Annotated in this window: 46 protein-coding genes and 1 pseudogene (1 of these 47 cut by a window edge); 11 read left to right on the forward strand and 36 right to left on the reverse strand. The window is 55.7% G+C overall.

Features of this window, described 5'->3' with window-relative positions:
* From nagZ to yceD, 19 genes and pseudogenes are all read right to left on the reverse strand, one after another.
* Window positions 1-31 carry the beginning of a beta-N-acetylhexosaminidase gene (gene nagZ, locus HX778_RS01190; protein WP_176981113.1) on the reverse strand. The gene continues 995 nt to the left of window position 1, outside the view, so only the first 31 of its 1026 coding nucleotides appear in the window; the start codon lies at window positions 29-31; its stop codon lies off the left edge, out of view.
* Window positions 19-876 (reverse strand): thiamine kinase, encoded by an 858-nt coding sequence (gene thiK, locus HX778_RS01195; RefSeq protein ID WP_038473604.1) that lies wholly within the window; start codon window positions 874-876, stop codon window positions 19-21. Before thiK ends, nagZ begins: the two co-directional genes overlap by 13 nt.
* On the reverse strand, window positions 854-1495 hold the full coding sequence (lpoB, locus tag HX778_RS01200) for a penicillin-binding protein activator LpoB (RefSeq protein WP_038473606.1): 642 nt from the start codon (window positions 1493-1495) through the stop codon (window positions 854-856). Before lpoB ends, thiK begins: the two co-directional genes overlap by 23 nt.
* On the reverse strand, window positions 1492-1875 hold the full coding sequence (locus tag HX778_RS01205) for a YcfL family protein (protein WP_038473609.1): 384 nt from the start codon (window positions 1873-1875) through the stop codon (window positions 1492-1494). Before HX778_RS01205 ends, lpoB begins: the two co-directional genes overlap by 4 nt.
* A 4-nt stretch (window positions 1876-1879) precedes the next feature.
* The gene (hinT, locus tag HX778_RS01210) at window positions 1880-2236 is read right to left on the reverse strand and encodes a purine nucleoside phosphoramidase (protein WP_008453457.1); all 357 of its coding nucleotides are present in this window, start codon (window positions 2234-2236) and stop codon (window positions 1880-1882) included.
* 171 nt (window positions 2237-2407) lie between these two features.
* Complete coding sequence (gene ptsG, locus HX778_RS01215) at window positions 2408-3841, reverse strand: PTS glucose transporter subunit IIBC (RefSeq protein WP_038473612.1); 1434 nt, start codon at window positions 3839-3841, stop codon at window positions 2408-2410.
* Between the two features lie 301 nt (window positions 3842-4142).
* Window positions 4143-4937 (reverse strand): annotated as a pseudogene (locus HX778_RS01220) (metal-dependent hydrolase).
* Window positions 4938-4947: 10 nt separating this feature from the next.
* A complete protein-coding gene (gene holB / locus HX778_RS01225) occupies window positions 4948-5955 on the reverse strand; it encodes a DNA polymerase III subunit delta' (RefSeq protein ID WP_176981114.1) in 1008 nt (335 codons plus the stop codon).
* Window positions 5955-6593 carry a dTMP kinase gene (gene tmk / locus HX778_RS01230; protein ID WP_176981115.1) on the reverse strand — a complete coding sequence of 213 codons (639 nt, stop codon included), beginning with the start codon at window positions 6591-6593 and terminating at the stop codon, window positions 5955-5957. The genes holB and tmk overlap by 1 nt, the downstream gene beginning before the upstream one ends.
* On the reverse strand, window positions 6583-7605 hold the full coding sequence (gene yceG / locus HX778_RS01235; RefSeq protein ID WP_176981116.1) for a cell division protein YceG: 1023 nt from the start codon (window positions 7603-7605) through the stop codon (window positions 6583-6585). The genes tmk and yceG overlap by 11 nt, the downstream gene beginning before the upstream one ends.
* Before the next feature lie 10 nt (window positions 7606-7615).
* Window positions 7616-8416, reverse strand: a complete 801-nt coding sequence (gene pabC, locus HX778_RS01240) for an aminodeoxychorismate lyase (protein ID WP_176981117.1) — start codon at window positions 8414-8416, stop codon at window positions 7616-7618.
* Window positions 8417-8672: 256 nt separating this feature from the next.
* Window positions 8673-9914: a beta-ketoacyl-ACP synthase II gene (gene fabF, locus HX778_RS01245; protein WP_038473629.1), complete on the reverse strand. Its 1242-nt coding sequence runs from the start codon at window positions 9912-9914 to the stop codon at window positions 8673-8675.
* An 85-nt stretch (window positions 9915-9999) separates the two neighbouring features.
* Window positions 10000-10236, reverse strand: coding sequence for an acyl carrier protein (gene acpP, locus HX778_RS01250; RefSeq protein WP_004157115.1), 237 nt, complete (start codon window positions 10234-10236; stop codon window positions 10000-10002).
* A gap of 154 nt (window positions 10237-10390) precedes the next feature.
* A complete protein-coding gene (gene fabG / locus HX778_RS01255) occupies window positions 10391-11125 on the reverse strand; it encodes a 3-oxoacyl-ACP reductase FabG (protein ID WP_038473634.1) in 735 nt (244 codons plus the stop codon).
* 13 nt (window positions 11126-11138) lie between these two features.
* Window positions 11139-12068, reverse strand: a complete 930-nt coding sequence (gene fabD / locus HX778_RS01260) for an ACP S-malonyltransferase (RefSeq protein ID WP_038473638.1) — start codon at window positions 12066-12068, stop codon at window positions 11139-11141.
* A gap of 17 nt (window positions 12069-12085) precedes the next feature.
* Window positions 12086-13039, reverse strand: a complete 954-nt coding sequence (locus HX778_RS01265) for a beta-ketoacyl-ACP synthase III (protein WP_038473641.1) — start codon at window positions 13037-13039, stop codon at window positions 12086-12088.
* Between the two features lie 6 nt (window positions 13040-13045).
* On the reverse strand, window positions 13046-14080 hold the full coding sequence (gene plsX / locus HX778_RS01270) for a phosphate acyltransferase PlsX (protein WP_071842929.1): 1035 nt from the start codon (window positions 14078-14080) through the stop codon (window positions 13046-13048).
* A 12-nt stretch (window positions 14081-14092) separates the two neighbouring features.
* A complete protein-coding gene (gene rpmF, locus HX778_RS01275) occupies window positions 14093-14263 on the reverse strand; it encodes a 50S ribosomal protein L32 (protein WP_038473647.1) in 171 nt (56 codons plus the stop codon).
* A gap of 16 nt (window positions 14264-14279) precedes the next feature.
* Window positions 14280-14801: a 23S rRNA accumulation protein YceD gene (gene yceD / locus HX778_RS01280; protein WP_038473650.1), complete on the reverse strand. Its 522-nt coding sequence runs from the start codon at window positions 14799-14801 to the stop codon at window positions 14280-14282.
* 232 nt (window positions 14802-15033) lie between these two features.
* Between yceD and HX778_RS01285 the strand changes: the two genes are divergently transcribed.
* Complete coding sequence (locus tag HX778_RS01285; RefSeq protein WP_038473652.1) at window positions 15034-15618, forward strand: nucleoside triphosphate pyrophosphatase; 585 nt, start codon at window positions 15034-15036, stop codon at window positions 15616-15618.
* Window positions 15619-15651: 33 nt separating this feature from the next.
* On the opposite strand, the gene rluC is transcribed toward HX778_RS01285, so the two are convergent.
* The gene (gene rluC / locus HX778_RS01290; protein ID WP_167549838.1) at window positions 15652-16605 is read right to left on the reverse strand and encodes a 23S rRNA pseudouridine(955/2504/2580) synthase RluC; all 954 of its coding nucleotides are present in this window, start codon (window positions 16603-16605) and stop codon (window positions 15652-15654) included.
* 570 nt (window positions 16606-17175) lie between these two features.
* Between rluC and rne the strand changes: the two genes are divergently transcribed.
* The 4 genes from rne to HX778_RS01310 all read left to right on the forward strand — a co-directional run bounded on the left by rne (window position 17176) and on the right by HX778_RS01310 (window position 21509).
* The gene (gene rne / locus HX778_RS01295; RefSeq protein ID WP_176981118.1) at window positions 17176-20448 is read left to right on the forward strand and encodes a ribonuclease E; all 3273 of its coding nucleotides are present in this window, start codon (window positions 17176-17178) and stop codon (window positions 20446-20448) included.
* A gap of 176 nt (window positions 20449-20624) precedes the next feature.
* Window positions 20625-20951 carry a DUF1971 domain-containing protein gene (locus HX778_RS01300; protein ID WP_038473658.1) on the forward strand — a complete coding sequence of 109 codons (327 nt, stop codon included), beginning with the start codon at window positions 20625-20627 and terminating at the stop codon, window positions 20949-20951.
* A 19-nt stretch (window positions 20952-20970) separates the two neighbouring features.
* On the forward strand, window positions 20971-21327 hold the full coding sequence (locus HX778_RS01305; RefSeq protein WP_038473660.1) for a DUF1971 domain-containing protein: 357 nt from the start codon (window positions 20971-20973) through the stop codon (window positions 21325-21327).
* Window positions 21327-21509 (forward strand): DUF1869 domain-containing protein, encoded by a 183-nt coding sequence (locus HX778_RS01310; RefSeq protein WP_038473663.1) that lies wholly within the window; start codon window positions 21327-21329, stop codon window positions 21507-21509. Before HX778_RS01305 ends, HX778_RS01310 begins: the two co-directional genes overlap by 1 nt.
* Before the next feature lie 88 nt (window positions 21510-21597).
* Here HX778_RS01310 and flgL read toward each other — a convergent pair whose 3' ends face one another.
* The 11 genes from flgL to flgB all read right to left on the reverse strand — a co-directional run bounded on the left by flgL (window position 21598) and on the right by flgB (window position 31511).
* On the reverse strand, window positions 21598-22566 hold the full coding sequence (gene flgL / locus HX778_RS01315) for a flagellar hook-associated protein FlgL (RefSeq protein ID WP_176981119.1): 969 nt from the start codon (window positions 22564-22566) through the stop codon (window positions 21598-21600).
* Window positions 22567-22580: 14 nt separating this feature from the next.
* Window positions 22581-24236 (reverse strand): flagellar hook-associated protein FlgK, encoded by a 1656-nt coding sequence (gene flgK / locus HX778_RS01320; RefSeq protein WP_038473668.1) that lies wholly within the window; start codon window positions 24234-24236, stop codon window positions 22581-22583.
* A gap of 75 nt (window positions 24237-24311) precedes the next feature.
* Window positions 24312-25256 (reverse strand): flagellar assembly peptidoglycan hydrolase FlgJ, encoded by a 945-nt coding sequence (gene flgJ, locus HX778_RS01325; protein ID WP_038473670.1) that lies wholly within the window; start codon window positions 25254-25256, stop codon window positions 24312-24314.
* Window positions 25256-26353, reverse strand: a complete 1098-nt coding sequence (locus HX778_RS01330; RefSeq protein ID WP_038473673.1) for a flagellar basal body P-ring protein FlgI — start codon at window positions 26351-26353, stop codon at window positions 25256-25258. The genes flgJ and HX778_RS01330 overlap by 1 nt, the downstream gene beginning before the upstream one ends.
* Before the next feature lie 12 nt (window positions 26354-26365).
* On the reverse strand, window positions 26366-27061 hold the full coding sequence (locus HX778_RS01335) for a flagellar basal body L-ring protein FlgH (RefSeq protein ID WP_144244084.1): 696 nt from the start codon (window positions 27059-27061) through the stop codon (window positions 26366-26368).
* Between the two features lie 55 nt (window positions 27062-27116).
* Window positions 27117-27899 (reverse strand): flagellar basal-body rod protein FlgG, encoded by a 783-nt coding sequence (gene flgG, locus HX778_RS01340; RefSeq protein ID WP_038473679.1) that lies wholly within the window; start codon window positions 27897-27899, stop codon window positions 27117-27119.
* 30 nt (window positions 27900-27929) lie between these two features.
* Window positions 27930-28685, reverse strand: coding sequence for a flagellar basal body rod protein FlgF (locus HX778_RS01345; RefSeq protein ID WP_038473683.1), 756 nt, complete (start codon window positions 28683-28685; stop codon window positions 27930-27932).
* A gap of 20 nt (window positions 28686-28705) precedes the next feature.
* Window positions 28706-29956 carry a flagellar hook protein FlgE gene (gene flgE / locus HX778_RS01350; protein WP_038473686.1) on the reverse strand — a complete coding sequence of 417 codons (1251 nt, stop codon included), beginning with the start codon at window positions 29954-29956 and terminating at the stop codon, window positions 28706-28708.
* 26 nt (window positions 29957-29982) lie between these two features.
* Window positions 29983-30681, reverse strand: a complete 699-nt coding sequence (flgD, locus tag HX778_RS01355) for a flagellar hook assembly protein FlgD (RefSeq protein WP_038473689.1) — start codon at window positions 30679-30681, stop codon at window positions 29983-29985.
* 11 nt (window positions 30682-30692) lie between these two features.
* The gene (flgC, locus tag HX778_RS01360) at window positions 30693-31097 is read right to left on the reverse strand and encodes a flagellar basal body rod protein FlgC (RefSeq protein WP_038473694.1); all 405 of its coding nucleotides are present in this window, start codon (window positions 31095-31097) and stop codon (window positions 30693-30695) included.
* A 3-nt stretch (window positions 31098-31100) separates the two neighbouring features.
* Window positions 31101-31511 (reverse strand): flagellar basal body rod protein FlgB, encoded by a 411-nt coding sequence (gene flgB, locus HX778_RS01365; RefSeq protein WP_038473701.1) that lies wholly within the window; start codon window positions 31509-31511, stop codon window positions 31101-31103.
* Window positions 31512-31670: 159 nt separating this feature from the next.
* Here flgB and flgA point away from each other — a divergent pair, with 159 nt between their 5' ends.
* The 3 genes from flgA (at window position 31671) to flgN (ending at window position 33147) form a co-directional block, all read left to right on the forward strand.
* On the forward strand, window positions 31671-32330 hold the full coding sequence (gene flgA, locus HX778_RS01370; RefSeq protein WP_176981120.1) for a flagellar basal body P-ring formation chaperone FlgA: 660 nt from the start codon (window positions 31671-31673) through the stop codon (window positions 32328-32330).
* A gap of 95 nt (window positions 32331-32425) precedes the next feature.
* On the forward strand, window positions 32426-32719 hold the full coding sequence (flgM, locus tag HX778_RS01375) for a flagellar biosynthesis anti-sigma factor FlgM (RefSeq protein ID WP_038473707.1): 294 nt from the start codon (window positions 32426-32428) through the stop codon (window positions 32717-32719).
* 2 nt (window positions 32720-32721) lie between these two features.
* Entirely contained in the window at window positions 32722-33147 is a 426-nt protein-coding gene (gene flgN / locus HX778_RS01380; RefSeq protein WP_038473709.1) for a flagella biosynthesis chaperone FlgN, read from the forward strand.
* A gap of 54 nt (window positions 33148-33201) precedes the next feature.
* On the opposite strand, the gene HX778_RS01385 is transcribed toward flgN, so the two are convergent.
* The 5 genes from HX778_RS01385 to rimJ form a co-directional block, all read right to left on the reverse strand.
* On the reverse strand, window positions 33202-33684 hold the full coding sequence (locus HX778_RS01385) for a cold-shock protein (RefSeq protein WP_038473712.1): 483 nt from the start codon (window positions 33682-33684) through the stop codon (window positions 33202-33204).
* 77 nt (window positions 33685-33761) lie between these two features.
* Complete coding sequence (gene murJ, locus HX778_RS01390; protein ID WP_038473714.1) at window positions 33762-35297, reverse strand: murein biosynthesis integral membrane protein MurJ; 1536 nt, start codon at window positions 35295-35297, stop codon at window positions 33762-33764.
* A 113-nt stretch (window positions 35298-35410) separates the two neighbouring features.
* On the reverse strand, window positions 35411-36337 hold the full coding sequence (locus HX778_RS01395) for a Gfo/Idh/MocA family protein (protein WP_038473716.1): 927 nt from the start codon (window positions 36335-36337) through the stop codon (window positions 35411-35413).
* 2 nt (window positions 36338-36339) lie between these two features.
* On the reverse strand, window positions 36340-36987 hold the full coding sequence (locus HX778_RS01400) for a YceH family protein (protein WP_038473719.1): 648 nt from the start codon (window positions 36985-36987) through the stop codon (window positions 36340-36342).
* A gap of 2 nt (window positions 36988-36989) precedes the next feature.
* The gene (gene rimJ, locus HX778_RS01405; protein WP_038473722.1) at window positions 36990-37580 is read right to left on the reverse strand and encodes a ribosomal protein S5-alanine N-acetyltransferase; all 591 of its coding nucleotides are present in this window, start codon (window positions 37578-37580) and stop codon (window positions 36990-36992) included.
* Between the two features lie 229 nt (window positions 37581-37809).
* Between rimJ and mdtH the strand changes: the two genes are divergently transcribed.
* From mdtH to pyrC, 3 genes are all read left to right on the forward strand, one after another.
* The gene (gene mdtH / locus HX778_RS01410) at window positions 37810-39024 is read left to right on the forward strand and encodes a multidrug efflux MFS transporter MdtH (protein ID WP_038473725.1); all 1215 of its coding nucleotides are present in this window, start codon (window positions 37810-37812) and stop codon (window positions 39022-39024) included.
* A gap of 99 nt (window positions 39025-39123) precedes the next feature.
* The gene (locus HX778_RS01415) at window positions 39124-39684 is read left to right on the forward strand and encodes a lipoprotein (protein WP_176981121.1); all 561 of its coding nucleotides are present in this window, start codon (window positions 39124-39126) and stop codon (window positions 39682-39684) included.
* A gap of 145 nt (window positions 39685-39829) precedes the next feature.
* Window positions 39830-40851 (forward strand): dihydroorotase (gene pyrC / locus HX778_RS01420; protein WP_176981122.1); only part of this gene is annotated, 1022 nt, incomplete at its 3' end.

Below are 40851 nucleotides of genomic sequence, written 5' to 3' on the forward strand. Positions count from 1 at the left end.
AGCCGGCCACATCCAACATTACTGGGCCCACAATACTCTCTCCTGATGTTTCATCGCCCGCAGCGCGCGCCATGCGTCGTCTGCCAGCGTAATAAAGTTTTGCTCCCCGGTTTGCTGCCAGCGGCATTCGTACCAGGACGCCATAAGTAACGCAATCCACGGCTGCCAGCGCGCAACCTGGCGACGAAGACGCTCGACGCAGAGCGATGCCTGACCGGCATATAGCCCCAACAACGCTTCGCCATCGACAACGTTCGCGGCCTGCACCGCCGCCAGCTCGAGCGCAATATCGCCGTCCCCGGCATATTCCCAGTCGATAAGCCCCAGCTTTTCACCCTGCCGCACGAGATTCCCCGCATGAACATCCATATGCAGCGGCGCCAGCCGAAGAGGCCGGGGCTCTTTGCGACGCTTCAGGCGCTTTAATTCACGTAGCCAGCTCAGGGTGCGTCTTTTCGGGCTGCTTACCTGCCAGTAGTACTCCAGCAGCGGGACAAGGCTAATCCGCCAGCCAAAGCACGGCTGGCGATGAAGATAATATAACAGGCTTGTTAATTCAGTGAGCGGGGCCAGGTTCGGCGAAACCTCCCCATCGAGCCAGCGGGTGAACAGCCAGCCTTCTGCCAGACAATAAGGTTTTGGGGCAATCCCCGCCGGTAAACGCTTTAGCGCACGATAATGACGCTGAAGAGAGACGCCGGGCAGGCGTGCATCGGGAAGTCTTCTCGCGGCAAAACATTCGCCCTCGCTGACGACCCGATAGCTTGTGCCGCTGAGGCCTTCAAGAGCAGAAAAACAACCGGCAGCCTGAGCCGCCGGAAGATATCGAGTTACTGCCGCATCGAGCGATGCCTTAGTTGGTTTGCTGAACAGCACCGCTACCCGACCAGATGATTTCGCCGGTCTGCACCAGCATCAGCTGCATTTTCAGCGTTGGCGTGTTCACGTTGCCGCTGGCGTTGGTATAGAGCACGTACTGCGCACCGGTGTTACGCGCAATGCCGATGGCTTTGCTTCGCGTGCCCAGGCTGTCCTGCGGCGAGAGCCCAAGCTGCTGCTTCGCCATAGAGAGCTGCTGGGCAGAGACCAGCGTAAACTTGTTATTGTTCGCCAGCGCACCGCGCAGGGCTTCCGTCGCGCTGCTGGTTTGCAGACTGCCGTTGGTGCGGTTGTTGACGCTGTCCACCAGCAGAACGCTACCTGGCGTCACGCCTTCCGCCTGCAGCATTTTACTGACCATCGGCTGCATGGAGCTGTTCCAGTCGTAGGTCCGCACTTTTGGCTGCGCCGGGATCGTCGGCTCTGGTTGTTCAACAGGGCCAGGCTGCGTTGGCACGGTCGGGACCGTTGGTACCGTCGGCTCCGGCTGAGCTGGCTGCTCAACGCCTGGTTTAGCCTCTTCTACCGGGGCCGGCTGCTCGCCGCGATTAATACACCCGGTCAGTATCAGCGCCACCGCGGTGACGGCCAGATAACGATGAAGTCCCCTAATCAAAATTCGCTCCTTACAGAGAGAGAAAGACGTACTTTTTTAGCTCCAGGCCAGGCTGCAGTCGAGTCAATACGCTGCGAAGACTGCGCCGGGAGAACGAGGGTACGCACTTTTTCAAGCGGGTGGATTTCCAGCCCTTTTGCATCGTACCAGTAGAAACGATAGTACAGCGTGACCGGTTTATGCTGCTCATTATACAGCGACGATTCGGCCACCGTGGCACCGTTGCGCTGAGAGATATCCGGTTTTTCAGCGCTAATCCCGGCGGCAAGCACCGCCGCTTCCATGACCAACGTCTGGTCACCGTTCACCGGAATGGCCGGGCGAGAACTACAGCCGGCCACCAGCAGCATGGCTAATAAACACAGGGAAAAGCGCGGCATCGGATCAGTCCTTATGCGCCAGCATTGGGCCAAGCGGACGGCCACCCAGCAGGTGCATGTGAATATGGTATACCTCCTGCCCACCGTGACGGTTGCAGTTCATGATCAGGCGGTAGCCGTCAGCGGCAATCCCTTCCTGCTCTGCAATTTTAGCCGCAACGGTCATCATGCGCCCCAGCGCAAGTTCGTGCTCTGCCTTAACGTCATTGGCGGTGGGGATAAGCACGTTAGGAATGATGAGAATGTGGGTAGGTGCCTGCGGGGAAATATCACGAAATGCGGTAACCAGTTCATCCTGATAAACCACATCCGCCGGAATTTCACGACGAATAATTTTACTGAAAATAGTTTCTTCGGCCATGACCTGTTCCTTGAAGGAGAAAACGGTGATGGGAGTATGAGCGAGGCGCTCATTTGACTCAACCTTCTGAACGCTTTTCTTTGGTTAAGTGCTGACCTTTAAAACAAATTCATGCTTTGTCAGCAACAAAAAAGGGAGGCTTTCGCCTCCCTTATCGCTCCCCGAACAAACTTAGTTGTTACGGATCCACTCATCCATTTCGGTTTTCAGGTTATCGGACTTGGTGCCGAAAATAGCCTGAACGCCGGAACCTGCGACAACTACACCTGCTGCACCCAGCTTCTTCAGGCCAGCCTGGTCGACTTTGGCAACGTCGGCCACGCTAACACGCAGACGGGTGATACAAGCGTCGAGGTTAGTGATGTTTTCTTTACCGCCGAAAGCGCTAACCAGGGCAGGAGCCATTTCGCTGGTAACGCCAGCGGTGGTTTCTGCGGTGGCGTCTTCACGACCCGGGGTTTTCAGATCCAGTGCCTTAATCAGTACGCGGAAGATGGTGTAGTACACGATCGCGTAGCAGATACCGACAATTGGGAACAGCCACAGTTTGCTGCTGTTACCGCTCAGCACGATGAAGTCAATCAGACCGTGAGAGAACGACGTCCCGTCACGCATACCCAGCAGAATACAGATTGGGAATGCCAGACCCGCCAGAATCGCGTGAATCACGTACAGGATCGGCGCCACGAACATGAAGGAGAATTCGATTGGCTCGGTGATACCGGTCAGGAACGAAGTCAGCGCGGCGGAGATCATGATCCCGCCCACTTTTGCACGGTTCTCTGGTTTAGCAGAGTGCCAGATAGCAATCGCCGCAGCCGGCAGGCCGTACATTTTGAACAGGAAGCCACCGGACAGTTTGCCCGCAGTTGGGTCGCCTGCCATATAACGTGGGATATCACCGTGGAACACCTGGCCCGCAGCATTGGTGTATTCACCAATCTGCATCTGGAATGGAACGTTCCAGATATGGTGCAGACCAAACGGTACCAGGCAGCGCTCGATGAAGCCATAGATACCGAAGGCAACGACCGGGTTCTGGTATGCAGCCCACTGAGAGAAGGTCTGAATAGCCGTACCGATTGGTGGCCAGATGAAGGACAGCACAATACCGGTGAAGATAGCGGCCAGGCCGGAGATGATCGGCACAAAGCGTTTACCGGCGAAGAAGCCCAGATACTCAGGCAGCTTGATGCGGTAGAAACGGTTAAACATGTATGCGGCAATTGCACCGGAGATGATACCGCCGAGAACGCCGGTGTCCGCCAGGTGTTTAGCGGCAATTTCTTCCGCAGGCAGGTGCAGAACCAAAGGCGCAACCACGGCCATGGTTTTCACCATGATGCCATAGGCCACGACTGAAGCCAGAGCAGACACGCCGTCGTTATTAGTGAAGCCCAGCGCAACACCGATAGCAAAGATAAGCGGCATGTTGGCGAAGACAGAACCGCCCGCTTCCGCCATAACATGGGATACAACAACCGGCAGCCAGCTGAAGTTTGCAGAACCGACGCCTAGCAGAATACCTGCGATAGGCAGTACGGATACTGGCAGCATCAGCGATTTACCCACCTTTTGCAGGTTAGCAAATGCATTCTTAAACATAATAGAGAGTGCTCCTGAGTATTTGTGCTTTTTTTGTACGCATTTACGCATCGAACCGGGGGGAGAACCGGTTCATAAACAGGACATCTAAGTGTCCTTTTATTTATTACGCAGAGTAAAATAAATAACGAAAACTTTGTTTGACGGCTATCACGTTTCTCAGCCAGCCGCGCGAAAAACTTTCATTAATTTACATAACACGCGTACAAATGATTCAAAACGAGCATGCACCGCCCATTTTATGGCGGTGCACTTTACTCGCTTAGGCTATTAATTACGAGCTTTAAAATAACTATGGATTTCAGAGAGATTGCAGGCGGGACAAGGGGATGTGGAACAAATCAGCAAAGTTCTGCGTCGTCGCGGTCGCCAGTTCTTCCAGCTAAACGCCCTTCAATACGGCCATATACTCGGCCACATCGCGCGTCATGGCCGGCTGGTTTTCTTTGCCGCGATGCGGCACCGGCGCAAGATACGGCGAGTCCGTTTCCACCAGCATTCTGTCCAGCGGCACATAACGCGCCGCATCACGCAGCTGCTCGGCATTGCGGAAGGTCACAATGCCGGAGAACGAAATATAAAACCCCATATCCAGCAGCTTGCCCGCCGTTTCTCTGTCTTCCGTGAAACAGTGTAGTACCCCACCGCACTCTGTCACTTTTTCTTCCTGCAGAATGCTCAGGGTATCGGCGCGGGCATCACGGGTATGCACAATCACCGGCTTGTTCAGCTCGCGACCGATACGAATGTGGTGACGAAACGATTCCTGCTGGCGCGGTTTTGTTTCCGGCGTATAGAAGTAATCCAGCCCCGTTTCCCCCATCGCGATAACGCCCGGCTCGGCGGCCAGACGGCGCAGATCTTCAACGTCGTACTCTTCATCCTGATTCAGTGGATGCACGCCACACGAGAAGGCCACGTTATCGCGCTCGCCCACCAGCTCGCGCATGCCGCGGTAACCTTCCAGGGTCGTGGCAACGGCCAGGCAAAACTTCACGTCCCTGGCGGCGGCTTTGTCCAGAACGTCATCAACGTTTTTATGCAGGGATTGATAATCCAGGCCATCGAGATGGCAGTGTGAGTCGACCAGAAACATAGTAATACTCTTAGAGATGATGTGAGTGAAGCAGTGCGCCAGGCCGGGCCAGACGCTCCCACGTAAGAAGGCTTTCCGTGAGCAACAGCTCGCGGTTAACACCCACCACGTTGAGCAGCTCTTCGCGACAGGTGAACAAATGGTGTAAAAGGCTCTGCAATACGGCAGAAGAATATCGGGCGCTAAGCCTGGCGACTAACGGCTGCATATCAGCATTTGTTAACCAGGCCCCGGCGCCCTGCTGCCACTTGAGGGCATCCAGAAGCAGCGCGCACAGCCAGTGAAGGCGGCGAGCGGCGTCCTCATGATTCAACGCCGGTAACAGAGCCAGCATATTGCTGGCATCCTCCGCCTGAGTCAGCTTCTCACAAAGCTGCTGGCGGGCCTTCCACTGGTCCGGCTGCAGGAGGGCAAGCGCGGCGGCGGGCGCCCCAGAGCTGAGGCGTAAAGCAGCCTGCAGCTCCTCTGCGGACATATTTATTTCACGCCCCAGCCACGCAAGAGAAAAACCTTCGTCCGGCGGCGCAAGGTGCCAGTAAAGGCAGCGGCTGCGCAACGTCGCGGGCAAATGCGCAGGCTCGCGGCTGCTCAGAAAGAACCAGGTATTTTTCGGCGGTTCTTCCAGCGTTTTCAGCAGCGCGTTAGCCGCCGCTTCGGTCAGCATATCGGCATCTTTAAGCCAGACAACTTTGGCCCCGCCCTGCTGGGCATGACCGTAAAGCTTTTCGGTAATGACGCGAACCGCATCAATCCCGAGGCTTGATTTGCCCTTTTCTACCTCAAGGGAGTAGCTGTCGGGATGCGTTCCCGCCTGCATCAGCTGGCAGCTATGGCAGCGGCCGCAGCTTTTGTTGCCTTCCGGGCTTTGGCACATCAGCCAGCGGCAGAGGGCGTAGATTAAGGCATCATCTCCCAGCCCCGGCAGGGCATGAACCAACAGAGCATGATGTCCGCGGCCGGCCTGATACTGGCCGATAAGCTGCTCAAACGCGCCGCGTAGCCACGGATACCATTTCACTATTTTTGCTCCCGGAACCAGCTCAGAACGGCCTCGCGCACGGCCAGGGAAACGTCATCCAACGGCTGAGTCGCATCGATAGTTTTAATGCGTCCGTCGCTGTTGGCCAGTTCCAGATAGCGAGCACGAGTACGGTTAAAGAAGTCGATTGATTCCTGCTCAATGCGGTCAAGCTCGCCACGAGCGCGCGCGCGCGTCAGGCCTACTTCCGGCGTCACGTCGAGATAAATTGTCAGGTCAGGATAAAAATCACCCAGCACGGTATTGCGCAGCGCCATCAGCAGGTTCTGGTCAATCTGACGCCCTCCCCCCTGATACGCCTGGGTGGAGAGATCGTGGCGGTCGCCAATAACCCAGCTACCGCGCGCCAATGCCGGTTTGATAACCGTCTCTACCAGTTGGATGCGTGCCGCGTAAAACATCAGCACCTCTACTTTATCGGTCACCTTCTCATCGCCGATGCCGGCGTTGTTGAGCGTTAGCTCGCGCAGGCGTTCAGCGAGCGGCGTGCCGCCGGGCTCACGCGTAAAAGTCATCTCGCTGATACCCAGCTCTTTTAACGTCGCCACAACCACGTTATGGGCGTTGGTTTTCCCCGCGCCTTCCAGTCCTTCGATGACGATAAATTTACTGTCCATTCTTATCCTTGAGAGCTTTGATATAAACCTGTACCGCCTTGTTATGGCTGGCGAGGTTAGTGCTAAAGGTATGGCCGCCCTTACCATCAGCAACAAAATAGAGATACGGCGTTTTAGCCGGATGCGCGGCCGCCTGCAAAGACGCCTCGCCCGGCACGGCAATCGGCCCCGGCGGCATGCCGCTAATCACGTAGGTGTTATAAGGCGTCGGCGTCTCGAGATCTTTGCGCGTTAGCTTACCATTATAGCTGTCGCCCATCCCGTAGATAACGGTTGGATCGGTTTGCAAACGCATGCCAATGCGCAGTCGGTTGATAAAGACAGAAGCGACCTGGTCACGCTCACCCGCCACCGCGGTCTCTTTCTCAATGATTGAGGCCATGGTCACCAGGTCGTTTTCGGTTTTGTACGGTAAACCGTCGACCTTACTTTCCCATGCTTGTGCCACAGCTTTGACCATTTTTTGATGAACGCGCTTGAGCAAGGCAACGTCCGTGGTATTGGCGGTGTACATCCAGGTGTCCGGGTAGAACCAGCCTTCAACCCACTCCGGGTGCTCAAACTTGAGCGTTTCCGCCACGGTCGCATAGCTGTCGTCTTTTAGCGTGTGCTGAATATAAGGCGCGTCACGCAGCTGTTCGAGTAAATCGCTCAGGCGCATACCTTCAACAAATCGCAGCGGGAACTGGGCTTCTTTTCCGCTGGCAAGCAGGCGCAGCATGTCGGTGACCGTCATCCCCGGCGTGAGGCGATAGGTACCCGCCTTAAAATTCGCCAGCTCAGGCTCTACGCGCAGCAGCCACTGAAAGACACGCGGTCGCACGATCAGTTTCTCTTCATAAAGCTGGGTGCCCAGCGCCAGGCGCCCGGTGCCCTGCTTCAGCGTGAAAATGGTTTCCTGATTGATCGGCAGCGGCGCTTTTGCCAGCTGGCGTACCTTCCACATGCCAGCCCCGGCGGCGATGCCCAGGACAATCAACAGAACCAGAAAGAAACGTAAAATCTTTTTCATCGGTAATCGGTTACTCACAAAGTGGGGCTAAAAAACGGTAAAGCTCGCGCGACGTATACTGCCAGTCCTGGGCCTGGTTTACCGGCACCACCGGCATCAGCGCGTTGCAAATAATGACCTCATCCGCACCCGCCAGAGTTTCTGGCCCTTCGCTGACCTCATGGATCCTCCATGGGGAACCGCTGAGATGCGAAATGATGCGCTGCCGCATGGTGCCATTAACGCCTGCACCGTCGATACGCGGGGTGTAAACGTCACGTCCTTTGCGCCAGAATAAATTAGCCGCACAGCATTCCACCAGGCTCCCCTGGCTGTCAAGAACCAGCGCCTCCTGGGCAGTCGTCTGTTCAAGATGCGTACGGATAAGCACCTGTTCAAGCCGGTTAAGATGTTTAATGCCTGCCAGGGCAGGATTGATCCCTAATTTTACCGGGCTGAGCGCCAACGTAATCCCCTGCCCGCGCCAGGCGGAGTAAAAAGCAGGATAAGGCGAGAGGGAAAGCATTCGCGTAGGCTGCGTACAATTTGAGGCGCTATAGCCGCGCCCGCCGGCCCCACGAGAAATAATCACCTTCAGAACGGCACGGGATTCGGATGCTGCCAGCATAGTCATCTCTTCGTTGAGCCTGCCCCAGTCAACCGGCGCGATCGTCAGCGCCTCGCAGGCCTGCTGCAGACGGCGAAGATGATCGGCCTGAAAGCGAACGGCGCCGTCGATGACGCTTGCCGTGGTAAAACAGCCATCGCCAAACTGAATCGCCCGGTCGTTTGCCGGGAGTGCGTCCTGCCACTGACCATTGATAAGAAACATAGAGATTCCTCAGGTGACGGAAACGTAAGGTTGCCAGAGGGATTCGCGGGCGACAAGAGGGGAATTCTGAACAGCAAAAGGGCCCGTAAGGGCCCCTGAGACGGCTAGCGAAGTTCATTGCTTCAAAATGCCCCGACCCGGGACTTATAAAAACAATGAATTGTGTTCACTGGCTTGCCCCAAACAGTCGAAAACCACTTTTTTCGGCTGTTTGTCATCAATCTGAGGGCCCGTAAGCGGGCCCTTTCAGAAACGGTTAGACCTTCTTGAAGATCAGAGAACCGTTAGTACCACCGAAACCGAAGGAGTTACACAGGGTGTACTCCATACCGCTAACCTGGCGAGCTTCGTGCGGCACAAAGTCGAGGTCGCAGCCAACATCCGGGTTATCGAGGTTGATGGTCGGCGGAACAGCCTGATCGCGCAGCGCAAGGATTGAGTAGATGGACTCTACTGCCCCCGCCGCGCCTAACAGGTGGCCGGTCATCGATTTGGTTGAGCTCACCATTACGCGGCTCGCATCAGCACCAAAGATAGACTTAACCGCCTGCGTTTCGGCTTTATCGCCTGCTGGCGTTGAGGTTCCGTGGGCGTTGACGTAGCCAATCTGCCCCGCAGAGATCCCTGCATCGCGCAGTGCGTTTTCCATCGCCAGCGCAGCACCTGCACCGTTTTCTGGTGGAGAAGTCATGTGGTAAGCATCGCTGCTCATCCCAAAACCAACAACTTCCGCATAAATTTTCGCGCCGCGTTTTTTCGCGTGTTCGTACTCTTCCAGCACGATAACGCCTGCGCCGTCGCCCAGCACGAAGCCATCACGATCTTTATCCCACGGGCGGCTTGCCGCTTGCGGGTTATCGTTACGGGTAGACAGTGCACGAGCCGCGCCAAAACCACCCACGCCCAGCGGGCTACTGGCTTTCTCTGCGCCACCGGCCAGCATCACATCGGCATCATTGTAGGCAATAATACGCGCCGCATGACCGATATTGTGCACGCCAGAGGTACAAGCCGTGGCAATGGAAATGCTCGGACCACGCAGACCCAGCATAATGGTCAGATGACCTGCCACCATGTTGACGATGGTCGAAGGCACGAAGAACGGGCTGATCTTACGAGGGCCACCGTTAACTAACGAGGTGTGGTTCTCTTCGATAAGCGTCAGGCCACCGATACCAGAGCCAATTGCAGCACCGATACGAGTCGCATTTTCTTCCGTTACTTCCAGGCCAGAATCCTGCATGGCCTGAATGCCAGCAACAATTCCATATTGAATGAATTCATCCATCTTGCGCTGATCTTTGCGCGAGATAATGTCTTCACAGTTAAAATCCTTTACTAAGCCAGCAAATTTCGTTGCATAGGCGCTAGTATCGAAATGGTCGATCAGGCTGATGCCACTCTGACCGGCAAGGAGAGCTTTCCAGGTAGACTCTACGGTATTGCCGACAGGAGACAACATGCCCAGTCCGGTCACAACTACACGACGCTTAGACACGTTTGTCCTCCAGGGAGGGATAAAATACTAGTGGGATAATTCAGATAAAACTCAGGCGGTCGAATGACCGCCTGGAGATGTTCACTTACGCCTGGTGACCGTTGATGTAATCAATGGCAGCCTGAACGGTAGTGATTTTCTCAGCTTCTTCGTCCGGAATCTCAGTATCAAACTCTTCTTCCAGAGCCATTACCAGCTCAACGGTGTCAAGAGAATCAGCGCCCAGGTCCTCAACGAAGGAAGCGGTGTTCACTACTTCTTCTTGCTTAACGCCCAGTTGTTCGCCAATGATTTTCTTAACGCGTTCTTCGATAGTGCTCATACTCTTAAATTTCCTATCAAAACTCGCTTTCGCGATGGTTTTCGTAGTGTATAAAATGTTTGAAAAGATGCAACCAAATCCCGGCTGGTCAAACCACGATTTTACGCTATTTTGCGGGCATTCACCCAAATAACGCAAATATTTTTCACCGTGATTAAACCATATACATTCCGCCATTGACGTGAAGGGTCTCACCAGAGATGTACCCAGCTTCGTCAGAGGCTAAAAATGCTACAGCACTGGCGATTTCATTTGCGCCGCCTAAGCGACCCGCAGGAACCTGCGCCAGAATACCCGCACGCTGTTCATCAGAGAGCGCACGCGTCATGTCCGTTTCAATAAAGCCCGGAGCAACAACGTTCACAGTAATACCGCGGGACGCAACTTCACGCGCCAGCGATTTACTGAAGCCAATCAAACCAGCCTTCGCCGCAGCGTAGTTAGCCTGACCAGCATTTCCCATGGTACCAACCACAGAACCGATAGAGATAATACGCCCATGACGCTTTTTCATCATAGCTCGCATTACCGCTTTTGACAGACGGAAAACAGATGACAGGTTGGTTTCGACAATGTCGTTCCACTCATCATCTTTCATGCGCATCAGCAGATTATCGCGAGTGATCCCGGCGTTGTTCACCAGAATATCGACTTCGCCAAACTCTTTGCGAATGCTGTCCAGCACGGCGTCGATAGAAGCCGGATCGGTCACGTTCAGCATGAAGCCTTTGCCGTTCTCGCCCAGATAATCACTGATGGCCTGCGCGCCGCTTTCGCTGGTCGCGGTACCGATAACTTTTGCACCGCGAGCCACTAAAGTCTCAGCGATAGCACGGCCGATACCACGGCTAGCGCCGGTTACCAGCGCAATTTTTCCTTCAAAACTCATGGTTTTCCTCGTCTTATTGTTCAAGCGCCGCTGACAGCGTAGCCGGCTCGTTAATGGCCGCTGCCGTCATGGTGTCAACAATACGTTTGGTCAGCCCGGTCAGCACTTTACCTGGGCCAGCCTCCAGCAAATGGGAGACGCCCTGTGCCGCAATAAATTCTACGGATTTGGTCCACTGCACCGGGCTGTAGAGCTGGCGAACCAGCGCGCTACGAATGGCTTCCGGTGAGGTTTCGCACTTCACGTCAACGTTGTTCACGACCGGAATAGCCGGTGCGTTAAAGGTAATATTTTCCAGCGCTACCGCCAGTTTGTCGGCCGCAGGCTTCATCAGCGCGCAGTGAGACGGTACGCTAACCGGCAGCGGCAGAGCGCGTTTTGCGCCAGCGGCTTTACAGGCGGCTCCGGCACGCTCAACGGCTTCTTTGTTACCGGCGATAACGACCTGGCCCGGAGAGTTAAAGTTCACCGGAGAGACAACCTGTCCCTGCGCTGACTCTTCACAGGCTTTTGCAATGGAAGCATCGTCGAGGCCGATGATAGCGGACATCGCGCCGGTTCCTTCCGGAACGGCATCCTGCATCAGCTTGCCGCGCAGCTCGACCAGACGTACGGCATCGGCGAAATCAATGACGCCAGCGCAAACCAGCGCGGAATATTCACCCAGGCTGTGACCCGCCAGCAGTGCAGGTGCTTTACCGCCCTGCTGCTGCCAAACGCGCCATAATGCGACGGAGGCCGTCAACAGCGCAGGCTGAGTCTGCCAGGTTTTATTCAGCTCTTCCGCTGGCCCCTGCTGGGTCAGCGCCCACAGGTCATAACCCAGCGCATCAGAAGCTTCGCGGAACGTGGCTTCAATCACCGGATAGCCTGCGGCGAGATCGGCCAGCATGCCAACGGACTGGGAACCCTGTCCCGGAAACACCATAGCGAATTGCGTCATGTCGAAAATTCCTTTAATCAAAAACGAACCAGTGCAGAGCCCCAGGTGAAGCCACCGCCGAACGCTTCCAGCAGTACCAGCTGACCGCGTTTGATGCGACCATCGCGTACCGCTTCGTCCAGCGCTGCCGGTACGGAAGCGGCAGACGTATTGCCATGGCGATCCAGCGTTACGACGACGTTATCCATCGGCATGCCGAGTTTTTTCGCGGTCGCGCTGATGATGCGCAGGTTAGCCTGATGCGGCACCAGCCAGTCAAGCGCGGAGCGATCGAGGTTATTTGCTGCCAGAGTCTCGTCGACGATGTGAGCCAGCTCGGTCACCGCGACTTTAAAGACTTCGTTCCCGGCCATCGTCAGGTGAATTGAATTCTCAGGATTCACGCGATCGACGTTCGGCAGCGTCAGCAGGTCACCATAGCTGCCGTCTGCGTGCAGATGCGTAGAAATGATGCCCTGCTCTTCAGATGCACCCAGCACGACGGCACCTGCGCCGTCGCCAAAAATAATGATCGTGCCGCGATCGGTAGGATCGCAGGTCCGCGCCAGCACATCAGCCCCGATAACCAGCGCGTTTTTCACGGCGCCAGACTTAACGTACTGATCGGCAATGCTCAGCGCATAGGTAAAGCCCGCACAGGCGGCAGCCACGTCAAACGCCGGGCAGCCTTTAATCCCGAGCATGGACTGAATCTGGCACGCCGCGCTTGGGAAAGCATGCGTTGAAGACGTTGTCGCAACAACGATCAGGCCGATGTCATTTTTATCAATGCCGGCCATGTCCAGCGCGCGGATTGCGGCTTCGTAACCCATGGTCGAAACCGTTTCAGTCGGGCCAGCAATACGGCGTTCACGGATACCTGTGCGGGTGACAATCCACTCGTCAGACGTATCGACCATTTTTTCCAGGTCAGCGTTAGTACGCACTTGTTCAGGCAGGAAGCTGCCGGTACCAATAATCTTCGTATACATGTACGCTCAGTCACTCTTAGGTAATACAGATTCCAGGCGAGCGCCAATCCGCTGGGGGACTTGCCGCTGCACCGCCTGCACTGCCTGTTCAATCGCGACAGCAAACGCTCGCTGATTGGCCGCACCGTGACTCTTAATCACCGTGCCGCGCAATCCTAACAGACAGGCGCCATTATACTGGTCGGGGTTGAGGTGACCGAATCGCCGTATCAGGCGCTTTTGTAGCCACTTCTTCAATATAATCAGCCACCACGACCTTTTTTTCCCTTCCCCCTGCGATTTGAGCAGCGAAAGGAACATCCTGACAACACCTTCCATCGTCTTGAGTGTGACGTTACCGACAAAACCATCACAGACCAGCACATCGGTCTTGCCGGTGAGCAATTCATTGGCCTCAAGGTATCCAATATAGTTCATTGAAGGCATTGTTTTTAATAAAGCAGAGGCCTCACGGATACTGTCCAGCCCCTTAGTCTCTTCTTCGCCGATGTTCAGTAACGCCACTTTAGGGCGACTGATACCGAGCACCTCTTCGGCCATTACAGAGCCCATAATGGCAAACTGCACCAGCATCGTGCTGTCGCAGTCTACGTTAGCGCCGAGATCAAGCACCACCGTTTTGCCCTTTTGCTGGTGCGGTAATACCGTCATCAGCGCCGGGCGCTCAATCCCCTCAATAGGTTTGAGCAGTAATTTTGCAAGCCCCATCAGCGCGCCGGTGTTTCCGGCACTGACGCAGGCCTCCGCCCGCCCCTCTTTCACCAGCTCAAGCGCAATGCGCATTGACGAACCGCGGCTGGCACGAATCGCCTGAGAAGGTCTGGCATCACTGGCAATAACCGATTCCGCAGGGATAATCTGCAGACGCGAGCGTTGCTCGAAATCAGCTTTGGCAAGTAATGGCGAGATAGCGTCGGGATTGCCGACTAAAAGAAGATTAAGCGAAGTGTTAGAGTCCAGTGCCTGCAAAGCTGCAGGCACTGTCACGGAAGGACCGAAGTCCCCACCCATGGCATCTAACGCTAGGGTTAGACGTCTCAAGGTTGCGCCAGATTACTTGACGATAACCTTGCGGCCGCGGTAGAAACCGTCGGCAGTGATGTGGTGACGCAGATGAGTTTCACCAGAAACTTTGTCCACGGACAGGGTGGCGGTGGTCAGCGCGTCATGGGAACGACGCATGCCACGTTTGGAACGGGTTGGTTTATTCTGTTGTACGGCCATGGACCTTACTCCTCAATTACTTACGCTTTAAACTGGCTAATACGGCAAATGGGTTTGGTTTTTCCGCCTCTGGAGGCAGTTCGCCAAAGACCATGTCCGCCTCGGACACTTCACAGTGTTCAGAATCATGCACCGGAACCACAGGCAGGCAGAGGATAACTTCATCTTCCACCAGCGCCCGCAGATCGATTTCACCGAATTCGTTAACCTCAATCGGCTCATACGCTTCCGGGAGTGCTTCAGCCTGTTCGTCAGAGCGGACCGGACTGAAACAATACGTTGTGTGAACATGATGCACAAACGGTTTCCCGCAACGCTGGCATTCGAGCGTTACCGTGACCTTTGCATCGCCGGTCAAGACCGCGAGGCGCTGGTTATCGATAGCGAATCTCATGGAGCATTCTACATCAGTGTCCACACTGACTACAGACTCGGCGATACGCTCAACCTGATCGGAAGCATATACTCCTTCGTAATCAAGGCGTTTTTGAGCCGTACGAACCGGATCAAGAGTCAGGGGTAATTTTACCTTTTGCATAGGGCGCGCATATTAACTTTGTAACGTCATAGAGTCAAAGAAAAAGGCCTGGAAACAGCGCCTTTTGCCATTTCTACCCTAAATAGTTTAAGTTGCAGACAGGCACCCGGCTCGGGTAAGCGAGCGCTGGTAACGCCTCTGCGGCTTAAAATATGACGGGTATATTCGCACACATTGCGGTGGCACAGTTTAAAATGCCTTTAACCAATTCGCTATCTTTAATGAAAAAAATATGAAACCTATTGTTCTGGCCTCAACCTCCCCCTTTCGCCGCAGCCTGCTTGAAAAACTCGGCATCCCTTTTATCACTGCAGCACCGGAGGTCGATGAGACGCCTCATCAGGGCGAAGATGCGCGCCATTTAGTAACCCGCCTCGCCCAGGCCAAAGCTCAGGCGTTAAAAGAACGCTACCCTCATCACCTTATTATTGGCTCCGATCAGGTCTGCGTATTGAATAACCAAATAGCCGGAAAGCCGCACAGCGAAGAAAATGCCGTACGGCAATTAATGCTGGCACGGGGAACCATCGTGACTTTTTATACCGGACTGGCGCTGTATAACTCAGCCAACGGGCAGCTACAAACGCTGTGTGAGCCCTTTGACGTTCATTTCCGTCATTTAACCGAGGAAGAAATTCGCCGCTATGTGCAAAAGGAGCAGCCGCTGAACTGTGCCGGGAGCTTTAAAAGTGAAGGATTGGGCATCACGCTGTTTGAGCGGCTGGAAGGGAAAGATCCGAATACCCTGGTTGGGCTACCGCTAATCAGCCTTTGCGAGATGCTACGCAACGAAGACTGTAACCCGTTGCTGGCCTAAAAAAAACGCTCCGGCAATCCGGAGCGCTTTCCGTTACTTCGCGTTGCGTAAAACCTGCAGGCAGCGCTTGAGATTATTGTCCAGCGGCGCTTCGATACGGATAACCTCCCCGGTGTTCGGGTGGGTAAACTTTAGCGCGGCGGCATGCAGGAACAGGCGATTTAACCCGGTGCCCGCAAGCTGCTTGTCAAATTCCCGGTCGCCATAGCGATCGTCAAATGCGATAGGATGCCCGGCGTGCAGAGTATGCACGCGAATTTGGTGAGTACGCCCGGTGACCGGACTGCAGCGCACCAGGGTAGCGAATTCATAACGCTCTTCGACCTTAAAGCGCGTTTCCGACGGCTTGCCTTCGCTGTTGACCCTGACGATACGCTCCCCGCTTTGCAGAATATTCTTCAGCAGCGGTGCCTGGACAACTTTCACGTGCGACTGCCACTGGCCGCGTACCAGCGCCAGATAATCCTTCTGCATCCCCTTCTCACGAAGTTGCTCATGAAGGGAGCGCAGCGCAGAGCGCTTTTTTGCCACCAGCAGAACGCCGGACGTGTCACGGTCAAGGCGGTGAACCAGCTCAAGGAAGCGGGCTTCCGGGCGCAGGGCACGTAACCCTTCAATCACGCCAAAGCTCAGGCCGCTGCCGCCGTGTACCGCCGTACCGGAAGGTTTATTGAGCACCAGAATGTGGTCGTCTTCATAAAGAATGACATCGCTCAGCGCGGCGACTTTTTGCAGATGCGGAGAAACGGCCTCTTCTTCACGCTCGGCAACACGCACCGGCGGGATGCGAACCTCATCCCCGGCTTCCAGTTTGTACTCAGGCTTGATGCGCTTTTTATTCACCCGCACCTCGCCTTTACGCACGATGCGATAAATCATGCTTTTTGGCACACCTTTCAGGCGGGCAAGCAAAAAGTTGTCGATACGCTGCCCGGCCTCGTCGGCCGAAATTGCAACGATTTTTACTGATGGAGTCTCTGTTTTCATGGTCGGCGATTCTAAATAGCCCACGCGCATAGCGCCACTCATTTTTATGTGCTTAACTGACAATCTGTTCTGTTTTAAACCGTCCAGACCGCCTTTTTTCATGCTCTTTGTCGCAAGGTTAAAATAGCGGTTAAAAAACTGTAAGAAACAGGGCGCTAATAGCAAAAGTCATCTTGCTATAACAAGGTTAGCAGTGGAATAATGTTGCGGTTTTCCGTGTTGAATCTTGTTAGAACAAGAAAGTTTGCGGAATACCAATTTTGCCTGAACGTTCATCCACGCAGCAATGGCGTAAGACGTATTGTACTTTCAGGCAGTTAGCGGGCTGCGGGTTGCAGCCTGACCGGTAAAATGGAATCAACTCTTAAGAAACATTCTAAGGTTATTCCCACGATAATTGCGCTGTATTTCCGTATGAAATACAGGCAACCGACACTTTGCGCCTCTCAGCAAGCGACAACCGTGAGGTTGGCGACTACGCGTTTAGTCACGAGGCCATCGGTTCACTCCCGGTTAGCGTCACCATGCCCGCAGCTCTGTCGCCAATGTAAGAATAATGAGTAAGTTACGATGAAAAGAATGTTAATTAACGCAACTCAGCAAGAAGAGTTGCGTGTCGCCCTTGTAGATGGGCAGCGTCTGTACGATCTGGACATTGAAAGCCCGGGACACGAACAGAAAAAAGCAAACATCTATAAAGGCAAAATCACCCGTATTGAACCAAGTCTGGAAGCGGCGTTTGTTGATTATGGCGCAGAAAGACACGGCTTCCTTCCTCTGAAAGAAATCGCCCGCGAATACTTCCCTTCGAATTACGCTTCCCACGGCCGTCCGAACATCAAAGACGTTCTGCGCGAAGGTCAGGAAGTCATAGTCCAGATTGATAAAGAAGAGCGTGGTAATAAAGGTGCGGCCTTAACGACCTTTATCAGCCTTGCGGGTAGCTATCTGGTTCTGATGCCAAACAACCCTCGCGCCGGCGGCATTTCACGTCGTATCGAAGGGGATGACCGTACCGAATTAAAAGAAGCGCTTTCTTCCCTTGAACTGCCGGACGGTATGGGTCTTATCGTACGTACCGCAGGCGTGGGTAAATCTGCAGAAGCGCTGCAGTGGGATCTGAGTTTCCGCCTGAAGCACTGGGAAGCTATCCAGAAAGCCGCTGAAAACCGCCCTGCTCCTTTCCTGATTCACCAGGAAAGCAACGTTATCGTTCGCGCCTTCCGCGACTACCTGCGCCAGGATATCGGCGAAATCCTGATCGACAACCCGAAAGTGCTTGAGCTGGCTCGCCAGCACATTGCCGCGCTGGGTCGCCCGGATTTCAGCAGCAAAATTAAGCTCTACACCGGTGAAATTCCGCTGTTCAGCCACTATCAGATTGAGTCGCAGATTGAGTCCGCCTTCCAGCGCGAAGTCCGTCTGCCGTCCGGTGGTTCTATCGTCATTGATACCACCGAAGCCCTGACCGCCATCGACATCAACTCCGCGCGAGCAACCCGCGGCGGCGATATCGAAGAAACCGCCTTCAACACTAACCTTGAAGCGGCCGATGAAATTGCCCGTCAGCTGCGCCTGCGCGACCTCGGCGGCCTGATTGTTATCGACTTCATCGACATGACGCCGGTTCGCCACCAGCGCGCGGTTGAAAACCGTCTGCGTGAAGCGGTGCGTCAGGACAGAGCACGTATCCAGATCAGCCACATCTCACGCTTTGGCCTGCTGGAAATGTCACGTCAGCGTCTGAGCCCGTCTCTTGGCGAGTCCAGTCACCACGTGTGCCCTCGCTGTAGCGGTACCGGCACCGTACGTGACAACGAATCCCTGTCGCTCTCCATTCTGCGCCTGATCGAAGAAGAAGCGCTGAAGGAGAACACCAAAGAAGTTCACGCTATCGTGCCTGTGCCGATTGCCTCTTACCTGCTGAACGAAAAACGTGATGCGGTAAGCGCGATTGAAAAACGCCAGGGCGGCGTGCGCGCGATTATCGTGCCAAACGATCAGATGGAAACGCCGCATTACTCCGTACTGCGCGTGCGTAAGGGCGAAGAAACCCAGACGCTGAGCTACATGCTGCCTAAGCTGCATGAAGAAGAGATGGCGATGCCTTCTGAGGAAGAATACATCGAACGTAAGCGTCCTGAGCAACCGGCTCTGGCGACCTTCGTGATGCCAGAAGTGCCGCCTGCGCCGCAGGAAACCGCCGCGGTTGAACCTGCAGTAACGGCCGTTAAGCCAGCCGCTGTGAAGCCAAAAGCTAACGTAGCCGAGCAGCCTGGTCTGGTTAGTCGTTTCTTGTCTGCACTGAAAAAACTCTTCGCCGGCGACAGCGCCGTGGCCGAAGTGAAAGAAGTGAAGGAAGAAAAAGCGACTGAATCTGATACCCAACGTCAGGATCGTCGCAACAATAACCGCCGTCAGAACAATCGCCGCGATCGTGGCGATCGTAATGAGCGCGGTGACCGCAACAACCGCGATCGCGATAACCGTGACAATCGTAATAACCGCGATGACCGCAACGGTGAAGGCCGTGAAGCTCGCGAGCCGCGTGAGGGTCGTGACGACAACCGCCGTAACCGCCGTAATGGTCAGCAGCAGAATACGGAATCCCGTGAAGTTCGCCAGAACGTTGCTACTGCCGTAGACGATGCTGAAAAACAGCAGAAGTCCCGTGACGAGCAGCAGCCGCGTCGCGAGCGTAACCGCCGTCGTTCTGATGAAAAACGTCAGGCTCAGCAGGAAGTGAAAGCGCTGCAGCAGGACACTAATGTTGTTGAGCAAGAAGCCGAGCAGGAAGAGCGTTCCCCGCTGATGCAGCGCCGTAAGCCGCGCCAGCTGAGCCAAAAAGTTCGCTTTGAATCTGCCGACGCTCCTGCTGTTGAAGAAACTCAGGTTGCTCAGGCGAGCACCGAGCTGGCAACTATCCCGCTTCCAGCTGTAGTCGAAGCACCAGTGGCCGCAGAGCAGCAGGATGAAAACGCAGAAAACCGTGAAACTACCGGCATGCCGCGTCGTTCACGCCGTTCTCCACGTCACCTGCGTGTGAGCGGGCAGCGTCGTCGTCGTTACCGTGACGAGCGTTACCCGGCGGTGTCTCCAATGCCGTTAGCAACCGCCTGCGCATCTCCGGAGCTGGCGTCTGGTAAAGTGTTCATCACCTACCCGATTGCTCGTCCACACGATCAGGTTGCTCAGGAAGAAGTCTTCCAGTCTCACGAAGAAGTTCAGCACACCAACGTTGCTGAGGCCGCGGCCATTGAAGCCGTAGCCCCTGTCGCCGACGTGCAGGTTAGTGAGCCTGTGAAAGCAGAAGAGACCGTTGTTGCGCCAGTCGCGGTTGAAACAACGCATCCGGAAGTCATCGATGCGCCTGTTACCGAACAGCCACAGCTGATTGCCGCTGCGGATGAAGCCGTCGCCGAAGAAACCGTTGCACAAGCTGAACCTGTCCAGGAAGAAGCTGCCCAGGCGGTTTCGCAGGCAGCTGAAGTTAGCGAACCTGCTCCGGTTGCTGAAGAAGCGCCAGCGGCAGCAGAAGCGCCGGTCGCGGTGGTTGAAGAAGTGAAGCCCGTGGTTGAAGAAGTGAAACCTGTGGTTGAAGCGGCACCTGCGGTAGAAGCAGAGCCGGTGAAACAGGCGGTTAAAACCGAAGCAGCAGTCGCCGTTAAGCACGCTACAGCGCCTATGACCCGAGCTCCGGCTCCGGTATACACCCCTGAAGCACCTCGCAATAGCGAATGGGTTCGCCCGTCCTTCGAGTTCAGCGGTAGAGGTTCTGCCGGCGGCCACAGCGCGAGCCAGCAGGCTACTGCGCCAGCGACACGCCCAGGCAAAGCGGACTAACTTCCGCTAAGCCGTACTAAGCCGGTCAACTGACCGGCTTTTTTTTGCCCTTAATTCAGTACTTATAACGTGGTAGCTATCTACCCATTAAAGATGCATTTGAAATGCACATTATGATAAACGCCACGCCAATTTGTATGATGTAATACCTGCGGAACTTGTTGAGGAGAAACACCATGCTCCCGATCCCCGCCAACTGTATTCACACCCGCTCGTCCCCTTTCTGGGATAAAGAGTCTGCTCCGGCAGGTCTTTTTCAACGTCATCTGGACAAAGGCACCCGTCAGGGCGTCTATCCGCGCCTGACCGTCATGCGCGGTAAAGTTCGCTATCTGGGCTATGCCGATGAGACTACGCCCGAGCCGGAAACAGAACTGATAATTGAAGCTGGCCACTTCGGCGTTTTCCCGCCGGAGAAATGGCACCACCTCGAACTGATAACCGAGGATGCGGTATTCAACATCGACTTTTTTGTGGCCCCGGAAGTTCTCCGTTCACTGTAGCGACAGAAGGAATCTTATTATGCTGACCATCCCCCAAACGTATCTGCATACCCGTGCAACGCCGTTCTGGACCAAAGAGACGGCACCTGCCGCGCTGTTCACCCATCACAACACTAAAGCCGGCGTTTTTGGTCGACTTTCGGTGATGCAGGGTGCGGTGAAATACTTTGGTTTCCCGGATGCGGATGCCACGGTTCCCGACGTGGAAATCGTGATTGAAGCCGGAGCCTTTGCTATCTCTCCGCCGCAAAAATGGCATCGTATTGAGCTTTTGACCGATGATACTTATTTCAATATCGACTTCTTTGCCGCGCCTGATGCGAAGCTGGAAGGTACCGGCCTGGGTAAAGTAGTGAACAGCCAGAGGAACGCGTAATGGGCAAGGCAACGTATACCGTCAGCGTGACCAACAACAGCAACGGCGTTTCGGTCGACTACGAGACCGAATCCCCCATGACGCTGCTCATCCCGGACGTGGCCGCCGAAGTCGTGAAAGACCTGGTAAATACCGTGCGCGCCTACGACACGGAAGACGAACACGAAGTGTGCGGCTGGTGAATTTTCGCTAAAAAAAAGCCCGCTCCGGGGTGCGGAAGCGGGCATATAAAGCGCGTTCAGTTTCATAACGCGCCCAAAACGGTAAAGCCTATCGACTATTCAACTGGAAAAGCGACATGCCTTGCATATCGGTGAATACTTTATAAGAGGCCTGTAAGGCGGCCTGCTGCTGCACATAGTTAGACACGGTTGCGGTCCAGTCTGCGCCCACCAGTTGACTCATCTGATCGGTCTGCGCCAGCGCTCGCTCACTGCCTAAATCATCCAGCTTGCTGAGCTCATTCAGCTGGGTACCTAACTCCGCACGCACGGTCGACACATTGCTCAGGGCATTCCCCAGGCCACGGTTTGTTTTGGCGACAGCGGCATCAAGAGCTTTTTTACCCGCATCATCCAGCCCGGCTGTCGGCGTTTTCAGCGCCTTGATAGCAGAGTCCAGCATGTTGAAGATATTGGTCTCGCTCGGTGAACCATCAGGTTCAGGCGTCGCGTTACTGGAGATATGGTTAAAGACTTCATCGCCGGTATGACCGATAGTCATAGTACGCGCGGAGTCAACCTGCTGGGTAATCGGGATAGTCCCGCCGTTGTAGGTCACGCTCCCCGCCGCCCCGGCAAACGGTGCTGCCTCGGTTTTATAACCGGCAAAAATATAGCGACCGTTGCCGTCAGTACTGTTAGCCAGGTTTAAGATTTGATTGCGTATACCTTCGAGATCGGTTGCCAAAGACGCCCGATCGTCATCACTCAATGTCCCGCTGTTTGCGGCATAAACAATCTTTTCCTGCGCGCTTTGTATTGAAGAGACCGTTTGCTGAAGCACGCTCTCTTCCAGGGAGACCTTCTGAGTTGCAAACGTCCTCGCCAGTTTGTACTGGTCATTCATGGACTGCGCCTGGGAAAGCACTACCGCCTGAGAAGCCGCGATCGGATCGTCCGACGGGCGGTTCACTCGGTTACCGGTGCTCATCTGCTCGCCATAGCTCAACCATAAACTCTGCGAGTCGCTAATGCCGCGCATGTTCTGGTCATACAACATTTGGGTACTGATACGCATGACGCTGGCTCCCGTTAACGAATATTCAGCAAGGCATCAAACAGCGTTGACGCAGTCTGGAGGACCTGGGCGTTGGCCATGTAGTACTGCTGATAACGCTGCAGGTTGCCGTACTCTTCGTCGAGGTTAACGCCTGAGATAGACTGCTGCTGCTTCGTTAGCTGCGTAACCACGTTGCCCTGAGTGGTGCTGGTGACCTTCAGGCTGGCCGTTTTATTCCCCACGTCGCTGACCAGGGTAGCGTAGGCGTCATTGAAGGTCTTATTGCCTTCAATCTGCTTCGAGTTTTGCAGATCAAGCATCGCCTGAGCATTACGGTTATCGCTCTTGCCCGAGGCAGGATCGCTTGCCAGCGCCAGCTTAGCTTCGTCTTTGATGGCCAGGTTCATGTTCACCACGGCATCAGAAACCGGTTTTACGGTAAAGCTTTCATTGTTGGCAGGCGTGCCGCTCACGCCAACTTTCAGCCCATCAAAGTTCAGGCTTACGTTGCCGCCTGCGTCCGTGGTGGTGCCCGGATTGATATTGGCATTGTCAGACAGGCGGGTCACTTTCCAGCTGCCGCTCACGAACTCAACCTTATAATCGCTGGCCTGTACCTGCTTGCTGTCGGTGATGGACGCCGTCAGTTGCGTACCGCTGGTATTACGGCTGTTGCTCAGTACGGTTGGGCCGCCAATCGTGAACAGGTTGGTGCCTTTGTCTCCGTTAGCATCATAACCCTGGGTATGCTGGCCGTTCATGGCCGCCGCAAAAGCCTGTGCCATCTGGCCGAGACGGTTACGCGCGCTGTCCAGGTCCTGAGAACGGAAGGTAAACAGGCCGCCAAGTGAGCCGGAGTTCAGCTGGCTTTCCGGAATTTCAACCTTGCCGGCGACAGGATCGACAAACGCAACGGTCGTGCGGGAGGGATCCGCGCTGGAGTTAACCGCAGCCAGCTGGTTAGCGGTATCGCCCTGCACCAGCGTCAGGCCATTGCCGATAGACACGTTATAGGTGCCGCCGTCCTGCACGCTGACTTCAACGCCGACGATTTGGTTGAGCTGGCTGACAAGCTGATCGCGCTGATCCAGCAGGTCATTCGGCGCTGAACCCGCGCCCACGCCCTTCAGCCGCGAAATCTGATCATTCAGGTTGGCAATCTGTTTGGCGTAGGTGTTGATTTGGTCAACGCTACTGGTGATAGACAGGTTGACCTGCTTATCCTGATCGCGCAGATACTGGTCGGTCACCTTAAACTGGTTTACCAGGCCATCCGCTTTACCCAGCAGAGCCTGACGTGCCGCCGGATCCTGAGCATTACTGGTCAGCGTCTGCAGGCCAGAGAAGAAATCCTGCATGGTTTTGGACAACGAGTTAGTCGTCCCGGACAGGATGTTGTCAATTTTTGACATCTGCTGGTACTGCGTCGTCAGCCCGCTGCTTTGCGTTTGTGCCGCGCGCAGCTGGTTGGTGATAAACGAGTCATATTCACGCTGTATGCCGTTAACATACACGCCATTGCCCACATAGCCGCCCCCGGTCAGGGTGCTTTTTGACTGGGACAGAATCGTCGTCTGGCGGGTATAACCGTTTACGTTATAGTTAGAAATATTGTTGCCGACGGTGCTTAATGCTGCCTGGGCAGCACTCAGGCCGCTCATGGCGCTGTTAATCAGGCTATTGGACATGAAGGTTCCTTCATAGCGTGTGGTCAAAGGTTCTGCTGTTTATTATCGGCAGCAGGCCACGAGACTTGAGTCTCTTCAGAACAAATTTGACAAATCGGTGCTGTAGGCTTTGGAAACCTTGTCGCTCATTGATTTCAGCTGCTGGATCATGCCGGTCAGCTTACGGGCGTAATTAGGATCCGTGGCGTAACCGGCGTTTTGCAGCGCCTGAGCGCCCTGCTCTGCGGAAGCTGCGTTCGTCACGGCAGCGTAGCGCGGGTTTTTCGTCAGCAGGCCAACGTAGTCCGAAAGCGCTTCAAGGTACGAGCTGTAAACGCGGAACTTCGCTTTGACCTTCTTCGCCTCACCGTTTTCAAACTCGGTGGTGGTGATTTCGGTGGTCGCCCCTTTCCAGCCCGGCGTCGCTTTGACGCCAAACAGGTTAAAGCTAGGCTCGCCTTTTTCGGTACGGATTTGCCTCTGCCCCCAGCCGGACTCCAGCGCCGCCTGCGCCAGTATCAGGTGATGAGGGATGCCGCTCGCCTCACTCGCCAGACGAGCCGGCAGCGAGAGCTGCGCCAGGAAGTCTTTGCTGTCTCCGCTCATCGGCTCTTCGTTTGAAGGCGCGCGCGGCACGGCCTGACGCACCATCTGCGTCAACGTCTGATTTTGATAGCTGGTAACGGTTTGCGGATCGAGCTTCATTGGGATCTGGCCCGCCGTCTCGGACGGATCGGCCTGCTCACCGCCCATTTGTTTGACCATCGCATCCGCCAGCCCCAGCCCTTTCGCGCTAAGCTGCTGGGCAATCTGCTGGTCATACATGCTGGTGTACATACGGGTGGATTCGCTGCTGAAAATTCCGTCTTTCGGCAGCGCCTCACGCATGCTTTTCAGCATCATCTGCACGAACATGCCCTCCACCTGATGAGCCACCTCTTTCAGGTGCCCTTTCGGATCCTGTCCGGCCTTCGCCTTTAAATCATTCAGCGAGTTAGCGTCAAAAGCGGCATTGGCAAGTGAACGGGCATCAGTAAGCATCAGATGATTTCCAGTTTCGCACGCAGGCAGCCCGCGCTTTGCATTGATTGCAGGATAGACATCAGATCGATTGGCGTGGCACCCAGCGCGTTCAGCGCGCGGACGACATTGTTCAGGTTGGCGCTGGAATTCACGCGCTGTACCGAGCCACCGCTCTGACGCAGATCGATCTGCGTTTGCGGCGTTACTACGGTCTGACCGCCGCCAAATGGCGTATTAGGCTGGCTGACCTGGTTTTGACGGTTCACCGTGACGGACAGATTTCCCTGCGCGACGGCGCAGTTATCCAGCGTCACTTCACGGTTCATGACCACCGAGCCCGTACGGGAGTTAATTACCACGCGGGCATCCTGAACCGGCATGTTGACCTCAAGGTTCTGGATATCTGCCAGCAGGCGAACCTGCGAGCTGCCGCCGCTTGGCACGCGAATTTGAATGGTACGGCCGTCCAGCGCCGTGGCGCTGCCAAAGCCGCGTGAACGGTTAATGGTGTCGGTAATCTGCTGCGCGAGGCTGAAGTCATCGTCGTTAAGCTGCAGATTAAGGGTATTGCCATTGCCAAAGGTACCGGCCAGCTCGCGCTCGACGACCGCGCCACCGGTGATACGCCCGCCGTTAAGCTGGTTCACCTGCACGCTGCTGCCGCCTGCGGCAGCGCCCGCGCCGCCGACCAGCACGTTACCCTGCGCCAGGGCATAAACCTGGTTATCAACGCCCTTAAGCGGGGTCATTAACAGCGTACCGCCGCGCAGGCTCTTGGCGTTACCCATTGAGGAAACGACAACGTCGATGTTCTGCCCCGCCCGCGCGAACGCCGGATATTTGGCGGTCACCATAACCGCCGCCACGTTTTTCAGCTGCATATTGGTGCCGGTCGGCACGGTGATGCCCAGCTGGGAAAGCATGTTGTTCAGGCTTTGGGTGGTGAACGGCGTTTGCGTCGTCTGGTCACCGGTGCCGTCGAGCCCGACGACCAGGCCGTAGCCTATCAGGGAGTTTTCACGCACGCCCTGCACGGTCGTCAGGTCGCGGATACGGTCAGCTGATGCATACGCCGTTACCAGCAGCACAACCAACCCAAATAAATATTTAACCATGGTACCCCTCGCTTACATCGGCGATACGTTAAGGAAGAAGCGCTGCAGCCAGCCCATGTTCTGCGCTTCATTAATGTAGCCGTTACCGACATACTCAATTCGGGCATCCGCCACCTGGGTCGACGCAACGGTGTTGCTGCCGCTGATGGTGCGCGGGTTCACTACGCCAGAGAAGCGGATAAATTCGGTTCCCTGGTTGATGGCTATCTGTTTCTCACCCACGACGTGCAGGTTACCGTTCGCCAGCACCTGGTCGACGGTCACCGTCAGGGTGCCGCTAAAGGTGTTGCTGGCATTGGCGCCGCCTTTGCCGTTAAAGCCATTGCTGCCAGAGGCATTCAGGTCAGCTTTCCCATTCCCCAATAGCCCTGCGGCGAAGGTCGGCACGGTATCAAAGCCAAGGGCCGATTTGCCGTCGCGGCTGGCATTCGCCGAAGAACTTTTACTGGCGCTAACATTTTCCTGAAGCTGGATGGTTAAGGTGTCGCCGATATTACGCGGGCGACGGTCTTCAAACAGCGGCTGATAGCCGTAGTTCATCGGCTGTGCGGTCTGGAAAATTGACCCGTTGATCGCTGGCGCAGGGCCAGGCACCGGCTGGGCGGTAGTCGCACCTTCAACCAGCGGTTTAGTAGGCACAAGGGCGCAGCCGCTTACGGCAAACACCAGACTCAGGACAACAGGACGGAGCACCATTGGGTTTTGCATTGCTTTCATCTTCAGGTCACGGCAGCCGGCGCGCTTTCACGCGCCGGCACACGCCTTACATTTGCGTCAGTTTTTGCAGCATCTGGTCGGTCGTGGAGACCGCTTTGCTGTTGATTTCGTAAGCGCGCTGAACCTGGATCATGTTCACCAGTTCTTCAGCAACGTTGACGTTTGAGGTTTCAACGTAGCCCTGATACAGCAAACCTGCGCCGTTCAATCCCGGCGTGGAATCGTTTGGCGCACCGGATGCCTGGGTTTCGGTGTAAAGGTTCTCACCGATACTTTCCAGGCCGGTATCGTTCATAAAGGTCGTCAGGTTAAGCTGGCCAACCTGCACCGGAGCGGCCTGCCCCTGCAAGGTTGCGCTCACCACGCCGTCACGTCCGATAGTCAGGCTTAGGGCGTTTGCCGGCACGGTTATCGCAGGCTGAACCTGGAAACCGCCCGCCGTTACCAGCTGGCCGTTCTGGTCAACCTGGAAAGAACCATCGCGGGTGTAAGCAGAGGTGCCGTCCGGGAGTAAGACCTGGAAGAAGCCTTCGCCTTTAATCGCCACGTCCTTGCTGTTGTCCGTTTTAGACAGGTTGCCCTGGCTGTGCAGACGCTCGGTTGCGACCGGGCGAACGCCGGTACCAATCTGCAAACCTGACGGCAGCGTTGTTTGCTCAGAAGACTGGGCGCCCGGCTGACGAATGGTTTGGTAAAGCAAATCTTCAAACACGGCGCGTTGACGCTTGAAACCGTTGGTGGAGACGTTTGCCAGGTTGTTGGCAATCACATCCATATTGGTTTGCTGTGCATCAAGACCCGTTTTGGCAATCCATAAAGAACTGATCATGGTTGAATCCTGTAATAAGTGAGCCGGACGTTAGGTCATTTGCAGCAGCGTGTTAGCGCGCTGTTCATTGTCATCAACGTTCGAGATAACTTTCATCTGCATCTCAAAACGACGGGCGTTGGCTATCATGTCCGCCATCGCTTCCGCCGGTTTGACGTTGCTGCCTTCCAGTACGCCGGACATCACCTTAATGGTAGGGTCCGCCTGCAGTACCGCACCGCGTGTAGCCTGGGCGGTGGCGTTTAAACGGAAAAGTCCGTCATCGCCGCGCACCACTTCCTGCTGCGTGGCTTTCACCAGCTTCAGTCGGCCAATCGGTGACACGGTATTCGGCGGGTCGCCGGGGTTCAGCGCGGAGATGGTTCCATCCGCGGCAATGGTCACCTGCGAGCCTTCCGGCACCGCGATAGGGCCACCGTCGCCGATAACAGGCCGGCCGCCAATGGTCAGCTGACCGGCAGGGCTTACCTGAATGTTACCGTTGCGGGTATAGGCTTCCCCGCCCTCCTGCGTCTGCACCGCCAGCCAGCCATCCTGCTGTAAAGCAACGTCCATCGGGCGCGAGGTGTAGTCCATTTGACCCGGCGTCATATCTGCCCCTGGCGTTGAGGCAATGACGAGGGTACGGGTTGGCAGAGAAAGCCCTTCAACCGGAACCGCACGCAAAGCGTTAAGCTGCGCGCGGAAGCCCGGAGTCGAAGCGTTCGCCAGGTTGCTCGCCGTGACTGACTGTTGATTCAGCGTTTGGCTGGCAGCGCCCATGGCGGTGTAGATTGCATGATCCATTAAGCCGTCCCTTCAGGCGCTTAGCGCAGGTTAACCAGGGTGTTGAGGATCTGGTCCTGGGTTTTGATGGTCTGCGCGTTCGACTGATAGTTACGCTGCGCGACGATCATGTTCACCAGTTCTTTACTCAGATCCACGTTCGAAGACTCCAGCGCACCGCTGGTCAGCGTCCCGAAGTTACCGGTGCCCGCGAGGCCCAGCAGCGCAACGCCGGAGGAGTTGCTTGCGGTCCAGACGTTATCGCCCTGAGACTGCAAACCTTCAGGGTTAGCAAAGTTGGACAGCACAATTTGCCCCAGGAGCTGGTTCTGCTCGTTGGAGTAGTTGCCGACCACGGTGCCATCATCGTTAATCTGGTAAGAAACCAGGTCACCCGGCTTATAACCGTTCTGCAGGGTGGCAACGATGTTGTTCGCGCCGGTGTTCTGCTGCATGGAGTTCTGGAAGCTCAGCGCGAAGCTGGCAGGCGTTGCGCCGTTGGTCACGCCGGTCGTCACGTTGATGCTGGTTGGCAGCGTGTTCGGGTTTGGAATCGGGTCGGCGGCGTTGGCAGTAATACCCTGCAGGTTGCCGTTATTGTCGAAACGCATAAACCCTGCAGGAGTTGCCGTTGAACCCGCAACAGAGGAATCCTTGGTATAAACTGCCCAGGTATTATCCGCGCTCTTCACGTAGTAAATGTCCATGCCGTGGGCGTTACCCTGGCTGTCATAGACGGTTACCGTGCCCTTCTTGTTGTAGCTATCCGCTTTGGTCGGATCAAACGGCGTAGTGGCTGGCAGTTTGTCGGTAGAGTTGAGGTTGATCTGCTGGGACGCCGTGGTGGTGGATTTTGCCGCCATCAGGGTATTCGGCACAGACAGCCCTACCGGGTTTGCGCCCTGCTGAATGGTTGGCGGGGTGCCGGTGGCTGGGTAACCGGTCAGCTGCAGGCCCTGCATGTTCACCAGGTTGCGGTTTTCATCCAGTTTGAACTGACCGTTACGGCTGTAAAAAACGGAGCCGGAGCTGTCGACCAGGCGGAAGAAACCGTTCTGGCTGATCGCCACGTCCAGGCCACGGCCGGTGCTGGTGGTTGTGCCGTCGCCAAAGTTTTGGGTCACGCCCGCAACTTTAACGCCCAGGCCCACTTTAGAGCCTGCAAACATGTCGGCAAAAGAGACCGAGCCGGATTTAAAACCGTAGGTGGCGGAGTTGGCAATGTTGTTACCAATCACGTCCAGGTTGGTGGCCGCAGCATTTAAGCCGCTGACCGCTTGAGAAAACGCCATGTCTTACTCCTGCTAAGGTTATAGGCTTAAATAATTTGCCTGATTGCATCAAGGGTCGTGGAACCGTAGGTTCCGAGATCCAGCTTCGCGCCATCTTTGCCGTTGATAACGCCGTTCACCATGGCGAAGTTCAGCGGCTGAGCCACCAGCTGCGTCCCGCCGTTGGTAGCATTGATTGCCACGGTATAAGAGCCGTCCGGCACGTTAGTGCCGTCGTTGGCGCTGCCGTCCCAGGTAAAGGTGTGAACCCCGGCGCTCAGGCCGCCAATCTCGATGGTGCGGACCACTTTGCCGTCCTTATCAGAGATCGTCGCGGTGACTTTATCCGCCGCCTGCTGCAGCTCAACGCCAAACGGCGTGGTGCTGATGGTGTTGGTTTTGGAGTCCGTGCCCGCCAGCACTTTGTTGCCCGGGATCATGACGCCGTGACCAATCAGGGCGCTCGCCTGCAGAGACTGGTTCTGGTTCAGCTGGCCGGAGACAGAGCCCAGCGTGGTGTTGAGTTTTTCGATGCCGCTCACGGTACTGATCTGCGCCAGCTGCGTGGTCAGTTCGTTGTTCTGCATTGGGTTGGTCGGATCCTGGTTTTTTAACTGCGCCACCAGCAGGGTCAAGAAGCTCCCCTGCAGGTCTGCCGCGCTGTTGCCCGTCAGGCTGTTTTTGGATGCGCCAGCCGTAGGATCAACATTGTTAGTCGGATCGTTCATTTTGACTGCAAGGGACATATAGGCTCCTGTTACTGACCGAGAGTGAGCGTTTTCATCATCATGCCCTTCACGGTGTTGAGCACCTCGACGTTGGCCTGGTAGCTGCGGGAGGCAGACATGCTGTTCACCATCTCGCCGACCACGTCTACGTTAGGCATCCGCACGTAGCCGCGCGCGTCTGCGAGCGGGTTGCCCGGCTGGAAAACCAGCTTGTCCGGCGCATCGCTCTCCACCACTTTGGTCACTTTAACGCCACCGGTCGCCGCACCAGGTGCTGCGTCCACCTGAAAAACGACCTGTTTTGCGCGGTAAGGCTGGCCGTCTGGCCCGGTCACGCTGTCGGCGTTGGCGAGGTTACTTGCCGCCACGTTCATGCGCTTGGACTGGGCGGTCATAGCCGAACCGGCGATGTCGAAAATATTGAGTAAAGCCATCGATTATCCCTGTAGCACCGACATCATGCTTTTAATTTGCCCGCCAAGCACCGTGAGGTTTGTTTGGTAATTCAGGCTGTTATCGGCAAACTGCGTACGTTCGCGGTCCATATCGACGGTGTTGCCGTCCATTGCAGGCTGGTCAGGTACGCGGTAGAGGAGATCGAGCGACGGAGTGGAGTGGGTCTGGGCCGGAATATGGCGAGCCGAAGTCAGCGCAAGCGACATGCCGCCCCCTTCAACGCGTCCGCGCTCCATCACTTTTTTCATTTCACTGGCAAAGTCGATATCGCGCGCCTGAAAGCCCGGCGTGTCGGCATTGGCGATATTCGCGGCCAGGATCTCTTGACGCTGGGCACGCAAATTAAGCGCTTCCTGCTGAAATCGCAGTGCGGCGTCCAGTTTATCGAGCATGCTTCCTCCATGGTCCATAGAATTAGGAATCGTCCGAAAGCTTAAAGCGCCTTACGCGTACGCGATGGGTGGAATAAGCGCAAAATACGTCGCTATTTGTCGCCTTGATCAAAACGACTCACGGTTAAAATCACCGCAACCTGAGAACGGAGAAGCGCGATGATAAGCCTGAAAATCTGGAGCGGCGTAGCAAGTTTGCTGGTCAGCCAACTGGCCCTGGCGGGTACGCTCGATCTGCCGCTGACCCAGTATTTCCAGCAGCGGCTGGCGGGGATCAGCGATGACGTCAGCGTCAACGTGAAAACGCCAGACGGCCAGCTTCCCGCCTGCCCTCAGCCCGAATTCTCAACGCCGGGAAATGCAAAACTGTGGGGCAACGTGAGCGTCATGGCACGCTGCGGCAGCGACAAACGCTTTATCCAGGTTCAGGTCATTGCCACGGGCGATTACGTCGTCGCCAGTCGGGCAATCGCGCGCGGCGCAAGAATCGACCCAGGCAGCGTAGAGTTAAAACGGGGCCGCCTTGACCAACTCCCCCCAAGAACTATGATGAGTCTCGACCAGGCCACCGAGGCGGTGTCACTGCGGGACATTGCCCCCGGGCAGCCGGTTATTCAGTCGATGGTGCGCCAGGCCTGGCGGGTAAAAGCCGGTCAGCAGGTTCAGGTGATTGCCTCCGGCGAGGGCTTTAGCGTCAACGGTGAAGGTAAAGCGCTGAACAACGCCGCGGTGGCACAAAATGCCCGCGTTCGTATGTCTTCAGGGCAGGTGGTAAGCGGGAAGGTTGATGCTGATGGGAATATTCTGATTAATCTATAATCTTTTTAAAGATTCCGCGGCGACTGCCGATAGTACTATCAATTAATAATACTGACTGGCTCTTACGCCGCGAGCCCCTCGATGAGGAGAGAACAATGAGCATTGATCGCACGTCGCCACTGAAACCGGTAAGCACCGTACAACCGCGTGAAACCAGCGATCCACAGACGCTGAAAAGCCGTCTGGAAAAATCCGCAACCGCCAACAGCACCAGCGTAAAGTTAAGCGATGCGCAGGCTAAACTGATGCAGCCAGGCAGCGGCGATATCAACATGGAACGCGTTGAAGCGCTGAAGACGGCTATTCGTAACGGCGACCTGAAGATGGATACCGGCAAGATCGCCGATGCGCTGATCCAGGAAGCCCAAAGCTATTTGTCGAGTAATTAACGGTGAGTCGTCTGTTAGAAGTGTTGGACCAAATGACCGCAGTGCTGAATTCACTGAAAGAGGTGATGGACGCTGAACAGCTGCAGCTTTCCGCAGGCCAGATAAACAGCAATGCGCTGCAACGTATAACTGAAGATAAAAGCTCGCTGCTGGCTACGCTGGACTACCTGGAGCAGCAGCGTCGTGCGGAGCAAAATGCCGGGGCGGTCACCAGCCTGGACGTCAGCCAGCGCTGGCAGACGATTACGCAAAAAACCCTGCATTTGCGGGACATTAACCAGCACAACGGTTGGTTACTGGAAGATCAGATGGCCCGCAATGAGCAGGCTATTGCCGTGTTAAAACCGCATCAGGCGCCGGACTTCTATGGTGCCGACGGGCAGGCAACGTCTCAGGGCAACCGCGGCGGTAAAAAAATCACTATCTGATTTTCCCACCAGATGAAAACTGCTGGTCAACGCTCTCCTTGACCAGCAGATTGTTTATTTCAGCGATTTCAAGACTTTTACCGTAGCCTCAATATCAATTTCATCTTCTGAGAAGAGATGCGTTTCGCCCTGGAACGTGGTGACGGCCAGTTTTTTCACCGTACGCATTTCACCCTCTTTTTTCTCAGCCTTCGGGCGAATACTGTTCATCAGCAGGCCAACCGACAACACCGCGTTTTCTTTATCGATCTTGCCGTCTGCCGGCTGCTCTTCGCTGTACACCACGTAAGATTTGATCGAGGTGATTTTAAGCCGCTCGCCGGCGATAAAGAGATGCTTGCTCTCCGGCTCAACCTTCACGGCAAAGGCCGACAGCCCTTTGTTATTGGTTCCCGGCTCGAAGGTCACCGACGCATCCTTTTTGATAAGCTCCGGATTGGCGACTTTAATCACATGGAAGTAACGGTTCTCGCCGTTTTCATCTTTGATAAATCCGAAGCCTTTGTCTTCGAACCAGGTTGTGATTATTCCTCTCATCGCTCTTTCACCTAATTAACCTTTCAACATATAAAGAATAGGGTGACCTGACGAAAGCGTCATCCACCCAGAAAAAATCAAAGCGTGCGGCGGGCGAAATCTTTCAGCCTGAAGCCCAGCAGCAGCAACGTCGCAAAATAGGCGACCACGCCCGCCACGACAACCGCCATCAGCCGCAGCAGTCGATAAGGCATATTGCCTAAATCCCAGGCAGGCATGACGTACATCAGCCCAACCAGCACCGCGGACATCACCACCACCGCTGCCACCAGGCGCAGTAGGAACGGCGCCCAGCCCGCCTGCGGCTTGAAGATATCCTGTTTACGCAGTTGCCAGTAAAGCAGCGAGGCGTTAATACAGGCCCCCAGACCAATCGACAGCGAAAGCCCGGCGTGTTTCAGCGGGCCGATAAACACCAGGTTCATCAGCTGGGTCAAAATCAGCGTCACGATGGCTATCTTCACCGGCGTTTTAATGTCCTGGCGGGAATAGAAGCCCGGCGCCAGCACTTTCACCACGATAAGCCCCATCAGGCCGACGGAGTACGCGACCAGCGCGCGCTGGGTCATCAGGGCATCAAAAGCAGAGAATTTGCCGTACTGGAACAAAGACACGGTCAGCGGTTTGGCCAGGATACCCAGCGCCACGGCGCTCGGCAGCGCCAGCAGGAAACAAAGGCGCAGGCCCCAGTCCATCAGGCGCGAGTATTCATCGTGGTTGCCGGTGGCAAAGCTCTTCGCCAGCGACGGCAGCAAAATTGTGCCTAACGCCACGCCCAGCACCCCAGAAGGAAACTCCATCAGGCGGTCGGCATAATACATCCAGGAGACCGAGCCGGACACCAGGAAAGAGGCAAAAATGGTATTGATGATCAGCGAAATCTGGCTGACGGAAACGCCAAGAATCGCCGGCCCCATCTGCTTGATAACCCGCATCGCACCGGCGTCTTTAAAGCTGATGCGCGGCAGCACAAGCATGCCGATTTTCTTCAGGTGCGGCAGCTGGTAGGCCAACTGCAATACGCCGCCCACCGTTACCGCCCAGGCCAGCGCCAGAATCGGCGGGTTAAAGTGCGGGGCAGCAAACAGCGCAAAACCAATCATGCTGAGGTTGAGGAAAGTCGGGGCAAACGCCGGGACCGAGAAACGGTTCCAGGTATTCAGGATGGCCCCCACCAGCGACGCCAGCGAAATCAGCAAAATATACGGGAAGGTGATACGCAGCAGGCTTGAGGTCAGCGCGAATTTATCCGCGGTGTCGGCAAAGCCCGGGGCGGTAACCAGAATAACCCACGGCGCGGCGAGCATGCCGAGTACGGTGACCAGCGCCAGCGCCAGGGTCAAAAGTCCCGAGACGTAGGAGACAAACACGCGGGTAGCGTCTTCACCCTGTTTACTCTTGTATTCGGCAAGAATCGGCACAAACGCCTGAGAGAAAGCGCCCTCGGCAAAGATACGGCGCAGCAGGTTCGGCAGCTTAAATGCCACGAAAAAGGCGTCCGTCGCCATTCCTGCCCCAAATACCCTCGCCACAATAGCGTCGCGCGCAAAGCCAAGCACGCGTGAAAACATGGTCATCGAGCTGACGGCCGCCAGCGATTTTAATAGGTTCATTTATTCTGTTATTCCACAAACATGAACGCCTGCAATGCAGGCGTACATGGATGATGACAAGTCGGCATAGTCTACCGATACGGGGCCGAATTGCTACCGTGATATGTTACAGCTTATTCGTTAATCGCCTCGCGCCAGAGCTTGTCCACGACGCGCTGCGCCAGCAGGGCCTGCTCGCCGGAGGTTTCCGGAACCGTCTGATTCGCCACGCAGTCGATAAAGTGACGGGCGCAGCCTGCAAAACCGCGCTGTTCCAGCGTTGTTTGCCAGCCCGGAATCGGCTGTTCGACTATCCCTGCCCCACGCTCCTCCTGCCACTGGCGCATGTCGGTGACTTCATACAGCCCGCCGTCCGTCACCGCCTGAACCCACTCGCGCTGGCTCCCGGCCCGGCGATGCATGCTGGTCGTTATCGTCAGATTGCCCAGGCTGAAATGGTGCTCGGCATACAGCATCTGCCCCAGCTCGTTGGTCTGCAGCGTCCCGCTTTGCAGCTGGGCATTTCCGCCCCCAAGCCACAGCGCGGTATCCACCACGTGGAGATAGTCATCCAGCAGGGTGAAGCGCAGATCGTTCGGGCCAACGCTGTCGCTGCGATGTTTATCCATGCGAAGGGACGCCGCCCCTGCGGACAGCTTTTCTTTTAATTGCTGATAGCGCGGGGCAAAACGGCGGTTAAAGCCCACCATCAGGGTAAGTTTTTTACGTGCGGCAAGCTCCACCAGCCGCTCGGCATCGGCCAGGTTTTCCGCTAAAGGTTTATCCACGCAGACGTTAACGCCGGCGTTGAGCAGCTCGCTTACCACCGCAAAATGCGAACTGGTGGCGCTATGCACAAACACGGCATCGCACCGGGCTGCCAGGTTGCTCAGCGAGTCGATATAAGGAATGCGCCAGGTTTCACACACCGGCAATGCTTTTGCTTTGGTCGGCGAAAATGCCCCCACCAGCGACCAGTCGTTGGATGCGCCAAGAACCGGCAGCCAGGCTTTCTGCGCGATACCGCCCAGCCCCACCACGCCAACGCGTAATTTCGTCATCGTTAATCTCCCAGATGCGCGAGCAGGGAATCCAGCCGCTGTTTTAGTTCGGCAACTTCAGCCTCCAGCGCGTCCACTCTCGCATGGAGCGAGTCTGAAACCGGACTTACGTTTTGCTCCGCCATCGCAGAAGCATCGACCTCCCCGCTAAAGAGATGCATATAACGGCTTTCACGCTTCCCCGGCTCGCGAGGCAGACGCACAACAAACGGCCCGTCATCACGGCCTGCAAGCCCTTCCAGCGTGGCTTCTACCTGAGCCATATCGGTGAACTCAAACATTCTCCCGGCACGGCTGCGCAGCTCACCCGGCGTTTGCGCGCCCCGCAGCAGCAAAGTGGTGATAACCGCCACTTCCGCCGGGTTCAGCTTCAAATTACCAAACTCTGAATTGCAAAAGCGTTGTTCGTATTTGGTCACGCGGTTGCCAAACCCGCTCACGGTGCGCAGATAATGATTTTTCAGCAACACATCCAGCGTGTCCTGGACGTCGTGCTCTTTCAGCTCCATCACCGGTTCACGGTTGGTTTTCTGGTTGCAGGCGGTGACGACGCCGTTGACCGACATGGGATACTGCTCTGGCGTAGTGATTTGCTTTTCCAACAGGCTGCCAATCACGCGGGCTTCAACCGCCGTTAACTGATATTTCATTTTTAAACTCCACGACCTGGGGTCCAGTCTTTATTGACGAGCGCGGTCAGAACGTGGTCCCGCCACACGCCGTCAATCAGCAAATAATCCTTGGCGTAGCCTTCTTTCTCAAAGCCCAGGCGCGTCAGCAGGTCACCGCTTCGCTGATTATGCGGCATATAGTTGGCCATAATGCGGTGCACGTTCTGGCTACGTTGCATATAGCGAATAGCGCTGGTCAGTGCCTCATGCATTAACCCCTGCCCCTGCCATTTTTCGGCGATGGAGTAACCGAGGTAGCAGGCATGGAACGAGCCGCGCACAACGTTGGAAAAGTTAGCCACGCCGATAACTTCTTTTTCTTCCGGATCGAGCAGCGCAAAGTAATACGCGCTGCCCTGCTTGTGCATTTCATTGATCATGCCAAGCCTTGCCTGCCAGCCTGACGGATAACAGTAGCTTTCATCCCGAATGGGTTCCCAGGGTTTCAGAAATTGGCGATTTTCGGTGTAGTAATCCGCCATACGCCAGGCATCTCGCTCATAAACCAGACGCACCACCAGTCTGTCGGTCACCAGGCGAACTTTCGGTGCATTATTGCGGTAGCCAAACATGTTTATCCCACTCCTTCATCCCGCTTCTCGGGGCTCATCTTATTACTATACCTGTGCCTGCCCGCCGAGTGAAAACAACAACATGAAGCAACATCATTTTTTTCGATTAAAGAGTTAAATCAAACTCGTTGCACGATAAAAAAATATTGTCCTGCACCTTGTGTCAAAAGCTCGGACGGCAGGCGAGAATAAGTCTCTGTCACGTTTAATTAAGTTCCCTGGAGGGGAGATGTCCCGGGTGGCGCAGGCAAGGAGCCTGGGTAAATATTTCCTGCTGCTTGATAACATGTTAGTGGTATTGGGCTTTTTCGTTGTCTTCCCTTTGATTTCCATCCGCTTCGTTGACCAGTTGGGCTGGGCCGCATTGATGGTCGGGATTGCCCTGGGTCTGCGTCAGTTTATCCAGCAGGGGCTGGGCGTCTTTGGTGGCGCTATTGCCGACAGGCTCGGTGCTAAACCGATGATCGTCACCGGCATGCTGCTGCGCGCCGCCGGGTTTGCCACCATGGGCATCGCCACCGAACCGTGGATGCTGTGGCTCTCGTGCCTGCTCTCCGCCATCGGCGGGACGTTGTTTGACCCTCCCCGCTCGGCGCTGGTCGTCAAACTGGTTCGCCCTCAGCATCGGGGCCGCTTCTTCTCGATACTGATGATGCAGGACAGCGCTGGCGCGGTTATCGGCGCCCTGCTGGGGAGCTGGCTGCTGCAGTATGATTTCCGCCTGGTGTGCGCCGTGGGTGCGGTGATGTTCGTGCTTTGCGCAGCGCTTAACGCCTGGCTGCTTCCTGCCTATAAGCTTTCGACCATCCGCACGCCAATGCGTGAAGGCATGGGGCGCGTATTCCGCGACAAACGCTTTATTACCTATGTGCTGACGCTAACCGGCTATTACATGCTTGCGGTGCAGGTCATGCTAATGCTGCCGCTGATGGTGAACGATATAGCCGGTACCGCATCGGCGGTGAAATGGATGTACGCCATTGAAGCGGCGCTTTCGCTGACGCTGCTCTACCCTATCGCCCGCTGGAGCGAAAAGCGCTTCCGCCTTGAGCAACGCCTGATGGCCGGGCTGGTTTTGATGACGGTCAGCCTGATGCCTATTGGCCTTACCTCGAGCTTACAGCAGCTTTTTGCCCTGATTTGTACCTTCTATATCGGCTCGATTATTGCCGAGCCCGCCAGGGAAACGCTGAGCGCCTCGCTGGCCGATGCCCGCGCGCGAGGCAGCTATATGGGGTTCAGCCGTTTAGGGCTGTCGCTGGGCGGCGCGCTGGGCTATACCGGCGGCGGCTGGCTGTTTGATGCGGGGAAAGCGCTGCAGCAGCCGGAGCTGCCCTGGGCGATGCTCGGGATTATCGGCTGTATTACCCTTGCCGCGCTCTGGTGGCAGTTCAGCCTCAAACCGGTTGAACCGACGATGTTCGAGCCCGGTGGCCAGGGGTAAATCCCCCCTTTCATCTTTTTCCTGTAGCCGCTAACGCCGGGCCGCATTATGCTGATTAACGCAAGGCACGGCATTGGAGCCGCTATTTTGAGGAAGCCTATGAAGAAGATTGTTTTTGCCGCAGCATTGATGCTTAGCGGCCTGCTGTCAGGATGCAACCAGTTAACGCAGTACAGCGTGAGTGAACAGGAGATCAACCAGTCGCTGGAAAAACACAATAACTTCGCAAAAAACATTGGGCTGCCCGGCGTGGCAGATGCCCACGTAGTGTTAACCAACTTAGTCAGCCAGATTGGGCGGGAAGAGCCGAATAAAGTCACCCTGACCGGCGACGCCAATCTGGACATGACGTCGCTGTTTGGCAATCAGAAAGCCATCCTGAAGCTGAAGCTGAAAGCGCTGCCGGTGTTCAATAAAGAACAAGGCGCTATCTACCTGCAGGAAATGGAAGTGGTGGATGCTCAGGTTGAACCGCAAAAAATGCAGGCCGTGCTGCAAACCATCGTGCCTTACCTGAATCAGTCTCTGCGCAGCTACTTCAATCAGCAACCGGCCTATGTCCTGAGTGAAGATCGCAGCAAAGGCGAGTCACTGGCGAAGAAATATGCCAAAGGCATTGAAGTGAAGCCCGGTGAAATAATCATTCCTTTAACGGACTGATAGCCTCCCTCTCAGGGCAGTTTTCTGCTCTGAGAGTTTTGTACAACATAAGTGGTGCAAACGATAACGTTTCCCCTTATCCTTAGTGCCCGGCATAAAACCAGCCCTTGATGACTGATTTTCCCTCTCACGCCGGAGCACATTCATGACCGCATTACCTCAGGTATTAAAAATCCGCCGCCCAGATGACTGGCATATCCACCTTCGCGATGGTGATATGCTGAAAACCGTGGTGCCTTACACCAGCCAGACGTATGGCCGCGCGATTGTGATGCCCAATCTTGCGCCTCCTGTTACCAGCGTGGAAGCGGCGGTCGCTTACCGTCAGCGCATACTTGATGCCGTTCCGGCCGGTCAACACTTTGAACCCCTGATGACCTGCTACCTGACCGACACGCTCGACCCTAACGAAATTGAGCGCGGTTTTAATGAAGGCGTGTTTACCGCCGCCAAGCTTTATCCGGCCAATGCCACCACCAACTCAGCTCACGGCGTCACCAGTACTGCCGCTATCATGCCGGTGCTTGAACGCATGCAAAAAATTGGCATGCCGCTGCTGGTGCACGGCGAAGTCACCCATGCCGATATCGATATTTTCGATCGCGAAGCGCGTTTTATCGAAACCGTCATGGAGCCATTGCGCCGCCAACTGCCGGAACTGAAGGTCGTGTTCGAACACATCACCACCAAAGATGCGGCCCAGTATGTGAAGGAAGGCAACTCGCTGATTGGGGCGACCATCACGCCTCAGCACCTGATGTTTAACCGCAATCACATGCTGGTAGGCGGCATCCGGCCACACCTTTACTGCCTGCCAATTCTGAAGCGTAGCGTTCACCAGGATGCCCTGCGCGAGCTGGTTGCCAGCGGCTGTGACCGCGTATTCCTCGGCACCGACTCCGCGCCGCACTCGCGCCATCGCAAAGAGACAAGCTGCGGCTGCGCAGGCTGCTTTAACGCGCCGTCCGCGCTGGGCGCCTATGCCACGGTGTTTGAAGAAATGAATGCGCTGCAGCACTTCGAGGCTTTCACCTCGCTGAACGGCCCACGTTTCTACGGCCTGCCGCTGAATGAAGACAGTATCGAGCTGGTACGCGTTGCCGAGAAAATGCCGGAGCTGATTGAAGCCGGTGACGACAGCATCGTCCCGTTCCTCGCCGGCGAGGA

Origin of the sequence: Cedecea sp. P7760 (assembly GCF_013386425.1) — a bacterium.
Taxonomy (GTDB): domain Bacteria; phylum Pseudomonadota; class Gammaproteobacteria; order Enterobacterales; family Enterobacteriaceae; genus Cedecea; species Cedecea selenatireducens.

Bases quoted from the DNA above. Each gene is read 5' to 3' on its own strand.
- HX778_RS01335 (WP_144244084.1), bottom strand. From the start codon at position 27,061: ATGCAAAACCCAATGGTGCTCCGTCCTGTTGTCCTGAGTCTGGTGTTT.
- rne (WP_176981118.1), top strand. From the start codon at position 17,176: ATGAAAAGAATGTTAATTAACGCAACTCAGCAAGAAGAGTTGCGTGTC.
- HX778_RS01310 (WP_038473663.1), top strand. From the start codon at position 21,327: ATGGGCAAGGCAACGTATACCGTCAGCGTGACCAACAACAGCAACGGC.
- flgL (WP_176981119.1), bottom strand. From the start codon at position 22,566: ATGCGTATCAGTACCCAAATGTTGTATGACCAGAACATGCGCGGCATT.
- HX778_RS01330 (WP_038473673.1), bottom strand. From the start codon at position 26,353: ATGGTTAAATATTTATTTGGGTTGGTTGTGCTGCTGGTAACGGCGTAT.
- HX778_RS01395 (WP_038473716.1), bottom strand. From the start codon at position 36,337: ATGACGAAATTACGCGTTGGCGTGGTGGGGCTGGGCGGTATCGCGCAG.
- flgK (WP_038473668.1), bottom strand. From the start codon at position 24,236: ATGTCCAATAGCCTGATTAACAGCGCCATGAGCGGCCTGAGTGCTGCC.
- pabC (WP_176981117.1), bottom strand. From the start codon at position 8,416: ATGTTTCTTATCAATGGTCAGTGGCAGGACGCACTCCCGGCAAACGAC.
- flgJ (WP_038473670.1), bottom strand. From the start codon at position 25,256: ATGCTTACTGATGCCCGTTCACTTGCCAATGCCGCTTTTGACGCTAAC.
- flgM (WP_038473707.1), top strand. From the start codon at position 32,426: ATGAGCATTGATCGCACGTCGCCACTGAAACCGGTAAGCACCGTACAA.
- hinT (WP_008453457.1), bottom strand. From the start codon at position 2,236: ATGGCCGAAGAAACTATTTTCAGTAAAATTATTCGTCGTGAAATTCCG.
- flgA (WP_176981120.1), top strand. From the start codon at position 31,671: ATGATAAGCCTGAAAATCTGGAGCGGCGTAGCAAGTTTGCTGGTCAGC.
- murJ (WP_038473714.1), bottom strand. From the start codon at position 35,297: ATGAACCTATTAAAATCGCTGGCGGCCGTCAGCTCGATGACCATGTTT.
- HX778_RS01345 (WP_038473683.1), bottom strand. From the start codon at position 28,685: ATGGATCATGCAATCTACACCGCCATGGGCGCTGCCAGCCAAACGCTG.
- rluC (WP_167549838.1), bottom strand. From the start codon at position 16,605: ATGAAAACAGAGACTCCATCAGTAAAAATCGTTGCAATTTCGGCCGAC.
- ptsG (WP_038473612.1), bottom strand. From the start codon at position 3,841: ATGTTTAAGAATGCATTTGCTAACCTGCAAAAGGTGGGTAAATCGCTG.
- HX778_RS01400 (WP_038473719.1), bottom strand. From the start codon at position 36,987: ATGAAATATCAGTTAACGGCGGTTGAAGCCCGCGTGATTGGCAGCCTG.
- fabG (WP_038473634.1), bottom strand. From the start codon at position 11,125: ATGAGTTTTGAAGGAAAAATTGCGCTGGTAACCGGCGCTAGCCGTGGT.
- tmk (WP_176981115.1), bottom strand. From the start codon at position 6,593: ATGGACAGTAAATTTATCGTCATCGAAGGACTGGAAGGCGCGGGGAAA.
- rpmF (WP_038473647.1), bottom strand. From the start codon at position 14,263: ATGGCCGTACAACAGAATAAACCAACCCGTTCCAAACGTGGCATGCGT.
- yceD (WP_038473650.1), bottom strand. From the start codon at position 14,801: ATGCAAAAGGTAAAATTACCCCTGACTCTTGATCCGGTTCGTACGGCT.
- rimJ (WP_038473722.1), bottom strand. From the start codon at position 37,580: ATGTTTGGCTACCGCAATAATGCACCGAAAGTTCGCCTGGTGACCGAC.
- flgE (WP_038473686.1), bottom strand. From the start codon at position 29,956: ATGGCGTTTTCTCAAGCGGTCAGCGGCTTAAATGCTGCGGCCACCAAC.
- fabD (WP_038473638.1), bottom strand. From the start codon at position 12,068: ATGACGCAATTCGCTATGGTGTTTCCGGGACAGGGTTCCCAGTCCGTT.
- HX778_RS01300 (WP_038473658.1), top strand. From the start codon at position 20,625: ATGCTCCCGATCCCCGCCAACTGTATTCACACCCGCTCGTCCCCTTTC.
- acpP (WP_004157115.1), bottom strand. From the start codon at position 10,236: ATGAGCACTATCGAAGAACGCGTTAAGAAAATCATTGGCGAACAACTG.
- HX778_RS01265 (WP_038473641.1), bottom strand. From the start codon at position 13,039: ATGTATACGAAGATTATTGGTACCGGCAGCTTCCTGCCTGAACAAGTG.
- flgC (WP_038473694.1), bottom strand. From the start codon at position 31,097: ATGGCTTTACTCAATATTTTCGACATCGCCGGTTCGGCTATGACCGCC.
- HX778_RS01385 (WP_038473712.1), bottom strand. From the start codon at position 33,684: ATGAGAGGAATAATCACAACCTGGTTCGAAGACAAAGGCTTCGGATTT.
- HX778_RS01285 (WP_038473652.1), top strand. From the start codon at position 15,034: ATGAAACCTATTGTTCTGGCCTCAACCTCCCCCTTTCGCCGCAGCCTG.
- flgD (WP_038473689.1), bottom strand. From the start codon at position 30,681: ATGTCCCTTGCAGTCAAAATGAACGATCCGACTAACAATGTTGATCCT.
- HX778_RS01305 (WP_038473660.1), top strand. From the start codon at position 20,971: ATGCTGACCATCCCCCAAACGTATCTGCATACCCGTGCAACGCCGTTC.
- yceG (WP_176981116.1), bottom strand. From the start codon at position 7,605: ATGAAAAAGATTTTACGTTTCTTTCTGGTTCTGTTGATTGTCCTGGGC.
- flgG (WP_038473679.1), bottom strand. From the start codon at position 27,899: ATGATCAGTTCTTTATGGATTGCCAAAACGGGTCTTGATGCACAGCAA.
- HX778_RS01205 (WP_038473609.1), bottom strand. From the start codon at position 1,875: ATGCCGCGCTTTTCCCTGTGTTTATTAGCCATGCTGCTGGTGGCCGGC.
- flgB (WP_038473701.1), bottom strand. From the start codon at position 31,511: ATGCTCGATAAACTGGACGCCGCACTGCGATTTCAGCAGGAAGCGCTT.
- mdtH (WP_038473725.1), top strand. From the start codon at position 37,810: ATGTCCCGGGTGGCGCAGGCAAGGAGCCTGGGTAAATATTTCCTGCTG.
- HX778_RS01415 (WP_176981121.1), top strand. From the start codon at position 39,124: ATGAAGAAGATTGTTTTTGCCGCAGCATTGATGCTTAGCGGCCTGCTG.